This is a genomic window from Lamprobacter modestohalophilus (assembly GCF_016583905.1).
In the GTDB taxonomy this organism is placed as follows: Bacteria; Pseudomonadota; Gammaproteobacteria; order Chromatiales; family Chromatiaceae; genus Lamprobacter; species Lamprobacter modestohalophilus.
Genome location: NZ_NRRY01000003.1, coordinates 227,395 through 281,409 on the forward strand (window position 1 = coordinate 227,395; position 54,015 = coordinate 281,409).

Annotated in this window: 60 protein-coding genes and 1 pseudogene (2 of these 61 cut by a window edge); 34 read left to right on the forward strand and 27 right to left on the reverse strand. The window is 63.1% G+C overall.

Annotation, left to right across the window (positions count from 1 at the left end; translation table 11 throughout):
* From CKO42_RS03215 to CKO42_RS03225, 3 genes are all read right to left on the reverse strand, one after another.
* Positions 1-651, reverse strand: partial view of an isoaspartyl peptidase/L-asparaginase family protein gene (locus CKO42_RS03215; protein ID WP_242479072.1) — the 5' portion only. The gene continues 276 nt to the left of window position 1, outside the view; only the first 651 of its 927 coding nucleotides appear in the window; the start codon lies at positions 649-651; its stop codon lies beyond the left edge, outside the window.
* Positions 652-714: 63 nt separating this feature from the next.
* Entirely contained in the window at positions 715-1,872 is a 1,158-nt protein-coding gene (locus CKO42_RS03220; RefSeq protein ID WP_242479073.1) for an ATP-grasp domain-containing protein, read from the reverse strand.
* A gap of 147 nt (positions 1,873-2,019) precedes the next feature.
* On the reverse strand, positions 2,020-2,964 hold the full coding sequence (locus tag CKO42_RS03225) for a hypothetical protein (protein ID WP_200238655.1): 945 nt from the start codon (positions 2,962-2,964) through the stop codon (positions 2,020-2,022).
* A 514-nt stretch (positions 2,965-3,478) separates the two neighbouring features.
* Here CKO42_RS03225 and CKO42_RS03230 point away from each other — a divergent pair.
* Positions 3,479-4,123 (forward strand): lytic transglycosylase domain-containing protein, encoded by a 645-nt coding sequence (locus CKO42_RS03230; RefSeq protein ID WP_338034834.1) that lies wholly within the window; start codon positions 3,479-3,481, stop codon positions 4,121-4,123.
* Here CKO42_RS03230 and CKO42_RS03235 read toward each other — a convergent pair.
* Positions 4,120-5,766, reverse strand: a complete 1,647-nt coding sequence (locus tag CKO42_RS03235; protein WP_200238660.1) for a NuoF family protein — start codon at positions 5,764-5,766, stop codon at positions 4,120-4,122. The two genes, CKO42_RS03230 and CKO42_RS03235, sit on opposite strands and share 4 nt — an antisense overlap.
* Positions 5,763-6,257: a bidirectional hydrogenase complex protein HoxE gene (hoxE, locus tag CKO42_RS03240; RefSeq protein WP_200238664.1), complete on the reverse strand. Its 495-nt coding sequence runs from the start codon at positions 6,255-6,257 to the stop codon at positions 5,763-5,765. Before hoxE ends, CKO42_RS03235 begins: the two co-directional genes overlap by 4 nt.
* Before the next feature lie 274 nt (positions 6,258-6,531).
* On the opposite strand from hoxE, the gene pssA reads away from it, so the two are divergent.
* Positions 6,532-7,317: a CDP-diacylglycerol--serine O-phosphatidyltransferase gene (gene pssA / locus CKO42_RS03245; protein ID WP_200238667.1), complete on the forward strand. Its 786-nt coding sequence runs from the start codon at positions 6,532-6,534 to the stop codon at positions 7,315-7,317.
* Positions 7,318-7,406: 89 nt separating this feature from the next.
* Entirely contained in the window at positions 7,407-7,874 is a 468-nt protein-coding gene (locus CKO42_RS03250; RefSeq protein WP_200238684.1) for a CBS domain-containing protein, read from the forward strand.
* A gap of 175 nt (positions 7,875-8,049) precedes the next feature.
* Here CKO42_RS03250 and hemP read toward each other — a convergent pair whose 3' ends face one another.
* Entirely contained in the window at positions 8,050-8,220 is a 171-nt protein-coding gene (gene hemP, locus CKO42_RS03255; RefSeq protein ID WP_200238687.1) for a hemin uptake protein HemP, read from the reverse strand.
* 167 nt (positions 8,221-8,387) lie between these two features.
* On the opposite strand from hemP, the gene cobF reads away from it, so the two are divergent.
* Positions 8,388-9,155: a precorrin-6A synthase (deacetylating) gene (cobF, locus tag CKO42_RS03260; protein WP_200238690.1), complete on the forward strand. Its 768-nt coding sequence runs from the start codon at positions 8,388-8,390 to the stop codon at positions 9,153-9,155.
* Positions 9,156-9,350: 195 nt separating this feature from the next.
* Here the strand turns inward: cobF and cobM are convergent, their stop codons facing one another.
* Positions 9,351-10,136, reverse strand: a complete 786-nt coding sequence (gene cobM / locus CKO42_RS03265; protein ID WP_200238693.1) for a precorrin-4 C(11)-methyltransferase — start codon at positions 10,134-10,136, stop codon at positions 9,351-9,353.
* 412 nt (positions 10,137-10,548) lie between these two features.
* On the opposite strand from cobM, the gene CKO42_RS03270 reads away from it, so the two are divergent.
* From CKO42_RS03270 to CKO42_RS03280, 3 genes are all read left to right on the forward strand, one after another.
* Positions 10,549-12,273: an FAD-binding protein gene (locus tag CKO42_RS03270; RefSeq protein WP_242479074.1), complete on the forward strand. Its 1,725-nt coding sequence runs from the start codon at positions 10,549-10,551 to the stop codon at positions 12,271-12,273.
* 31 nt (positions 12,274-12,304) lie between these two features.
* Positions 12,305-13,543 (forward strand): tricarballylate utilization 4Fe-4S protein TcuB, encoded by a 1,239-nt coding sequence (tcuB, locus tag CKO42_RS03275; RefSeq protein WP_242479075.1) that lies wholly within the window; start codon positions 12,305-12,307, stop codon positions 13,541-13,543.
* 422 nt (positions 13,544-13,965) lie between these two features.
* On the forward strand, positions 13,966-14,682 hold the full coding sequence (locus CKO42_RS03280; protein WP_242479076.1) for a cobalt-precorrin-6A reductase: 717 nt from the start codon (positions 13,966-13,968) through the stop codon (positions 14,680-14,682).
* Here CKO42_RS03280 and lldD read toward each other — a convergent pair.
* From lldD to CKO42_RS03310, 6 genes are all read right to left on the reverse strand, one after another.
* Entirely contained in the window at positions 14,633-15,826 is a 1,194-nt protein-coding gene (gene lldD / locus CKO42_RS03285; protein WP_200238699.1) for an FMN-dependent L-lactate dehydrogenase LldD, read from the reverse strand. The two genes, CKO42_RS03280 and lldD, sit on opposite strands and share 50 nt — an antisense overlap.
* Positions 15,827-15,925: 99 nt before the next feature.
* Entirely contained in the window at positions 15,926-16,729 is an 804-nt protein-coding gene (cobJ, locus tag CKO42_RS03290; protein ID WP_200238702.1) for a precorrin-3B C(17)-methyltransferase, read from the reverse strand.
* A 192-nt stretch (positions 16,730-16,921) separates the two neighbouring features.
* Entirely contained in the window at positions 16,922-17,773 is an 852-nt protein-coding gene (locus CKO42_RS03295; protein WP_338034835.1) for a precorrin-2 C(20)-methyltransferase, read from the reverse strand.
* Positions 17,773-18,396, reverse strand: a complete 624-nt coding sequence (locus CKO42_RS03300; RefSeq protein WP_200238707.1) for a precorrin-8X methylmutase — start codon at positions 18,394-18,396, stop codon at positions 17,773-17,775. The genes CKO42_RS03295 and CKO42_RS03300 overlap by 1 nt, the downstream gene beginning before the upstream one ends.
* A gap of 223 nt (positions 18,397-18,619) precedes the next feature.
* Entirely contained in the window at positions 18,620-19,591 is a 972-nt protein-coding gene (locus CKO42_RS03305; RefSeq protein ID WP_420844258.1) for a sigma-54 interaction domain-containing protein, read from the reverse strand.
* Positions 19,592-19,655: 64 nt separating this feature from the next.
* Positions 19,656-20,339, reverse strand: coding sequence for an urease accessory protein UreH domain-containing protein (locus CKO42_RS03310; protein WP_200238715.1), 684 nt, complete (start codon positions 20,337-20,339; stop codon positions 19,656-19,658).
* Positions 20,340-20,807: 468 nt separating this feature from the next.
* Here CKO42_RS03310 and CKO42_RS03315 point away from each other — a divergent pair, with 468 nt between their 5' ends.
* The 6 genes and pseudogenes from CKO42_RS03315 to CKO42_RS27850 form a co-directional block, all read left to right on the forward strand.
* Positions 20,808-23,081: a TonB-dependent receptor gene (locus CKO42_RS03315; RefSeq protein WP_200238720.1), complete on the forward strand. Its 2,274-nt coding sequence runs from the start codon at positions 20,808-20,810 to the stop codon at positions 23,079-23,081.
* Between the two features lie 27 nt (positions 23,082-23,108).
* Complete coding sequence (locus CKO42_RS03320) at positions 23,109-23,561, forward strand: DsrE family protein (RefSeq protein ID WP_200238723.1); 453 nt, start codon at positions 23,109-23,111, stop codon at positions 23,559-23,561.
* Between the two features lie 259 nt (positions 23,562-23,820).
* Positions 23,821-24,138: an ArsR/SmtB family transcription factor gene (locus CKO42_RS03325; RefSeq protein WP_322829025.1), complete on the forward strand. Its 318-nt coding sequence runs from the start codon at positions 23,821-23,823 to the stop codon at positions 24,136-24,138.
* A 72-nt stretch (positions 24,139-24,210) separates the two neighbouring features.
* Positions 24,211-24,570 (forward strand): hypothetical protein, encoded by a 360-nt coding sequence (locus CKO42_RS03330; RefSeq protein WP_200239541.1) that lies wholly within the window; start codon positions 24,211-24,213, stop codon positions 24,568-24,570.
* A 264-nt stretch (positions 24,571-24,834) separates the two neighbouring features.
* Positions 24,835-27,096, forward strand: a complete 2,262-nt coding sequence (locus CKO42_RS03335) for a bifunctional diguanylate cyclase/phosphodiesterase (RefSeq protein WP_200238733.1) — start codon at positions 24,835-24,837, stop codon at positions 27,094-27,096.
* A gap of 165 nt (positions 27,097-27,261) precedes the next feature.
* Positions 27,262-27,429, forward strand: a pseudogene (locus CKO42_RS27850) (TonB family protein); the annotation flags it as partial.
* 48 nt (positions 27,430-27,477) lie between these two features.
* On the opposite strand, the gene CKO42_RS03345 reads toward CKO42_RS27850, so the two are convergent.
* Positions 27,478-28,650 carry an ATP-binding protein gene (locus tag CKO42_RS03345; protein WP_200238737.1) on the reverse strand — a complete coding sequence of 391 codons (1,173 nt, stop codon included), beginning with the start codon at positions 28,648-28,650 and terminating at the stop codon, positions 27,478-27,480.
* A gap of 149 nt (positions 28,651-28,799) precedes the next feature.
* Between CKO42_RS03345 and CKO42_RS27855 the strand changes: the two genes are divergently transcribed.
* Positions 28,800-29,018, forward strand: a complete 219-nt coding sequence (locus tag CKO42_RS27855) for a TonB-dependent receptor (RefSeq protein WP_200238742.1) — start codon at positions 28,800-28,802, stop codon at positions 29,016-29,018.
* 110 nt (positions 29,019-29,128) lie between these two features.
* Positions 29,129-29,431 carry a hypothetical protein gene (locus tag CKO42_RS03355; protein WP_200238748.1) on the forward strand — a complete coding sequence of 101 codons (303 nt, stop codon included), beginning with the start codon at positions 29,129-29,131 and terminating at the stop codon, positions 29,429-29,431.
* 586 nt (positions 29,432-30,017) lie between these two features.
* On the opposite strand, the gene CKO42_RS03360 is transcribed toward CKO42_RS03355, so the two are convergent.
* Positions 30,018-30,899 carry a MotA/TolQ/ExbB proton channel family protein gene (locus tag CKO42_RS03360; RefSeq protein ID WP_200238752.1) on the reverse strand — a complete coding sequence of 294 codons (882 nt, stop codon included), beginning with the start codon at positions 30,897-30,899 and terminating at the stop codon, positions 30,018-30,020.
* Between the two features lie 218 nt (positions 30,900-31,117).
* Between CKO42_RS03360 and CKO42_RS03365 the strand changes: the two genes are divergently transcribed.
* From CKO42_RS03365 to CKO42_RS03375, 3 genes are all read left to right on the forward strand, one after another.
* Positions 31,118-33,223: a TonB-dependent receptor gene (locus CKO42_RS03365; protein ID WP_200238757.1), complete on the forward strand. Its 2,106-nt coding sequence runs from the start codon at positions 31,118-31,120 to the stop codon at positions 33,221-33,223.
* Between the two features lie 166 nt (positions 33,224-33,389).
* Positions 33,390-33,776, forward strand: a complete 387-nt coding sequence (locus CKO42_RS03370) for an ATP-binding cassette domain-containing protein (protein ID WP_274608875.1) — start codon at positions 33,390-33,392, stop codon at positions 33,774-33,776.
* 107 nt (positions 33,777-33,883) lie between these two features.
* Positions 33,884-34,054 carry a hypothetical protein gene (locus tag CKO42_RS03375; protein WP_200238761.1) on the forward strand — a complete coding sequence of 57 codons (171 nt, stop codon included), beginning with the start codon at positions 33,884-33,886 and terminating at the stop codon, positions 34,052-34,054.
* Positions 34,055-34,076: 22 nt separating this feature from the next.
* Here CKO42_RS03375 and CKO42_RS03380 read toward each other — a convergent pair whose 3' ends face one another.
* From CKO42_RS03380 to CKO42_RS03395, 4 genes are all read right to left on the reverse strand, one after another.
* A complete protein-coding gene (locus CKO42_RS03380) occupies positions 34,077-35,153 on the reverse strand; it encodes an endonuclease (RefSeq protein WP_242479078.1) in 1,077 nt (358 codons plus the stop codon).
* Between the two features lie 193 nt (positions 35,154-35,346).
* On the reverse strand, positions 35,347-36,006 hold the full coding sequence (locus CKO42_RS03385; protein WP_200238769.1) for a potassium channel family protein: 660 nt from the start codon (positions 36,004-36,006) through the stop codon (positions 35,347-35,349).
* A complete protein-coding gene (locus CKO42_RS03390) occupies positions 36,006-37,502 on the reverse strand; it encodes a TrkH family potassium uptake protein (RefSeq protein WP_200238774.1) in 1,497 nt (498 codons plus the stop codon). Before CKO42_RS03390 ends, CKO42_RS03385 begins: the two co-directional genes overlap by 1 nt.
* A gap of 43 nt (positions 37,503-37,545) precedes the next feature.
* Positions 37,546-38,685 (reverse strand): glycerate kinase, encoded by a 1,140-nt coding sequence (locus CKO42_RS03395; RefSeq protein ID WP_200238778.1) that lies wholly within the window; start codon positions 38,683-38,685, stop codon positions 37,546-37,548.
* Positions 38,686-38,846: 161 nt separating this feature from the next.
* Here CKO42_RS03395 and CKO42_RS03400 point away from each other — a divergent pair, with 161 nt between their 5' ends.
* From CKO42_RS03400 to CKO42_RS03415, 4 genes are all read left to right on the forward strand, one after another.
* A complete protein-coding gene (locus CKO42_RS03400) occupies positions 38,847-39,635 on the forward strand; it encodes a proteasome-type protease (RefSeq protein WP_200238781.1) in 789 nt (262 codons plus the stop codon).
* 39 nt (positions 39,636-39,674) lie between these two features.
* On the forward strand, positions 39,675-39,998 hold the full coding sequence (locus CKO42_RS03405) for a hypothetical protein (protein ID WP_200238785.1): 324 nt from the start codon (positions 39,675-39,677) through the stop codon (positions 39,996-39,998).
* Positions 39,999-40,109: 111 nt separating this feature from the next.
* Positions 40,110-40,802: a P-loop NTPase family protein gene (locus tag CKO42_RS03410; protein ID WP_200238788.1), complete on the forward strand. Its 693-nt coding sequence runs from the start codon at positions 40,110-40,112 to the stop codon at positions 40,800-40,802.
* Positions 40,803-40,870: 68 nt separating this feature from the next.
* Complete coding sequence (locus tag CKO42_RS03415) at positions 40,871-41,182, forward strand: hypothetical protein (RefSeq protein WP_200238797.1); 312 nt, start codon at positions 40,871-40,873, stop codon at positions 41,180-41,182.
* A gap of 111 nt (positions 41,183-41,293) precedes the next feature.
* Here CKO42_RS03415 and CKO42_RS03420 read toward each other — a convergent pair whose 3' ends face one another.
* From CKO42_RS03420 to CKO42_RS03450, 7 genes are all read right to left on the reverse strand, one after another.
* Positions 41,294-41,797: a hydrogenase maturation protease gene (locus tag CKO42_RS03420; protein WP_200238802.1), complete on the reverse strand. Its 504-nt coding sequence runs from the start codon at positions 41,795-41,797 to the stop codon at positions 41,294-41,296.
* Complete coding sequence (locus CKO42_RS03425; protein ID WP_200238806.1) at positions 41,758-43,218, reverse strand: Ni/Fe hydrogenase subunit alpha; 1,461 nt, start codon at positions 43,216-43,218, stop codon at positions 41,758-41,760. The genes CKO42_RS03420 and CKO42_RS03425 overlap by 40 nt, the downstream gene beginning before the upstream one ends.
* Positions 43,211-44,179, reverse strand: a complete 969-nt coding sequence (locus CKO42_RS03430) for an NADH-quinone oxidoreductase subunit B family protein (protein WP_200238810.1) — start codon at positions 44,177-44,179, stop codon at positions 43,211-43,213. The genes CKO42_RS03425 and CKO42_RS03430 overlap by 8 nt, the downstream gene beginning before the upstream one ends.
* 22 nt (positions 44,180-44,201) lie before the next feature.
* Positions 44,202-45,044 carry an FAD/NAD(P)-binding protein gene (locus CKO42_RS03435; protein ID WP_242479079.1) on the reverse strand — a complete coding sequence of 281 codons (843 nt, stop codon included), beginning with the start codon at positions 45,042-45,044 and terminating at the stop codon, positions 44,202-44,204.
* Positions 45,041-46,162 carry a 4Fe-4S dicluster domain-containing protein gene (locus tag CKO42_RS03440; protein WP_200238814.1) on the reverse strand — a complete coding sequence of 374 codons (1,122 nt, stop codon included), beginning with the start codon at positions 46,160-46,162 and terminating at the stop codon, positions 45,041-45,043. The genes CKO42_RS03435 and CKO42_RS03440 overlap by 4 nt, the downstream gene beginning before the upstream one ends.
* Complete coding sequence (locus CKO42_RS03445) at positions 46,159-46,305, reverse strand: hypothetical protein (RefSeq protein ID WP_200238818.1); 147 nt, start codon at positions 46,303-46,305, stop codon at positions 46,159-46,161. The genes CKO42_RS03440 and CKO42_RS03445 overlap by 4 nt, the downstream gene beginning before the upstream one ends.
* A gap of 607 nt (positions 46,306-46,912) precedes the next feature.
* Entirely contained in the window at positions 46,913-47,440 is a 528-nt protein-coding gene (locus CKO42_RS03450; RefSeq protein ID WP_200238822.1) for an MOSC domain-containing protein, read from the reverse strand.
* Between the two features lie 154 nt (positions 47,441-47,594).
* Between CKO42_RS03450 and CKO42_RS28435 the strand changes: the two genes are divergently transcribed.
* Positions 47,595-47,792, forward strand: coding sequence for a hypothetical protein (locus tag CKO42_RS28435; protein ID WP_420844259.1), 198 nt, complete (start codon positions 47,595-47,597; stop codon positions 47,790-47,792).
* Positions 47,793-47,910: 118 nt separating this feature from the next.
* A complete protein-coding gene (locus CKO42_RS27860; protein WP_338034836.1) occupies positions 47,911-48,297 on the forward strand; it encodes a hypothetical protein in 387 nt (128 codons plus the stop codon).
* A 130-nt stretch (positions 48,298-48,427) separates the two neighbouring features.
* Here CKO42_RS27860 and CKO42_RS03465 read toward each other — a convergent pair whose 3' ends face one another.
* Positions 48,428-48,661 carry a hypothetical protein gene (locus CKO42_RS03465; RefSeq protein ID WP_200238826.1) on the reverse strand — a complete coding sequence of 78 codons (234 nt, stop codon included), beginning with the start codon at positions 48,659-48,661 and terminating at the stop codon, positions 48,428-48,430.
* A 257-nt stretch (positions 48,662-48,918) separates the two neighbouring features.
* Here CKO42_RS03465 and CKO42_RS03470 point away from each other — a divergent pair, with 257 nt between their 5' ends.
* The 10 genes from CKO42_RS03470 to CKO42_RS27105 all read left to right on the forward strand — a co-directional run.
* Positions 48,919-49,230, forward strand: a complete 312-nt coding sequence (locus CKO42_RS03470) for a hypothetical protein (protein WP_200238831.1) — start codon at positions 48,919-48,921, stop codon at positions 49,228-49,230.
* Complete coding sequence (locus tag CKO42_RS03475; protein ID WP_200238834.1) at positions 49,230-50,552, forward strand: hypothetical protein; 1,323 nt, start codon at positions 49,230-49,232, stop codon at positions 50,550-50,552. The genes CKO42_RS03470 and CKO42_RS03475 overlap by 1 nt, the downstream gene beginning before the upstream one ends.
* A gap of 11 nt (positions 50,553-50,563) precedes the next feature.
* Complete coding sequence (locus CKO42_RS03480; protein WP_200238837.1) at positions 50,564-50,767, forward strand: hypothetical protein; 204 nt, start codon at positions 50,564-50,566, stop codon at positions 50,765-50,767.
* Complete coding sequence (locus CKO42_RS03485) at positions 50,755-51,147, forward strand: DUF2325 domain-containing protein (protein WP_338034837.1); 393 nt, start codon at positions 50,755-50,757, stop codon at positions 51,145-51,147. Before CKO42_RS03480 ends, CKO42_RS03485 begins: the two co-directional genes overlap by 13 nt.
* Positions 51,148-51,386: 239 nt before the next feature.
* The gene (locus tag CKO42_RS27865; protein WP_274608872.1) at positions 51,387-51,521 is read left to right on the forward strand and encodes a hypothetical protein; all 135 of its coding nucleotides are present in this window, start codon (positions 51,387-51,389) and stop codon (positions 51,519-51,521) included.
* A gap of 593 nt (positions 51,522-52,114) precedes the next feature.
* A complete protein-coding gene (locus CKO42_RS03490) occupies positions 52,115-52,435 on the forward strand; it encodes a hypothetical protein (RefSeq protein WP_200238840.1) in 321 nt (106 codons plus the stop codon).
* Positions 52,432-52,884, forward strand: coding sequence for a magnetosome protein MamC family protein (locus tag CKO42_RS03495; protein ID WP_200238860.1), 453 nt, complete (start codon positions 52,432-52,434; stop codon positions 52,882-52,884). Before CKO42_RS03490 ends, CKO42_RS03495 begins: the two co-directional genes overlap by 4 nt.
* 17 nt (positions 52,885-52,901) lie before the next feature.
* The gene (locus CKO42_RS27100; RefSeq protein ID WP_242479080.1) at positions 52,902-53,168 is read left to right on the forward strand and encodes a hypothetical protein; all 267 of its coding nucleotides are present in this window, start codon (positions 52,902-52,904) and stop codon (positions 53,166-53,168) included.
* Complete coding sequence (locus CKO42_RS03505; RefSeq protein WP_200238878.1) at positions 53,152-53,571, forward strand: magnetosome protein MamC family protein; 420 nt, start codon at positions 53,152-53,154, stop codon at positions 53,569-53,571. The genes CKO42_RS27100 and CKO42_RS03505 overlap by 17 nt, the downstream gene beginning before the upstream one ends.
* A gap of 101 nt (positions 53,572-53,672) precedes the next feature.
* A protein-coding gene (locus CKO42_RS27105) for a YtxH domain-containing protein (protein ID WP_242479081.1) crosses the window boundary here: on the forward strand, positions 53,673-54,015 show its 5' portion. The gene runs 197 nt beyond the window's last position; 343 of the gene's 540 nt are visible here — the first part of the coding sequence; its start codon is at positions 53,673-53,675; its stop codon lies beyond the right edge, outside the window.

Genomic DNA, 54,015 nt, shown 5'->3' on the forward strand with positions numbered 1-54,015 from the left:
GTAGACGCCGGCACCGATGATCGGTGAGTCACCGACCCGTCCCATGCGTTTGTTGACGATACCGCCAGTCGAGGTGGCGGCCGCTAGGTTGCCTTGGCGATCACGTGCGACGGCACCGATGGTGCCGTATTTCTGATCCTCGCCTTCGTCGTCATGGTCGAGCGTCATCCGCCCCCGCAACCGCGCTTGTTCCAGCTGTTTGATCCGATCAGGGGTAAAAAAGTAGTGGTCGGGCGTTAAGCGAACCTGGCAATGCTTGGCGAACTCCAGCGCGCCGTCACCGATCAACATCACATGCTCGCTGCCATCCATGATCAGCCGCGCCAGTTGCACCGGGTTGGCGATGTTGCCGATGCCAGCGACAGCGCCGGCGGCGAGATCGCGGCCATCCATGATGCCGGCATCCATCTCGACCTTGCCGTTCTCATTCAGCACCGAGCCGCAGCCAGCGTTGAAGAGCGGGTCGTCCTCCAGCTGTGAGGCGCAGCTCTCGACCGCCTCGACGGCGCTCGCGCCGCGCTCGAGGATAGCGCGCCCGTGCTCCAGGGTGACGCGAATGCTCTCCAAATAGCGCACCGCGATACGCTCGTCGGAGACGTTGTCGAGCGCACCAGCGCCGCCATGGACCATTAGGGAGTAGGTGTCGATCATGCCATCCAACTTAACGTGAATCTCACGCGATTCATTTTCCGGGGCGGCGCCGCGCCATGAGCGTTAGAGCCGCTGGTTGAGGGCGAGCGCCAACGCCTGTTGACGGTCGGGGACGCCGGCGAGCAGGACCAGTAGCTTGCCCACCAGCACCGGCCCCCAATTCACTAGGATAACCCCTTCACCGGTGCTCGGGTCGTACTCGATGCCGGTGAGGTCGATGTCGGCGAGCATCCGATGCCGGGTCGGGAAGGCGCGGGCGAGCCAATGTTCGATGCCGAGTTTGCGGGCGATCATGGTCGGATAGGAGGCACCGTTCCAGCGCGGATTGCACTCGATGGCGAGATGCTTGCTTTCCCCGTTGGTCTCGACGACCGCGACATCGAAGGCGAACACCCCGCGCATGCCTTGCTCAACGAGCCATTCGGCCATCGGCTCGACCAGATCCCAGGGTGGCGCTGGCACCGGATGTCGGTTGCCTTGATGCACGCAGCCATCCAGGATCTGCTCGGTGGCGGCGACCCGCACCTGGCGGCCATCCACAGCCTCGTACTGGAGATTCAGGAAGCAGTCCGTGCGAACCTCATCCTGGATCTGAACCGGCACGCTCGGCTCGAAACATTGGATCGCGGTGCGCAAGGCCTGTGCATCATCACAGCGGTAGATGCCGACGCCCGAGACCGAGACCGCGGCTTTGAGGTAGCAGGGATAGGGCGCGGCGTCGATGTCGCCGTCGTCGATCAGCGCAACCTCATCGAAGCAGAGGGTCCGCGGTACCGGGACGCCAAGATCATCGGCGAGGGCCATGAACTGGTTCTTTGAGTTGATGTAGTCGACGGTGCGATGCCAGCGCTGGTCGGGGCGTCGGTCTTGCTCAGCGTCGCCGAAGTAGAACACGGAAGGTTCATGTTGCGGATGTGCGGCGAGAAGGCCGGTGTCGATGTCCCAAATGACCTCAGTGCTGTGGCTGAGGCCGATGCGCTGATAATGGCTGCAGATCGTTGTCCACTGCGGCTTCAGGTCTGGGTGCAGTTGGATCAGATCGCCGGGGTCGCTGGCGCCGAGCGCGCGCCCCGAATAGAGCTGGTTGCCGAGTACACCTTCGGCGGTGCAGCCCATGATGTCGTGATTGAGGATTCTTGGTCCTCGAGCCGGTTGAAGCACGCCAGCCAGGTTGGCATTGGCGGTTGGGTTTCGAGCCGAGTCGTTGATCGTTGCGCCCATGCTGACGTCCGTCCATCGCCTGTGATTTCGGTTACGAGACGTGGATTAGTAAGCAAACCGCAGGCCAGCTTTCTAGAGGAGGGCTTGTTGTAAGGTTGAGTCGATTGGCCCGTCACAGACCAATATTGGTCGCGACTCGGCCGCTGCTCACCCCGCCGGTCCATAAGGCTGTTGATCCTTGCGCAGCCGAGGCTCGATGAAGGTGCGGCGAAACTGGTGGCATTTGTCGATCAGCTCGCGGCAGCTCTTTGGCATCGGCGCACGGGCGCGCACCATGTGGCTCACCAGGGCAGAACTCGATTTCAGGATACGGTTGCCTTCTTGTGCCTCATGGATCTCCATCGTCGATGGCGCTGGCGGCAGGGACGGCTGGATGTTTCGCAGCCGATCGCCGGCGACCACGAACGCCGGCCAGACATGGAAGATCGCCGGATCAGTCCGCAGGATCTCGCATTTACGCTTGGCCGATTCGCCGAGCTCGTGCAACAGCGGTGCGAGCCCACAAACCTGAGTGCTGCCCTCGAAGGTGGCGGTTAGGGTGGCGGTGATGCGATCGATATCGCGCATGGTCATCGCCATTTTCACATAGCGGCTCTCGTAGAAGGCCGCGATGGGCTGGCTGAAGGCCTTGAATGGCTCGCCCCAGAGCTCGTCGATGCCCTCGTCGCCGCCGCGGTGGCGCACCATGTGGCCGAGGTCTAGGGCCTCGAGCAGATAGTCACCGCATTCACGCATGAGTGCATCATCGGGCTCGACCTCGACACCGTCGGCCTGCAGCTCGACCAGCTTGGTGAAGATGGTGGCGGCGCGGTTGAAGAGTGCGCCCGCGAGCATCGCGCCATTGACCCGCTTGCGCTCAGGGTTGGTCTCGGCTTCGTAGGCGGCTCGCGCCTCGGCGAGTCGGATGCCGGGGATGTTGATCCCGTGCTCGACGTGATTGAACAGGCGACGCGTCAGCGCTTCGATGAGCGCCTTCTTGGCCGCTAGGGTTTCCGGCGGCGGCTCGTAGTACTTGATCCAGTAACCGTCGTAGTGGATACAGCGCCGGCCCTGCACCTCGGCGACGGTTCCGTTGGGGATCTTTTCGCTCATCGTGCTTATAGTGCGCTAGGCATCAGGTCTGGGTATCAGGTCTGGGCGCGGCCATGATCGCAGACTAGTGGAGTCTTGTTGGCGAGCGCTCAGGCGCGTCGCGGTGCAGGAGTCGAGCGATGCGGTAAACGTGAATCTCACGCGATTCATTGTCCGGTGTGGTGCCGCACCATGAGCGTTAGGGGAAACGCGATTGCAGTCTGTATCATCGACCCTGAAGTATCGCAGTATCGTTCCCCTTGCTGCCAGTACTCATGCCCTTGGCCGGCCATGAGTGTTATCGATGCCTTGTATCATCATCTTCGAGTGTGCCGACATGCGATGGTTTATCTCTAACGTACTTAGCGCGTCATCACCCCGGACGATGAAGCGCTTGTTTCACGGTAACCTGGTTCTAATCGTTGTCACCAGTCTTGTTCCGGGGCTTGCTACGGCCGATGTCGCGCAGGCGAAGGTGGCGTCTGAACCTGTTTCAGCGGAGTTGAAATCTCTCCCAAGACCGCCGAGCGGTCCCGTGCCGAGCCGAAAGGCCCTGAAGGCATTGGTCGAGCAAACTGCAAAGCGCTATGGGGTCGAGATCGAGCTGGTTGATGCCCTGGTGGTTGCCGAGTCTGGCTATGATCCGCATGCAGTGTCTCCAGTGGGTGCTGTCGGGCTGATGCAAGTCATGCCGGAGACCGCAGCAGATTATGGTGTCAACTCGGTTGAGGCCCTGTTCGATCCTCAGACCAACGTCCGGACGGGGGTCCGCCATCTCAAGCGCCTGCTCGGTCAATTCGGCATCGGCAAGGCGGTGATGGCCTATAACGCAGGCGAGGGCGCGCTGAGCCGTCACAATGGCTTTGTGACCTATCCTGAGACCCAACGCTACACCCATCGCGTGCTGAGCAGCTACCTAAAGAAGAAGGGTGTTTCACCTTATTCGCTCGAGGCACGTGCGTTGACCGGTATCACGCTGACGCCATCCATGGCCACGGCGAGCGCGACAGCCGGGGGCAGGCGCACTGTGCGTCAAATCGATCCTTCACGCTTGCGCCTGCGCATCCGGCCCACCCTGTCCAAGCGTGCGCTCGACCCCGGTTTGCACAGTAGTGGACCCAGCAGTCAGCCGATGTTTGAGCTGCAGCAGCCGAAGCCGCGCCTGAAACCGCGAAACTAATCGGTGGCGGCTGACGGGCCAGCAAGCTTCTCCTCATACTCATCGCGGAAGTAACGCAGTGTGCTCATCACGGGATTCGGCGCCGTCTGACCAAGACCGCAGAGGCTGGTGGCCTGCACCACCTCACAGAGTTCTTCCAGTAACGCCAAGTCCGCATGGGTCGCGTTTGACTTGGCGATCTTGTCCAGCAGCGCGTGCATCTGCTGGGTACCGGTGCGGCAGGGCACGCACTTGCCGCAAGATTCGTCCATGCAGAACTCCATGAAGAAGCGCGCGACATCGACCATGCTCGAGGTCTCGTCCATCACGATCATGCCGCCCGAGCCCATCATGGTGCCGAGGGTCTTGAGGCTGTCGTAATCGACCGCGATGTCCAGGTGCTCAGCGGGCACGCAGCCACCCGAGGGGCCGCCGGTCTGCACCGCCTTGAAGGCCTTGCCGTCCGGGATGCCGCCGCCGATCTCGAACAGGATCTCGCGCAGGGTGATGCCCATATCCACTTCGATGAGGCCGCCGTTGACGATATTGCCCGCCAGCGCAAAAACCTTCGTGCCCTTGGATTTCTCGGTGCCGATGCCGGCGAACCAGTCGCCTCCGTTAGTGACGATGGGTGCAATATTGGAGAGGGTCTCCACGTTGTTGATGAGCGTAGGATGGCCCCATAGCCCATATTCAGCCGGGTATGGCGGGCGCGGGCGTGGATGGCCGCGTCCGCCCTCGACGGAGGCCATGAGCGCCGTCTCTTCACCGCAGACGAAGGCACCGGCTCCCAAGCGAATTTCGATGTCGAAGTTGAACTGCGTCTCGCAGATATGATGGCCAAGAAAGCCTTGGCGCTTGGCCTTGCGGATGGCGGTCTTGAGCCGCTCCACCGCGAGCGGATATTCAGCGCGGATGTAGATGTAGCCCTTGTTGGCGCCGACCGCGTAGGCAGCGATAGCCATCCCCTCGAGCAAACGGTGGGGATCGGACTCGAGTACCGCCCGATCCATGAAGGCGCCTGGATCGCCCTCGTCCGCGTTGCAGATGACGTACTTCTGTGCGTCCGGCATCTTGGCTACTGTGGACCACTTGAGGCCTGTGGGGTAGCCGCCGCCGCCGCGCCCGCGCAGACCACTCGTGGTGACCTCTGCAACCACTTCGGCCGGGGTCATCTCCGTTAGCGCGCGTACCATGGCGGCGTAGCCGCCGACGGCGACATAACCCTTGAAGCTGTCAGGATCGACGATGCCGGAGTTCTGGCGCACAATCCAACGCTGGCGAGTGAAGAACGGCATATCACTAGGACACAGAAGGCGCTCCACCGGACCGGCGTTGGGCTTGCGTGCGTTGTCCATAATCTCGGTAGCGTCATCCTGTACGACGTTACGGTAGAGGGTGGATTCGCGCAAGTCCGCCCCCGGCTCGGCCACTGCCACCATGGGCCCTACGGAGCAGAGCCCCATGCAACCGACGCCCTTAACTTTGCAGCGGTGCTCGCCCTCTGACGGCGATTCTGGAGCAGCGGCGTTGAGCGCGTCGATGACCCCAGGGGCGCCAGAGGAATAGCAGGCCGTGGCGACGCATACCCGCACCTCGCGGTCGGCGTCGCCCTGTTCGGCGCGATACGTCGCGGCAAGATCTTCTAAATCATCGATATTCATTCGGCGATCTCCTGTTGTAGCCGATCACAGAAGGCGTCGGTACCGAGCTTGCCGACGACGTTGCCATCCAAGACTACTGCAGGCGCCAGACCGCAGGCGCCAACGCAGCGTGCGGTCATCACCGAGAGCGATTTGTCCTCGGTGGTCTCGCCGGGGTTGACCCCAAAGCGCTGCTCAATGCCCTCAACCAGTGCTCCGGCCCCTTTGATGTAGCAGGCAGTGCCGGTACAGACCACGCAGGTGTGGCGGCCCTGTGGCTTGAGCATGAACAGGTGGTAGAAGGTGGCAACCCCGTAGACCTTGCTCCGCGGCAGATCGAGCGAGTCGGCGACGAAGGTCATGGCATCGGTGTCGAGAAACCCAAAGGCGTCCTGGACGCTGTGTAGGGCTTCAATCAAGGCGTGCTCGGCATAGCCGTTGCGCCGCATCGTGGCGTTGACCAGCTTCCAGCGCTTGTCGGCGCTGGGCAAGTCGGGTCGTTGTCTTTGCATGGTGTGGCCCCTGCGTTGAGTGCCTGCGGGTACATTGCGGCGGCGGATCGATCGCCAGATGCCATTAAATCGCGACTTGGTGCTCAGCACCAAACGAAGAATCGATGATGGTGTCCAGAATGGTTGCTTCGACCTGTGCTGCGCCGCGGCGCCGGATAGGACGGAATGTGCCTCAACAGGGCGAGCGCTGGCGTCTATACTGACCCCGAGCCCGGTGTTACCGTTGGGCCTTTGCGCGAGCTTACACTCATGGCCGACCCCGAGTCTGACCCCAATGACCGATCCCAATGACCCGCCGAGCGCACCGCGTGCGGCCGAACGGCGCCGTGGTATCTATTTGCTACCGAACCTGTTTACGACGGCCGCGCTGTTCGCCGGATTCTACGCGGTCCTGTCGGCGAATGCGGGCCAGTTTGAGGCCGCCGCCCTCGGCATCTTTGCCGCCATGGTGCTGGATGGCTTCGACGGTCGCATTGCGCGCATCACCCACACCCAAAGTGACTTTGGTGCCGAGTATGACAGCCTCTCGGACATGGTGGCGTTTGGTGTGGCGCCAGCGCTGGTTGCTTACGAATGGGCGCTCTCCGGTCTCGGTAAGCTCGGCTGGCTGGCGGCCTTTATCTATACCGCCGCGGCGGCATTGCGCTTGGCGCGATTCAACACGCAGGTCGGTATTGCCGACAAGCGTTGGTTCCAAGGGCTGCCGAGTCCATCGGCGGCGGCGATCATCGCCGGCGCGATCTGGATCGGCACCGACAATGGCATCAGCGGCGCGAGCGTCAGTCTGCTGATGGCAGCACTCACCGCCTTTTCCGGTCTGCTGATGGTGAGCAACTTTCGCTACCACAGCTTCAAGGTGCTCGATCTCCACGGCCGTGTGCCTTTCATGTTCATTGTGCTGCTGATGCTGGGCTTCGCACTGGTGGTGCTAGACCCGCCGGTGCTGTTGTTCTTGATGGCGTTCAGTTATGCGGTCTCTGGGCCAATCCTGACCCTGATCCAGCGGCGACAACGCCTGAGTGAGGGGCGGCGTCGACGCAAAGGCCTTGGCTCAGGTTGAAGCACCGCTCGCGCCTGCGCCTAAGGCTATAATCCTCGAATCCGGTCGCGGCCGGGTGCCACCTAAAAAGAACGGAGGAGAGTAGAACGATGAAAGTGCGCGATGTGATGAGTGGGGCGGTACGGTCAGTCAAGCCCGATACCAAGATCGTTGAGGTCGCATCACTGATGTGCCTCTTTCGGTTCCATGGTGTGCCCGTGGTGAACGATGAAAACCGGTTGGTCGGGATCATTGCCGAGAAAGATATGCTGCACAGCCTCTTCCCGACCGTGGAAAGCCTGATGACCGAAGGGATGCACTCGGTGGATATGGATCGTCAGATGGGCCGCTACGGGGAGATCTTAGAGAAAACGGTCGACGAGCTGATGACCAAAAACCCGATCTCGGTCGATCCCGACATGCACGTGCTGCGTGCGGCGACGATCATGGTCAAGAATAAGTTTCGGCGCATTCCAGTGGCCGAGAAGGACGGAACGCTCATCGGCATGCTGAGTTTGGGGGATGTCCATAAAGCGATCTTCCATGCCAACATGACGGGCGCGTTGAAGGCTTCGTAAGCCTTTGCTTGGCATTGTTTATGCTCTCTGGGCCGCACTCCTGCGGCTCAGGATGCCCCCGCTCGTAGATGGTGTTGATCGTTCCAACACAGGATTTTCCGGCCTGTGTCCACCTGTGCCCGAGAGCGCTCGGGCCGCTGATCAGCGCCGCCTGACCGCCGACCCGAACGTCTGGCTACTTGACCAGAATCAGCTTGTCATTGCGAGTCAGCAGTAGGGTGTAGCTTGCGTCGCCATGCTCGATGACGACCCGACGGCTGCCTTGCAATAGTTGCTCGCTGTGCAGACGACGTTCTTGTGCCGACGAGGCGCCGGTGGCGATCTTGTCGGAGGATTGAGGATGCATGCGTGGGCTCATGATCACCTCTGGTGGTGGATGCGCTGGGAGTGAAATGGCTCGCCGAGGGTTGCTTGGCAATCTCTACACTGCTGATGCTAGCGAGCTTGCTACGCTTTTGCAATACAAATGCGAGTGACTAGCATTACGAATATTCCTGAGCCGGAGGCGACGCCTTGAAGACCTTGACCTTGATCGGGATTGGACCCGGTGGGCCTGAATACCTGACCCTACAGGCTATCGAGGCCATGCGTCGCGTGGATGTCTTTTTCATGCTCGAGAAAGAGGGGCGCGGCAAGGAAGAGCTGTTGGAGATTCGGCGCCGCATCATGGATCGCTACCTCGAGCCCGGCCGCTACCGGGTCGTCACCGCAAGCAGCCCGCCGCGGAGCACGGCTGAGGGGTATCGGCAGGGTGTCGCCGCCTGGCATGCCGAGAAGCGCGCGCTCTTCGTCGAGTTCTTCGAGCGGGAGCTCGCAGAGGGCCAGTGCGGCGCCTTTCTGATTTGGGGTGACCCGGCGCTCTATGATCAAACGGTGAGCCTGATCAGCGCCATCGACGCCGCGGCTCCGGATCGCTATGCGCTCGAGGTGATTCCAGGCATCACCGCCGTACAGGCGCTGACTGCCCAGCATCGCATTCCCCTCAACCGCGTTGGTGAGGCGATCAACATCACCACGGGTCGGCAGATGGCGCAGTGCGATCCGAGCGGCGTGAACAATGCCTTCGTGATGCTCGATGGTGAGGAGACGTTTCAACGCTTTACCGGCCAGAACATGGACATCTACTGGGGCGCCTATCTTGGCACCGATGACGAGCTGCTCATCGCGGGTGACCTGGATGCGGTACTTGGTGAGCTGCTGCAGACCAGGCGCCGTGCGCGTGAGCGCAAGGGCTGGATCATGGATACCTATCTGCTAAGCCGCCGTCTACGCGACGACTGATCGGCCGAGCGCAAGGGCTGTCGACATCGGCGAGCGGTGATAGCCGCGCACCTGTTCGTCGAGTATGACCGTCTGCTCCTGTGCGGGAACCATGGTGGCTGACGGACAGGCTGTCAGGAAATTCGTATCGGTGCGCCAGTACGCCAAATCGAATGCTATGGAGCGGGCTGCTGCTGATCGGCAGCCCTGCTTCAGTCAATCGCTGCTTGTCTGCGCCGGACGAAACCGGCGCGGGAAGTTGGCGTCGTAGAGTTTCGAGGTCTTGGCCTCGGTCAACGCGCGTGCTCCCAAGGCTGGGCTCGCCAGGATCATCGCCTGACGCTCGATGCCGGCCGCTTGGCAGCGCGTGGCGATGTCGACCAAGGTGCCGCGCAAGACCTGTTCCTCGCCCGGCCAGGTCGCCTTGTAGACGACGACGATCGGTGCCGATTCAGCCCAGCCGGCGCCGATGAGGGTCTCGGCGACATGCGCGATGCGATCGATCGCCAGGAAGATACAGAGGCTGCATCGATGCGCGGCCAGTGACGCCAGGGATTCGGTCTCCGGCATCTTGGTGCGTCCGGCCAGGCGGGTGAAGATGACGCTCTGGGTCACCTCCGGTAGTGTCAGACATTCACCAGCCGCCGCCGCCGAGGCCATGGCTGAGGAGACGCCGGGGACGATGCCGATCGGGATCTGGGCGCGATCCAGCGGACGCGCGAGCTCGGCGAGTGCGCCGTAGAGGGTTGGATCACCGGTCTGCAGCCGGACCACGGTCTGATGCCGGGCTGCGCGCTCGAGCAGCCAGTCGGTGACCTGCTCGAGATCCATCGACTTGGAATCGGCGATCTCGCAGTCGGCCGAGGCCCACTGCAAGGCGGTCTCGGCGACCAGCGAGCCGGCATAAAGGATGGCGCCAGCCTCAGCCAAGAGCCGCGTGCCACGCACGGTGATCAGATCCGGCGCGCCTGGGCCGGCACCGACGAACCAGACCTTACCCATGCGGGTTTCCCCCTTGAGGTAGGGCTGGGCATAACCTGGACTGTACGGGTGTGCTCAACGAGGAGAGTATCCTGTGGGCGCAGTAGATGAAGATCCAGGCGCCGTTGGAGCCTCTACTCAACGAGGAGAGCGTCTTGTAACCGTTCTTGGAGCGGGTGAGCGTGATCGAGGGAATGAGCGTCATGAGGTAAGGAAACCAACAGCAAGTTTGAGCCACGGCTGCTTTGAGCCAAAGATGAACAAGCGATCGATACAGATGATCGATACAGCGCGCAGAAGAGAGGCGCAGGATCTCGCAGCGCAGTTTCAGCTGATCGTCGGATCGGATCAACCGATAAACCGCCGAGCCATGGGATTCTGAGTGAGCGGTCCATCAGCCTGTCAAAGATGCTCATCCTGAAGGCCATCATCAATGCCGCAGCCTGATGTGCTCGTCGTCGGCGGCGGTGCCGCAGCGATTTGTGCCGCGATCACGGCGCGTCGCGCGGGTGCCTCGGTGCTGCTGCTCGAGCGCGCACCGGCAGGAGAGCGCGGTGGCAACAGCCGACATTCACGCAATTTCCGCTATGTACATGAGGGGCCGTCACCGTTCTCGGCCGGCCCTTATCCTGAGACTGAGTTTCGCAGCGATCTCGCGCGGGTTACTGGCAGCGATCAAGACCCAGCGCTGTTGCGCCTGTTGATTGAGCGCTCGGCCGATCTGCCCGACTGGCTGCTTGGCGCCGGCGTGCAGTTGCAGCCGGTTGCAGGCGGTGGCCTGCCTCGCTCCCGCAAGACTGCCTTCCTGCTCGGCGGTGGCAAGACGATGCTCAATGCCCTTTACGCAACCGCTGCGCGGTTGGGCGTGGATATCTGCTACAGCGCCAACGTCGAGTCGCTTTTCCTCGACAGCGGCTCAGTGCAAGCGGTGCATTATCATCTTCAAAAACCGAATCAGGTTGCAGGACAGGTTGCAGGACAGGTTGCAGGACAGGTTGCAGGACAGGTTGCAGGACAGGTTGCAGGACAGGTTGCAGGACAGGTTGCAGGACAGGTTGCAAGACAAGAAGCAAAACAGCATCCAAACAGTCGCTTTAAAAGTCAGTTGGAACAAGCGCAGCGGTTTCACCAATCGAGCCTCATCGGAGAGCAGGGTGGGCCTCGAGCGGCGGAGCAAGCTGCAGCGCAAGCAGGTGTGAAAGGTACAGTGCAAGCAGGTACACAAGGTACAATGCAAGCAGGTACACAAGGTACAGTGCAAGCAGGTACGCAAAGTCCAGCGCACTGGGCAGCGCTGAGCAGCTGGCAAGGAGACCTGCGACCCCTGGAAGGCTCCGGCTCCCAAGAGCGGCAGCGCAACGAAAACCTTCAGATTGTCCATCCTGGGGCCACCATCCTCTGCTCGGGCGGTGCGCAAGCCGATCGGGTGTGGCTGCGAACGCACTGCGGCGCCTGCGCCGATGGCTTCATCAACCGCGGTACTCCGTATGCGACCAGCATCGTGCTCTGCAGCCTGCTGGGCCAGGGCGTTGCGGCGGTGGGCGACCCAGCAACCGCCTATCTGGTCGCAGTCGATGCCCGCTCACCGGCCGATGACGGCGGCATCGTGACCCGGGTGCGCTCGATGCATGCCGGTATCGTTGTCGATCGCTATGGCGAGCGGTACTATGACGAACGCGCGGATACGGCCTCCACGCGCTACTCGGCCTGGGGCCAACGTCTTGCCAATTTCCCGGGGCAGATCGGCTATCTGATTCTCGACCGGCAGGGGCTGCAGGTCGAGGCGCCGTCGTTCTATCCACCGATCAGCGCTCCTCGCATTGGTGACCTAGCTCAACAGCTCGGTATCCCAGCGGCTGCGCTCGAGCAGACACTGGACACCTACAATGCCGCGGTGCGACCGCTCGAGCCACCCTTTTTCGCCTATCCGATGCGCCCTGGCATCACCTTCACCTATCACGGCGTCGCCGTTGATGCCTCGCTGCGCGTCTGTCATCAAGAACATGGCCCGATCGACAATCTGTTCGCGGCCGGGATGCTGATGGCGCCGAACCTGCTCAGTCGCGGCTATCTCTCCGGCCTGGCCCTGATGATCGGGCTGGCGACTGGACGTGCGGCTGGGGAAGGCGCGGCACGTAGCGCCATCTGCGGTATATAGGTGGATGAGAGAGACAGCAGCAGTGAGGAAAATGGCTGATCCTGCGGCGGTGATTGAGGCGGCGGCAAGCCACCGGGTCGATTCAGCGATGACTGTGGAGAGGGTGGACCGGGCCGCTCAATCGTCTGCCGTGGAGCAGCCGCAGCCAACTGCCAAGGCCGAGGCCCGGCGCGCGCTGCATCTCTGTAACGTCTGCGGCTACTGCAACGGTCTCTGCCCGGTCTTCGACGCCGCAAAACGGCGCCCGCTGCTGGCCGCTGGGGATCTGGACCAGCTCGCCAATCTTTGCCATCACTGCCGCAGCTGCCTCTACGCCTGCCAGTACGCACCGCCGCATCCATTTGCGCTCAATGTCCCGCGCGCGCTGGCTCGGACCCGCGCCGACAGCTATGCAAGGCATGCCTGGCCGCAACCCTTGGCAAGGCTGTTCGCGAATCCGCATCGGGCGGCGCTGTTGGCCTCGCTGATCACGACCCTGCCGTTACTGATGCTGGTGCTGATCAGCGTTCCCGTGGATCAGGTCTGGGCGGTGCATCAGGGGCCGGGGGCCTTCTATCAGGTGCTGCCCTGGGGCTGGATGGTGCTGCTTGCCGGGTTTTCGCTAGGCTGGTCGTTACTCGCGCTTGGGGTAGGGATGGGCCGGTTCTGGCGGGCGAGCGTCGGGACTCGGGCGAGCACGGGGACCGGTGACCATGCACTGCTGCCTCAGAGACGGCGACTCTCAGCGCTGAAAACCGTCTTGTCGGAGACATTAGCACTGAGCCATCTGCGAGGCGGCGGTGCTGGCTGTGCGGATCTTGACGCCAAGCCCTCGCACTGGCGCCGCCGTTGGCACCATGCGCTCTTTTATGGCTTTCTGCTCAGCTTCGCGGCCACCGTTGCGGCGACCCTCTACCATCATCTGCTCGGATGCCTGGCGCCATATCCATTTTGGAGCGCTCCGGTGCTGCTCGGCAGCGTCGGCGGGCTGCTGATGCTGATGGGGGTGATGGGTCTTGGATGGCTGGGGGCACGCGCTGATCCGGAGCCCAATACGCCCGACACCCAAAGCGCCAATCAGGCGCTCTTATGGCTGCTCGGCGCCGTCGCCCTCAGTGGGCTGCTGTTGTTGCTTTGGCGCGAGACGGCGGCGATGGCACTGCTGCTGATCCTGCACCTCGGGCTGGTGCTGGCGCTCTTTCTGCTGCTGCCCTATAGCAAGCTGGTGCATGCTCCCTATCGGCTGGCCGCGCTCTGGCGCGATGCGCTAGAACGGCAACAGCGGGGATAGTCGCAGTGACAACAGTAAGAAACTGTCCACCAATTTCCTCCCGATTTGGCACCTCTGTAGGGCGACCATCGGGAAGTTAAAAGTAGACAGCCACTAAGGACAGCATAATTATGAACAGCATTCTCATCCTTGGCGGCACGACGGAGGGCTATGCGCTTGCCGAGGCCTTGAGCGGTTCAACCACGCCTGGCAGATCAACCGCGTTGGGCAGATTGAATGCGGATATATCAGATCGCAGGCTAGTCTCCAAGCCCAATCGGGCTCCGCCAGCCGCGCATCGGCAAGCATGGCCACCCGGTCAGCCCAGTCAGCCCGGTCAGCCCGGTCAGTCCATGCAGCCCAGTCAGCCCATGCAGCCCAGTCAGCCCATGCAGCCCAGTCAGCCCATGCAGCCCAGTCAGCCCATACAGCCCAGTCAGCCCATGCAGCCAACGCCGCGAGCGCTCGACCCTGCTCGCTGGCGCGTGATCAGCTCGCTCGCCGGTCGCACCAGCTGCCCGCGGCTGCCTGCGGGTGAGACCCGCATCGGTGGCTTTGGTGGGGTTGCCGGGCTGGTCGATTATCTGCGCGAGCAACGGATCGCGGCCGTCATCGATGCCACCCATCCGTTTGCCGCGACCATGGGCTGGCACGCGGCTGAGGCTTGCCAGGCGCTCCGTCTACCATTATTGCGGCTGGAGCGACCCGCGTGGCAGCCCGAGCCCGGTGATCGCTGGCACCCGGTGACGGACTGGAACAGTGCTTGCGAAACGCTGCAGGAGCTTGGGGCGCGCCGCGTGCTGCTTGCGCTCGGACGCCAGGATCTCCAGCCTTTTGTCGATCTGACGGCGGTCCATTTCCTGATCCGTTGCGTCAGCCCACTAGAGCCGCTGCCAGCCTTCGTCAACGCTGAGCTACTGCTCGCGCGCGGCCCCTTCGACCTGGCCAGCGAGCGGGCACTGCTCGACGCACATCGCATCGACGCCATCGTCTGCAAGAACAGCGGCGGCGAGGCGACGGCAGCCAAGCTCATCGCCGCGCGCGAGCGCGAGATCCCCGTCCTGATCCGACAGCGCCCACCACGCCCGGCACTGCCGAGCTGCGCCGATGTCAGCAGCGCAGGAGACTGGCTGGCGCAGGTGTTGGAGGCGGAGCAGTAGACCGCCAGGGCTTACTCACCAGCGCATCACGATCGATCTCGGCGATCGTCTTCGCGCCAGTCAGCGTCATGGCGACCTGCATCTCCTTGGCGAACAGATCCAGCAGGTTCTCGACCCCTGCCTGACCGGCCGCACCCAGGGCATAGACGAAGGCACGACCCAGCAGCACGGTATCGGCGCCCAACGCGATCATGCGCAGCACATCCAGACCATTGCGCACACCGGAATCGGCCAGGATCTTCAGCTCCCCCTGAACCGCATCCACGATGGGTGGCAGCGCGCGCACCGTGGACGGCACGCCATCGAGCTGACGTCCACCGTGGTTGGACACGATGATGCCATCGGCGCCGAACTTGACCGCATCCTTGGCGTCTTCCGGGTCCAGAATGCCCTTGATCACCATTGGCCCCGTCCAGACGTCGCGAATCCATTCCAGATCCTTCCACGAGATCGACGGATCGAAGTTCGCTGCCAGCCAACCGATGTAGTCCTCCAGCGTAGTCGTCTTGCCGCGATACCTCGAGATATTGCCCAGATCATGCGGGCGCCCCCAGAAGCCGACATCCCAGGACCAGCGCGGATGGGTCATCGCCTGCCGATACCGTCGCATGGCGGCCATCGGGCCACTCATGCCGGAGTGTGCATCGCGGTAACGAGCGCCCGGCGTCGGCATGTCGACGGTGAACACCAGCACGGAGCAACCTGCAGCCTGGGCGCGTTCCAGCGCGTTCTTCATGAAGCCGCGATCCCGCAGCACATAGAGCTGGAACCACAACGGGCGATCGATGGCGGGGGCGACCTCCTCGATCGGACAGACCGAGACAGTGGACAGCGTAAAGGGGATGCCCTTATTCGCCGCCGCCTTCGCCGCCTGAACCTCGCCACGCCGCGCATACATCCCGGTCAGACCGACCGGCCCCAGCGCCACGGGCATCGACAAGGTCTCGCCGAACAACTCCGTGGCCAGACTGAGATCCGCCATGTTGCGCAGGATGCGCTGACGCAGCGCGATGCCAGAGAGGTCCGCCACATTGCGCCGCAGCGTCTCCTCTGCGTAAGCACCGCCATCGAGGTAGTGGAAGAGGAACGGGGGCAGACGACGCTTGGCTGCAGCACGGTAGTCAGTGGGTGCGGAAATGATCATGCGGAGAGGAAAACCGTTACGGTCGACTGCTGCGATACCTGTTTGTGGATGGTTAGCCGAGGTTGCATGGATTGTAAGTTCAACTTACAAATGGTGAATCTATCCCGCTTCCGGATACCAGCGCGGCGTATAGACCCAACGCCGGCCCGCGGCGGCTTCGATGATGCGGGTCTGCGAAGAGCCGATGATGATGACCGTGCGCATATCCACTTGCGCCGGATCGACCTCGGCCAGGGGCGTGACGATGACCTGCTCGTCGGTGCGACCGATCGACCGGCCCAAGATCACTGGGGTCTCGGGCGTACGATGCTCACGCAGTAGCGCTAAGGCCTCGTTGAACTGATGCGGCCGAGCGTGTGAGCCCGGGTTGTAGAGCGCAATCACCAGATCGGCCTCGGCGGCCAGCTGTAAACGGCGCGCGATCACCGACCAAGGCTTGAGGTTGTCGGACAGCGACAGGGTGCAGAAGTCGTGCCCGAGCGGTGCGCCGATTCGGGCGGCGGCGGCCTGGGCGGCCGAGATGCCGGGGATGATCTGCAGATCGATGGTGCCCCAAGCCGGGTCGTTGGCCTGCTCCAGCGCCTCCATCACCGCCGTCGCCATGGCGAAGACGCCCGGATCACCGGAGGAGACGATGACGACGCGGCCGCCAGCTGCGGCGAGCTGGAAGGCGTGGCGAGCGCGTTCCAGCTCAACCCGATTGTCGGAGTCGTGGACGCGTTGATCATCCCGGAATGGACCCGCGAGCTGGAGATAGGTGCGATAGCCGATGATGTCCTCGGCTTCGCTCAGGGCCGCGCGCGCGGCAGGTGCGAGTAATGCGGGGTCACCAGGACCGAGCCCGATCACACGTAGCCAGCCTTCCGAGTTGGGCTTAGCGCGGTTTTGCTGCTCAAGTTGCATTGCGTCGGTCAGTTTGCATTCTGTTGGTCAATCTTTCGTTCGGATGTTCAGCTGGGCGCTGATCCACGCACCTCAGAGCATCGATCCTGGGCGTGGCTGGAATGTTCAATGGCGAGTGGCGAGTGGCGAGTGGCGAGTGTGCAGTGGACTTAGGGGTGGCCTGGGGTTGGCTGTTGCTGGGGCTGCATGCTCTCATGCGGCTTGCCAGCGCTCTCCTGGTACCAAGATCATTGAGAAATAGGGCACCTGCGTGGGGTCGACCTCGGCCAGCGGGCGAATCTGCTCGTTGGTCATGGTTGCGCGCTCGACATAGAGCGCCCGATCACCCAGCCCAAGCGCCATGATGACCCGTCGCACCTTCTCGAAGTTGCTGCCCAGCTTCATGATGGCGGCTGCCTGAGCGTTGGCGAGCATCCGCTCCAAATCCGCCTCGGGCAGGGTGCCGGCTAGTACCAGCAGGGTCTGATCACGGTAGACCAGCGGCGTTTGCAGCACCGAGGCACTGGCGACCACCGAGCAGACACCGGGCACGACCTCGGTCTCGAAGCGATCGGCGAGGCGGTCGTGCAGGTACATGAAGGAGCCATAGAACAGCGGATCACCCTCACAGAGCGCGGCGACATCGCGCCCGGCGCGGAGATGCTCGGCGACACGCTCGGCGGAGGCGTCGTAGAAGGCGCGCATGGTGCCTTCGTAGTCGAACGGCGGTGGTGGCGGGCGGCCGGTGACCGGATAGATCAGCGGCAAACGTTGCTGATCCTCGCGCAGCCAGGATTCGATACTGGTCAGTGCATTGCCGCGCTTGCGGGGGCCAGCATAGTAGGCGATCACCTCGGACTCGCGCAGCCGACGCAGGGCCTTGACGGTGATCAGCTCCGGATCGCCTGGGCCGACCCCGAGCCCAAACAGCCGGCCTGACTTCTCAGGGTCTTTTGGCTTCGTCTGCACCATTGGTTCGCTGCCTGCGGTGACGCGCTCAATGCCACCGACTGGGTCAGCGCCACCGACTGGCTCAGCGCCGACGACTGGATCAAAGGACGCCATCAGTGATCCTGCCCTAGCGCGTTGACGGCCGCGGCGGCCATGGCGCTGCCACCCCGACGGCCTTGCAGGGTGACGAACGGCACCCCGCGGCTGTCGGCCGCAAGCGCCTCCTTGGATTCAGCAGCGCCGACGAAGCCGACCGGGAAGCCGAGGATCAGCGCCGGTTTGGCGACGCCTTCATCGATCAGCTCGAGCAGCCGGAACAGCGCCGTGGGGGCATTGCCGATCACCACCAGCGCGCCTTCGAGCCGTGGGCGCCACAGCTCGAGCGCGGCGGCGGTGCGGGTGTTGCCGATCTGTTTGGCCAGCGCCGGTACCTGCGGGTCGGAGAGCGTGCAGATCACCTCATTATCGGCTGGCAGCCGGGCGCGGGTGATGCCCTCGGCCGACATGCGCCCATCGCAGAGGATCGGCGCGCCGGCGGCGAGTGCCTCGCGTCCAGCCGTGCCAGCACCGGCCGAGAAGCGTAGGTCATCGATCACATCCGGCATGCCGCAGGCATGGGCGACGCGCACCGCCAGCGCCTTCAGATCAGGCGGGATGCGGCTGAGATCGGCCTCGCGGCGGATGATAGCGAAGGAGTCGCGGTAGATGGCGTGAGCGTCGCGGTTATAGTCGTACATCAGAGGTTCTAGCTGCGGCACGGCGAGCAAGGTGGCGGTCACTTGCTGCCAAGGCCAAACCCTCAAGATTAACCCGAGCCCGTCGCTGGGGCTAGGTCCGCGATCAGCGGATCGGCTCGCCTGGCGCTCTTTGGTCAAGGCTCTGAGTGCAGAGCTTGCCGCGGTGACCTTGCTCTAGAACGGCGAGCCGATCTCGACGCGCTGGTGCTCACAGGCCAAGGACTCACCCAATGGCGTACTTCTTCAACCGATACAGCAAGGTGTCGCGGGTGATGCCAAGCAGGTTTGCCGCATGCGAGCGATTCCCACCAGTACGCGCCAAGGCCTGGCGGATCAGGTCGACCTCGAGCTGATGCATGACAAGGCCCTCCTTGGGGAGGCGCAGGCCTTGCTGTGAATCGGTCCGCTCGAGGCTTGGCATGTGCATCGGCATGCGCATCTCTAAAGGAAGATTCGTTGGCTCGATACGCTGACCGGGGAACAGGATCGTCATGCGGATCGCGAGATTGCGCAGCTCGCGCACATTGCCCGGCCAGTCATGCTGGCGCAGCAGCTTCAGGCTAGGCTGACTGAATGTCGGCGGCCTGAGGCGATGGGTCTCGGCCGCTTCATCGACGAAGCGCTGCAACAGTGTCGGGATCTCTTCTCGGCGCTCACGCAGCGGTGGCAGCACCAGCGGCACGATATTCAAACGGTAGAGCAGATCCTGGCGAAAGCGTCCGGTCTCGGCCTCGTTGGAAAGGTTGCGGTTGGTGGCTGCGATGATGCGGACATCAACGAAAACTGGCTGCACCTCTCCCAGGGGTAAGCATTCGCCGCATTCCAGGAACCGCAGCAGCTTGGCTTGTGACCCGATCGGAAATTCGCCGATCTCGTCTAGGAATAGGGTTCCGCCCGTGGCGGCGCGGATGTAACCGCAATGGTCCCTGTCGGCCCCGGTAAAGGCGCCCTTGCGATAGCCGAACAAGAGCGAGTCGGCCAGCTGCTCGGTCAGCGATGCGCAGTTGATGGAGAGAAAGCTGGCCTCGGAGCGCGGGCTCTGCGCATGCATCGCGCGGGCAATCAGCTCCTTGCCGGTGCCGCTCTCGCCGCAGATGAGTGTGGTGACATCGGTCGCGGCCACCAGGCGCGCTGCGTTGGTGATCTCGAGGAATGCGGGGCTTGTGTCGCGCGTCAGGTCGTCGAAGGTCATCATGCACTCAGTCCTGCCGGGGACTGAGCCCCACCGATAGTGGAGCATAGCAAGCACCTGCTCAGCCTCAAAACCAGTCTCCTCCGACGAGGAGGCCGACGAGACCGATGAGCGACAGCAACAGACCCGCCGCTGCCCGCCAAGCGGGACGCCGCGCAAGCCCGGCGATCCAGCCTACGAATGAGCCCAAACCCAGGATCGCCGGCAGCGTGCCCAGTCCGAACAGGCTCATCATCAGCACGCCCTGCAGTGGATCATCGGCAGCCAGGGTTAACAACAGCGCGTAATAGACCAGGCCGCAGGGAAGCCAGCCCCAGACCATCCCGTAGAGAAAAGCCTGCCGGCGTGAGCGCATCGGCAGCAAGCGACGTTGCAGCGGCTCGAGGCGTCGCCAGGCCGGTGCGCCAAGCCGATCCATCTGTTTGAGGCGCGGGAACCAGCCTGTGAGGTAGAGACCGGTCAGGATCACGATCAGCGCCGCCAGTCCGCGCAGGATGTCGTGCATAGAGGGAGCGAGCGGATTCTGCGCGATGGCCGAACCCAGCAACCCGCCGAGGCCGCCGGCCAGACTGTAGCTCAGGATGCGCCCCAGGCTCAGTGCGACCAGGAATCCGGCCAGGTGCAGCGGGTTGCGGCGGCACTCCGTGGGCAGGCTCAGCGCCAGGGCGCCCGCGATCGGCCCACACATCGCCACGCAGTGCACAGACCCGAACAGGCCCATCAAAAGGAACAGACCGAGCGAGGGCTCCACCTTAGCTCCGGTTGGCGGCTCGAGCCGAGTGGCTGGAGTCGGTCCGGCGATAGCAGGGGCGATAGCAGGGGCGATAGCAGGGCATCTTCAGCGTCCTGCTTCCATCCGGCTGCCGTCCTGAGCGCCATGACGCAGACTCAGTTCAGCTGGAAACTGTGTGAAATGCCGGCTTTTGCTGTGTGAGCTGACCACGATCAGCGATCGCCTCCGCGTGTCATCCTGCGTAACCCTTTGTTTTAAATAAGAGGGAAAACATGGCGCAGCAAGTGCTTAGGCATTCGCCGGCTGCTCGATGATTCAACGTTGCTGCGCCGATTTGTCTGCCCTGGGGCGCGCGAGCTGAGCATGCCGGCGTCCCAAGAATCCTGTTCGATCGATGACATCACAATGCATAACCGTCTCCAGCTCGTTGTCGCAGGTCTTGCCCTTGTCGCCACCCCCATCCTGTCGGCGCAAACAGCTTCTGAGATGGACGCGCCTGCACTCCTTAAGCCGATTCTGGTGATCGCCCCTGAGGAGCCTCCCGTCGGCCGTTCGTTCAGTTTCGGCCCGAGCGCGATCGCGCCGCAGCGCGCACGTACCAGCGACACCGCCAAACTGCTGACTGGCTTGCCGGGTGTCAGTGCCTATGGCGCCGGCGGCGTCTCCAGCCTGCCGGTCATCCGGGGTCTGGCGGATGAGCGTCTGCGCACCACAGTGGATGGAATGGACTTGGTTGCCTCCTGTCCTAACCACATGAATTCGCCGCTGTCCTACATCGATCCGACCGCGGTGGCCAGCGTCGAGGTCTTTGCCGGCGTCACCCCGGTCAGCGTTGGCGGCGACAGCATTGGCGGCACCATCCTCGTCGAGTCTGCGCCGCCCGCCTTTGCCGAGTCCGGGGAGCGACTGGTCGAAGGAGAGATGGGCGCCTTCTACCGCAGCAATGGTGAAAACTGGGGTGGCAATCTATCCGCAACGGTCGCCAGCGAGCAGCTGAGCCTCAACTATACGGGTGCTTACACACAAGCCGACAACTATCGCGCTGGTGGTAACTTCAAGGACTACGATTTCACCGGTCGAGGGGGCCATACCCTGGATCGCGACGAGGTTGGCTCCACCGCTTACGAGGCCAGCAACCAGTCGCTGACTCTGGCTTGGACCGATGGGCGCAGGCTGCTTGATCTGAGCTACGACCACCAGGATATCCCCTACGAGGGCTTTCCGAACCAACGGATGGAGATGACGAGCGATCAGAGCGACCAGTTCAACCTGGGATATGCCAGTGAGCTGGCCTGGGGAAGGCTCAACGCACGCCTCTACTACCAGCAGACGCAGCACGAGATGGACTTCGGCGACGACAAGCGCTTCTGGTACGGGCCCGGGCAGCCGCCGCTGGGCTCCGGCGGCAATACCGCCCTGAACGGCATACCCTGCTCGCCGATAGCGGGTCTCAGGATGGTCAACGGCATGATGGTCGGCTGTGCGGCGGGCATGCCGATGGAGACCGACAGCAACAACCTTGGTTTCAGGGTCGACGCTGAGATCCCGGTCGGCCAGGACGACCTGCTGCGCGTCGGCGCCGACTACCAGCGTTATCGCCTCGATGATTGGTGGTCACCGTCCGGGGCGGGCATGTGGCCCTATACCTTCGACAATATCAATGATGGTCAGCGCGATCGTTACGCGGCGTTTGGCGAATGGGAGCTCACGAAGGGACGCTGGACCCACCTCCTTGGCCTCCGCTTCGAGGCAGTCAAGATGGACGCCGGCCCCGTGAGCGGCTACAACCTGGCGACGCCGCCGACGAGCGGGACCGGCGGCCCCGGCAACCAAACCCGCGATGCAGCGCTGTTCAACAGCCGCTCCCGTTCCAAGACCGATCACAACTGGGACATCGCTTGGCTCGCGCGCTTCACACCGGACGCCATGCAGCGCTACGAGATTGGACTGGGGCAGAAGACCCGCTCGCCCAACCTCTACGAGCGCTATACCTGGTCGACCTGGCAGATGGCCGCGCTGATGAACAACTTCGTCGGCGACGGCAATGGCTATATCGGCAACCTCGACCTGAAGCCGGAGGTGGCGCGCACGCTGAGCATCACCGCCGACTGGCATGATGCCGACGAGCAACGCTGGGGTCTCAGGATTACCCCCTACTATAGCTATGTGCAGGACTACATCGACGCTGTGCAGTGGGATTCAGCGACCAATGCCCCGCGAAGGGTGCCGGTGGTGGACGATTTCACGGTGCTCAAATACGCCAATCAATCGGCCCAGCTCTATGGCGTCGACCTCTCCGCGGACCTCCTGCTGGCGAGCGGTACGCCCTATGGTGCATTCAGCGCGCAGCTAGCGGCGAGCTACACGCGCGGCAAGAATGAGGACACCGGGGACAATCTCTACAACATCATGCCGCTGAATGCGACATTGATCCTGACCCAGACCAAGGGCCGGTGGCAGAATGCCCTGGAAGGCGAGTTTGTCGCGGCCAAGGACGACGTCTCGCAGGTACGCAACGAGATCGAGACGGACGGTTATGCGCTGCTGCACCTCCGCAGCCGCTATCAGACCCAGCGCTGGACCCTGGAGCTGGGGGTCGAGAACCTCTTCGACCGCTTCTACGACTTGCCCTTGGGCGGCGCCTATGTTGGCCAGGGCACCACCATGACCATTCCGCCGGCGCCGAATCAGCCGCAGTGGGGCACCGCTGTGCCGGGCCCGGGTCGCTCGCTGTATGCGGCGTTAAGCTACCGCTTCTGATCACCTTAACCAACCGGAGATTGAGCGATGAAGAATCGGTTCTTGCTGACATGTATCCTGTTGCTGTCGTTGACGGGCTTGTCTTGGAACGCCCAGGCCGAGGAGGCCAAAGGCGGGCTGTTCGTCAACCTGACCACCGATGACACCTGGGCGGCGGCCAAGGCGATCCAGTTTGCGCACGAGAAGGTCTTGAAGCGCGGCCATACCCCTGTGGCGATCTGGCTCAATGTGCGCGGGATCTACCTGGCCGACAAGAAGCGGCCATCCCACGTCCACGGTCTGATGAAGGAGCAGGGCAGGTCCATTCAAGACATGCTGCAGGCGTTTGCGAAGGACGGTGGTCTGGTCATCGCCTGCGCCGCCTGCTCCAAGGCGGCTGGCCTCACCGAAGATGACTTCATCGCAGGCGTCCAGATGGGGAATCCGGACCTGGTCCTCGGGATCTTGTTCGATCCAACGGTGAAGACGCTTTCCTGGTAATCGGCTCAGATGGCCGGCCCAGGGGGGCCGGCTTAGATGAGTGGTTGAGATAAGCGGTTGAGATAAGCGGTTGAGATGAGCGGTTGAGATGAGCGGTTGAGATGAGCGGTTGAGATGGCCGGCTTGGTGACGATCGGAGCGGCCGATCGCATCGCGTTGACACAAGACAAGCGGCTTTCGATTGACTGGCTTGACTGAGGCTTGGTTGGCTTCTAGCCTATAGATGAACAGTTATTCAACTGTTTTAGGAGTCTGCGCTGTGTCAGCCGAGCTAAATCTTGAGCAACGCCGGGCGCTGGCCGAAATGTTCGCCCTGTTGGGTGATCCAACACGGCTCGGCATCGTTCTGCGCTGTCGCCATCAACGCCGCTCGGTTTCCGAGATCGCCGATGCCAGCAGCCTGTCGATGTCACTGGTCAGCCATCACTTGCGTCTGCTACGCACTGCCGCGTTGCTCAAGGTGGAGCGAGAAGGGCGCCACGCGTACTACTCCGTCGCCGATGCCCATGTCGAACACATGCTCGATGACATGGTCGGTCATGTCCGACACACCAATGACGCCTCGGGCAGCGATTGAATGCCTGCAGGTCTTGTCCCGGTTGGTGTATCGGCGCGACAACCTGAAACTGCCTCAATCGGAGCGCTATCGATGAGCCAAGACTGCCATTCCCATCCCCATCACGACCATCACCATGGCCCTGGTTGCGGCCATCAGGCCCTGCAGCACGAAGACCACGTCGACTACCTGCATGATGGCCATCTGCATCATCCGCATGAGGTCGACGGTCTGGTTCACTACGATGAGCACGTCATCGCCATCAGCGCAACCAATCCCGACGGCTGCGAGCACCGGCTCACCGCTTGCCAGGAAGACGGCCACGTGCACGGGCCCGGCTGTGGTCATGAGGCGGTGCCGCACGGCGATCACGTCGATTACATCGTTGATGGTCGGCTGCATAATCCGCACGGCGACCACTGCGACGATCATGGTCCGGTGACGTTGCTCTAGAACGGCGAGCTGTTCTCGACGCACTGGCTGCTAGGCCGAGTCATCATCCGGTGAGGTCGGCGCAGCGGGGCACTGCTGCGCTGGGCCTGATCGTTCGCTGTCCGCGACGTTAAGCGATTGTTTCCGAAAACCTTAACTAACCGGTAGATTGAGCGATGAAGAATCGGTTCTTGCTGACGACTGTCTAACTGTTCTTCGAGATCGAGCAGCTATGGTAGGGTGCGATTGGTCGAACAGCACGTCGTTTGAGGGATTAGAGTAACCATGCCGCATGATCCGTCGAGCCAGGACAAGCTTGCGGAGCTGACTGGGCTCCTTGAGCTCATGACGGCAATCCTGAGGCGCTTCGCCGGGCTCGGCGATCAGGCGATCGATGCCGGTATCGACGAGGCACTCGCCTCGATCGGCCATTTCGCCGGCGTTGATCGCAGCTACATGTTTCTGGTCGATGGCGAATACCTGAACAATAGCCACGAATGGTGCGCACCAGGCATCACCCCAGAGATCCATGTCCTCCAGCAGGTGCCTTGGGAGACGATTCATTGGTGGCGGCCACGCCTTGAGTCTGGTGAGTCGATCTACATCCCATCGGTTGCAGACCTGCCAGAGACGCGCATTGCCGAGCGCGAACTGCTTGGTAGCCAGGGCATCCGATCGCTGATCGTGGTGCCCCTGATGGGCCCAGACCAGATCAAGGGCTTCATCGGCTTCGATTCAGTGCGGGAGCACCGCACTTGGTCCGAGCAAGCCATACTGCTCTTGCGGGCGATCGCGGATGTAATCATCGGCAGTCTTTTGAGGCGTGATGCGCTGAAGGCCCTGCATCAGAGCGAGCAGCGGTTCAGTACCTTGGTTCGGCGTGCCTCCGACGTGGTCATGATCCTCGGTGACGATAGCTGCCTGCGCTATCTGGGCCCCTCGGCCTGCCAGATCCTGGGCTGGGACGAACAGCTGGCACCGGCGACCCGCTATCTAGATGCCGTGCATCCAGACGAGCGCGAACGGGTGCATGACGCCTTGAAACGTGCCGTTGTTCTGCCTGGAGAGCATGTCGACATTGCCGACCACCGTCTACGCTGTGGTGACGAGAACTATATCTGGTGTCAGGCAACGGCAACCGATCTCAGCGCCGATCCCAACATCCGCGGCATCGTCATCAATGCGCACGATATTTCCAGGCGCAAAGAGGCCGAGCAGACCCTGCGCCACCGCGCCATGCACGACTCCTTGACCGCGTTGCCGAACCGCGTCCTGCTCAACGATCGACTCAACCAACTCCTGCTCCAAGCGCAGCGCTTCGGTCATCAGGTCGGTGTGCTGTTCATCGATATCGACAGCTTCAAGCTGATCAATGACGCCATCGGCCATCATGCCGGTGACCAGCTCTTGGTCGACGCCGCCCAGCGTCTGCAGCATCATCTCGTCCTAGGTGACAGCATCGCCCGCTTCGGCGGCGACGAGTTTGTCGTGCTGTTGCAGGGAGAGAAACGCTCGCAAGAGGCCATGCTGATCGAGGCGGAACGCTTAATCGAGGTGTTTACTCCTCCATTCATTGTTGAGGGTCGCGAGTATCTGATCACCGCAAGCGCTGGCATCGTGATCAGCGATGGCTTCAACAGCCCTGGCGACCTATTACGCGACGCCGACGCGGCGATGTATGTGGCTAAAGAGCGCGGTGGCGCCCGGGTCCAATGCTTCGATGCAGCGCTGCGGACGCGCTTGTTGGAGCGAATCAGCATCGCCCATGACCTGCGCGATTGCGAATCGCGCGGCGAGCTCAGGGTCCAGTACCAGCCCCTGTTGACCGCCAGTGGCCGACGGCTGGTGGGTGCGGAAGCGCTGCTACGCTGGGAGCATCCAACACGCGGTCTCGTCTCGCCGGGCGACTTCATTCCGGTGGCCGAGGAGACGGGTCTCATCGTCCCAATCGGCACCTGGGTGCTCGATGAGTCCTTGAGGCAGTTACGCTGCTGGCTCGATGATCTCAATGACCCTGATGATCAAGCTGGTGATCAAGGCGACCTCTCGATCGCGGTGAATCTCTCATCGCTGCAGCTGCAGAGCCCTGGCATCGTAACGCTGGTCGAAGAGATGCTGCATCGACATCGTATCCCTCCGCATCTGCTCGTACTCGAGCTCACCGAGAGTATGGTCATGAATGACGCCGAGTCCTCGAACGGAACCTTGCACCAGCTGCGCGAGCTCGGAGTGGCGCTCGCTATCGATGACTTTGGCACCGGCTACTCCTCGCTCGCCTATCTGCGTCAGCTGCCGATCAACCTGCTCAAAATCGACCGTTCCTTTATCGAGGCGATGACCGACTCCGAGCGCGATCGTCGCGTCGTCGCGGTGATCTGCTCGCTCGGCCATGAGCTAGGGATGGAGACGATTGCCGAGGGCATCGAAACCGAGAGGCAGCTGGAGATGCTGCGCGGTATGCGCTGCGATCTGGTTCAGGGATTCCATCTCGGGCGCCCGACCACGCCTGAGGCGATCGCTAAGCTCCTTGCGCTCCGGCAGCGCTAACCGGGAGTCTGCAGTCGTCCCTCTCCCAGTATGAGCAGCTCCCGGAGCTGGCTGTCTAGCGCGGCCACATGGCGGATCGGCTGACCGGCACCTCGAACGGTGGGGCAAGCGGTAGTGATCAACGAGGTCGGTTGACGAAACGCGGGGTCAGAAGTTGTAGCTCAGCGTCGCCTTGAGCTGGATTACCGGGTCCAGCAAAGTTCCGGCCATGCGACACTGGATGCAGAAGTGCAGAAGATGAACGAACGCGCACAACCGCTACCGGTCATGCCGGACACCATGGACAACAGCACACTGGAATTGGTGGTGCCGATGCAGTTCTTCCTAAGATAACGGCCTGCTGGTGGTGGCCACCGTGCAGCTATCCCGTCTTCAGCAGGGTTACAGCGTCATTTCCGTGAAGTCTTCAAAGGTATCCGGCGTGACATAAATCGCCTCATTGGCGTGAGGAAATTGCTGGTAGAACGTTTCAAGTGCCTCGTCGTGGCGAAGCTTCGGCTCGCCATAGGTCACCTGAATGGGCGTCGCCCCCTGCGGCGTGTTGACCACAAAGTCCACTTCGCCCTTGCCTTTCCAATAGCTGATATCGGCGGTCTTGCGGCGCAATACCAGATAGACCAGGTTTTCAAAGTCCTTGCCCAGGTCCTGCCCGGCGCGGCTGCTGACGGCCCGACGCAGGCCAGTATCAATGGCGTAATACTTACGATTGTGCCGTGCCCGTTTGGCTTCGGAATAGGCAAAATAGGGACAACTGAATAGCAAATAGGCATCCTCACAGGCCTGCAGATAATGGCTGACGGTTTCTGGGCTCAATTGCACCGCACCGGCGATACGGCGCAAGCTCAATTCCGAGCCCACCGAATCCATGACCATCTTCGCCACCGCCTGCAAGGGCCGGCTCGATTTGGCCGATACCCGTTCACGAATATCCTTCTCGACGATATCCAGGAAATACTGCTGTAGCAGCCGCTCGGGCTGCGGAAACTCCAGCGCGGCAGGAAAGCCGCCCCGGCGGATAAACTGCTCCAGATCACCCGGTGTTGCCCGCTGCCTGAATTCCGATAGATCAAAGGGAAACAGCTCATGGCGCAAATGCCGCCCGGTCAGCGAGCTGGCCAGCTCGCCCCCCAGCAACTGGCTGTTCGAACCGGTGACCACAAAACAGTGGCCGCTATTCGTTTCCAGGCGCGTGTTCAGCCACTTCTGCCAGTCGGCTACGTTCTGGATTTCATCGAGAAAGAAGGTCAGCTTCCGTCGGCTGCCTTTGGTTGACAGCTCATAAAGTTGATCCAGCATCCTTGCATCCAGGTTATCCAGCAGACGTGGATCCTCAAAGTTGATGAAAACCGCCTGATCCTCGGCCAGCTGATTGGCCGCCATTAACTGGCGTAGCAGTGTCGACTTGCCGCAGCGGCGCACCCCCTGGATCACCGTGACCACTTCCGGCACAAGAACACAGTGCTCCGCGATGGCTCGTGGCACGGTGCCCGAGGGCTGGGCAGACCAGGCTGACCAGTCCGCCAGGATGCTGTGCAGGGTCGTGTTGTCCAACATCGGGTGCTCCATCATCAATATATGTCCATTTTGATGGACAAACCCAATATTGTCTAGTCAGCTGGACAAACGCCTTCCTCACCAAGTGTGCCAGAAAACGATGCGTTTATACGCAATTGCAAATCATTAACATTAATGGAAATGTAATCGTGTCCACATCATTGATACTTGGCATCAACACCGAGGAGGTCGACGGCTACTTCCTGCTCAATGGCCGGCTGAGCTACGCGCTACCGATGCTCGCCGAGGGCAGCGAGGTCTTCTTGGCGCTCGAGAACCTGACCAATAATACCGACTACGAATACCGTCCCGACTATCCCATGCCCGGCACCACGGCGATGCTTGGCGTGAATCTAGCCTTACGCTGAGTGGTGTCTGGTAAGTGATCCACAACGCGCCTTCTTTGACGAGCGTGCTGTCGGTTGGGAGCAGCGCTGCTATCCGCCCGAGACCCGCGCGCGGCTGTCCGAGCTGGTGGATGCGCTGGCGGACGGCCTGGCGCTGGCCGAGGGCCTTTCCACATTTCGCCGATGCATCACGGGCGCTGACTGAGATGGCGCGGGTGTCCCGTCCTGGTGGTCAGATCGTGATCGCGCATCTGATGGGCCGCGATGAGCTTCGGGCGCATCACGGACGCCATCATGCCGTTGCGCGCGATCTGCTGCCCGCGGTGGCCGAGATGCGGAGCCTGTTTGCGCATGCTGGGATCTCGAGTCTCGCGATCAGTGATCGTCCAGGGCTGTATCTGGCGCGCGGCATCGTCGGTGCGGGCGAGGGATGACTGGCATCATTGGGCGCGACGTCAGGCGGCTAGTCATACGCATGCCAATTTTGTAATATCGTTCGCTGTTGTTGGGGCGCGAAGCTGGACTGGAGACCGTGCCTTGCGAGCGCTGGCGACGCGCCTGGGCAGGATAGCGTTTGTGGCGATTGAGCCAGGAGGCGAGCCGACCGTAATAGCTAGCAGCGCTGGCCGAACCGCTGCCGCGACCAGAACCACTGCCAGAGCCGCTGCCGCTACTAGAACCACGGCCGCTGCCGGAGCTACGGCCGGCCCCCTGCGCGTCTTGACTCGCGCTGTGGCCGCTACCGCTCCTTGTCCCTTGGCCCTTGCGACTCCCTGATACAGAGGCGCCTGGCGGCTTGGCGGTAGGCGCTCGCGTTCGTGGAGGTGCTGGTGGATCGGCGTCACGCTTAGCAGCCGTGGTCGAGGCGTTGGGTTTTGGCTTCGGCTCAGGTCTGCGCGTTGGCTGTGGTTTGGGCTCAGGCTTGGGTTTGGCCTTTGCGGTTGGTGCCAATGGCGAGTCTGCAAGTCCATCGCGGCGGGATTCAGTCTTGGCGGATCAACCCTTACGCCCCGACTGCCATCAGGCTTGATTGAACGCAGCGCGGCGTCCCGCTTCGCCAGACGCGCCAACCGCGCTGATCGTTGGCCGCTGCTGCGCGGCTGCCGAGGGCTCATGCATGGTCTCGCTCAGCGAACGAGTGAAGATCCGCGTCACGGCATCCTCCATGCGATGCGCGCAACGCTCGACGCGACGCTCCAGCCAGCTATGCAACAGCACCACCGGGATGGCGACACTCAAACCGGCGGCGGTCGTCAGTAAGGCTTGCCAGATCCCGCCTGACAAGACTGAGGGATCGACCTGACTGCCCGACGAGGCGAGCTGCCGAAACGCCTCAATCATGCCGAGGACGGTGCCGAGCAGCCCCAACAACGGGCTCAGCGTGGCGATCACCTCGAGCGCACGCAACCAGCTGCGCAGTTGCTCGAGTTGAGCGCTTGCAGAGCGGGTGAGCTCCTCACGAAGCAGGTCGAGGCCAGCAGCGGACTGAGCCGATGCTTGCCGCAGCCCGCGAATCGCCTCAGCGACAAGGCGGGCACTCGGCTGCCGATTGTCTCCGATCGCCTGCAGTGCCGCATCCGCATCGCCTTGAGACCAGCAGGCGAGGGCGGTCTCGACCGGCTGCCGTGCATTCAAGCGCAGCCGTGAGAACTGCCAGAGCTTCGCCAGCACGATCGTCAGCGCGGTGACCGACATGATCGCCAACACCAGCAGCACCGGACCCCCATGGCCCGCCAGATCGATCAGCGGTGCGAGCGTCTCTTGCAGTGGTGTGATGTCGGCTGCTGCGTCTGGCACCACGGCAGCCGAAGAAAGGGACTCGGTGTCCTGCAGGTTGTGCAGCGCAGCATCGATCGCCGCGTCGTTGACTGTGGATGAAGTGTCGGTCTGCTGATCATTCATGGTCTGCGCTCAAACAGCCTCGCATGGCGACGGGCGGGTCGGGCTGACACCTGTTGGGCGTTCAAGCCGATCCCTTGATGGATGGCGTCCCACTCGTTGGAAAGCCAGGATCGCTAGGACGGAAAAGCAACGACTGTTGCATCGAGGTTGCTTGGTGTTTTATGTTATACCATCACGTTCACGCCCTAAACCCCTGCTGATCAATGAGGCCGAACCTGATGCACAAGGTCCATCGCACGTTCTTAGCGGGGCTGCTCGTCGGCAGTCCTGCCACGCCACTGCTCGCGCAACCGATGAACGACGATCAGGAGTTCTCGATTGAGCTCGATGCCATCGAGGTCACCGCCGGCGTGCCGGTGCCGGGCGATCCGCTGTTGCAGGCGGCGAACATTGCGGTGCTCTCCGGCGAGGATCTGCGTCGCCGCCAGCGGTTCACGCTCGGCGAGACCCTGGAGGCTTTGCCTGGCGTCGCCTCGATCACCGCCGGAAACATGGTCGGCAAGCCGGTGATTCGCGGCCTCAGCGGCAATCAGATCCAGGTGTTATCGAACGGCATCGGTGTCGATTATCAACAGTACGGCGAGCGTCATCCACCCAACATCGATCCCTTCCTTGCCGGGCGCATCGAGGTGGTGCGTGGCGCCTCCAGTCTGCTCTACGGCTCGGGTGCGCTCGGCGGCGCCATCGATGTGCAGGCGCCAGCCTTTGTGTTCATGCCCAAGGGTGAGAGCGAAGCCGTTGCCGATACGCTGTTCGTCTATCACAGCAACAATGGACAATGGGATACCGGCGCCAAGGCGCGCGCGAGCAGCGATCAGTTCAGCCTGGATGCCGGCATCATGGGCCGATCCGCAGGCAACCTGACGACCCCCAATGCCGCGACCGCCGCCGAGTCCGGCAATCCGAGCGATCCCAAGTTTACCGGCGAGCTTCCCTTCACCAACTTCGATCAGCTCAACGCTCAGTTTGGCGCTGGCGTGCTGACCGACTTGGGCGAATTCGGCGTGCGTTACAACCAATGGAATAACGAGAACAACTTTCTGCTGCCAACCGGCCAAGGCATCGGCCTGTGGCTGAACAATGACCAGCTCCAGCTGACGGGCGCCATGCCCTTAGCCTCCGGCTGGGAGCTGAAGCCGACCCTGTCCTGGCAGCACAACCTGCGTCGCGCCAATAGCCCCGGACAACTGCTGAGCGCGGGCTTTGATGGGACCATCCATCTCGAATTCGATCGCTATGTCGCCCGGCTCGAAGCCGTTCATGGTGCACTCGGACCCTTCGATGGCGGCACCCTGGGCGTCGAGTACAGTAACAAGATCCAATACTCGCGCGGGACCACGGTGCTCGCGCCGGGCGGTGAGGTCAGCAACCTGGCGCTGTTCGCCTTCGAGAGCAAGGACATCGGCGACTGGACGCTGCAAGCGGGGCTGCGTCATGACTGGCACTCCGTGACCGGGGATGCCGGCAAGACTCGGGCGCCGGTGAATTTCGTGGGCCGCGACTCACACGACTATTCGGTCTTCACCGGATCGCTCGGTGCGGTCTATCGCCTCACCGATCAAGTGGCGATTGCGTCTAATCTCGGCCGCGGCTTCCGCGCACCAAGCCTGTTTGAGCTCTATGCCGACGGTGTCCACGGCGGCGTGGCCGCGATTCAGGAGGGTGATCCCAACCTGGAGCCCGAGACATCCATCAACGTCGATCTGGGCCTACGCTGGAACACCCCCCGGCTGCAGGGCAGCGCGACGGTCTATCGCAACGCCATCAGCGACTACATCTATCTCCAAGATACCGGCCGGTCGCGCAATGGTCTGCCGATCTTCGCCTACCAGCAGGACGACGCCCTGCTGACTGGACTCGAGCTGGAAGCCAACTGGCAGTTGACTGAGCAGCTTGAGCTCAGCGGCACACTCGATCTGGTGCGGGGCACCAACGATCGCACCGACGAGGATCTGCCCTTGCTGCCCGCCGACTCACTGCGGCTCGAGGCGACCTATTGGTTCGCCGAGCGCGGACCGATTCGCGAGCCCTATCTGACCCTCGGCCTGCGTCATGCCGCGGCAAAAGACGCGGCACCCGGCGAGCCGTTCTCGCAGTTTGATCAGCTGCCGTTTGGGACCGCCTCGACCGAGGCCTACACGCTAGCGGATCTCGATCTGGGCTTTGCCTTCCGCGCCTTCGGCAACCGCTTGGCTCGGGTCGATCTGACGGTGCGCAATCTGTTCGATACCGAGTACCGGGATTTTCTCGATACCTACAAGGGCTATGCGCTGAGCCCGGGGCGTGATATCCGGCTCAGCTTGAGTGTGCCGTTTGGGGGGTGATCCAGTTGATCAGGCCAGCAGCAACGGCCGAAGCGATCGGCCAACTATTTGAGCAGGTGGGTAGTGCTACAGATATGTTGGTGTCGAGTAGATGATGCTATCCCTGTAACTGGATCATCGCGCCATGATTTCGAAAGACCTCCAGATCTAGAGCACTACCGCGCCGCTGAGCGGCCGGCGCGTCGGTCGCCTCAGTGGCGGCGAGCTGCAGAAGGTGGTGATCGCGCGCGCGCTGGTTCAAGAGCCACGGCTGTTGCTGCTCGATGAGCCGGTGAATCACCTCGATCTGCGCAACCAGATCGCGGTGCTGCGCAGCATTCGGGCGCTGACGCGCGAGCGTTCACTGATCACCTTGGTCGTGCTGCATGACCTGAATCTTGCGCTGCGCTTTGCCGATCGCTTCCTGCTGTTGGGACCGCGTGCAGCAGTCACCGCCGGCTGCATGGATGTGCTCGCATCCGAGGCTGTCGGCGCGGCCTATGGGATCAAAGTGATCCGAGGCGAGGTTGGTGGGCAGGCGGTGATGGTGCCTGTCGTCTCTGCTGCTTCATAGCGAACGGGCCAGCGTCGGCACCTTGCCGGTGCCAAAGGTGAAACAGTCATCCCCGGCCCAGCGTCGTGAGAAGCGATAGGCGATGACGCTGGCCCTGGGTCAGGCCTGTGCTGCCAGAGATCGTTTGGAACAGTCGGCGTCCACTGTCTGTGGGCGTTGAGGTCTATCTGGCCTCATCCTCCTGTGGAACTCCAGCCGAGGTGCGCTTTGCCGCTGCCGTGATCGAGGCGGTCAGTGACTGTGCGCTGTCGGTGCAGCGCGCGACCGACCCGCGCTGAGTACCCGCGCTGAGTCTCAGAATCAATCCGTCGACTCCACCACATAGCCATTCTCTCTTCCCTGCAGTCGCGCAATCCGCGCATGGCGTTTCAGCTCCCAGGCATCCACCGGATCAAGGTTGCTCCAGGCCTCGAACAACCGTTCATCCTGTCGCGAGAGCCGGAACCCATAGGTGTCGCGCATGTACAGCATGATTCGCGCGATATCGCCGCGTAGCGCATCCGGCGGCTGTACGCGCCGACCACCCGAATCGATCCGAATCCCGCAGTCGCCGTAGCGCTGGCCACCAGGCGCCATCCCCCAGCGATAGTCCCGTCGGTCCCCATTGATCATCCCTACGGCCGGGATCAGGTTCTGCAGATCGTTGTGCGCGGCAAGAAAGGTCTCGTCGACACGCAGACAGCACTCCCGCCCCGATAACAGGGCGCCGGCGGCTCCTCGGCAGGCGCGGTAGGCTTCGGGTTGGCGCCAGCAGCGGCGGAAGTTGCCGAACTGGGCGGCCGGGAAGACATGCTCGGCCTCGACGCGTCGGGCGCGGGCATTGTCTGCGTAGCCATCGAGTCCGCAACTGGCGAGGTCCACCGAACGCTTCCGGTTATAGGTGCAGCCGCAGTAAGCGGTGACCCGATGACCGCGATAGACCCGATCGTAGAGCAGTTCCTTGGCCTTGCTGAAACTGCCGGCCACATGGGGCAGATCGCCGCCGCCGGCTGGTAGCGTTGGGTGTGGCCACCAGTCACCAATCAGGTCGCCGATGAGATCACCGAACAGCGCGTTCGGGTCCGGCAGCAGATCACCGAGGCCGGGCAGCTGGATACCCAGGTCGATCCCGTCAGCACCCTGCAGCGCATCCGAGAGCAGGGCGCCGCCGGCGTTGACGAACTCCGCGCCGGTACTGCCTAGCCAATCACCGGCGACTCGCGTCAGATCGCCACCAACCTCCACCAACAGCGTCCGCACCTCGCGGGCGATCGCCATTGCACTCTGAGCACTCTGCGGCCAGTCTGCGGTGATCGAAACCGGAACGAACGAGACTGCCGAGATCAGCGCCAGGCCGATCGCCAGATCGCGCGTTTTGGCAACCACGAGGCGTAGCATGGCGAGCGCGCCACCTCGGACCGGTGGTGAGCGGCGACGGGGCTTCTCCCTGGAGGCGGTCGCGTTGGAGGATGTCGGACGGCTGCGCGAGCGGCCACGGCTGGCGCTAGTGCGAGGAGACGGATCGGCGGGACGGCGAGGCATAGAGGACTACGGCAATGGCAGGAGCTTGCGAGCCTACCAGAGCCGGAGGTCAGGCGCCGTTTGGTGGTCCGCCCCAGCGACGATGCAGCTTGTCGAGCTGTTCGTGGGCGCAAATGACGATGACTTCATCGCCTGGCTTGATGCGGCGGGTCTCTTCGGGCAGGCGAAAGCGCTCGCTGCGGTAGAGACAGACGATGCGCGTGCGCTCGGGTAGGTCCAGATCCTGAAGTGATCCGGCGTCGTCGTCGCTGACGGTGAAGCTGAACACCGCCGCGTCGTCGCGAATCACCGACGATAGCTCCAAGGATTTCTCGCCGACCAGCAGGGCGCGCAGATGGCTGGCCACGGCCTGGTTCGGCAGCACGGCATCCTCGAGTCCGAGCTCGTCTGTGATGTGCTGGAACTGACGCTCGTTGACCCGCGGCACGACGCGTGAGAAGCCGAGCGAGCGCCCGATGAGCGCCGCCAAGATGTTGGTCTGGTCCGACTCGAGCAGGCAGAACAACACATCGGTGTTTTCGGGCTCGGCGTCTCGCAGCACCACCGGCGAGGTGCCGTCACCGTGTACGAAGCCCGCATCCAGTCTCTCTGAGAGCTCGTCAATGCGCTCGCGGTCGCGCTCGACAATGATGACCTCATGCCCGTCACCGAGCAGCAGCTCGGCGGTAGCTACGGTGAGGGAATTGCTGCCGATGAATGCCGTTCGCATTAGAGCTTTCGCCTCCGCGCGATCCAGGTGGGTGGGTAGAACAGCACGAGCATGGCCAGGATCTCGACGCGGCCAAACAGCATGTCGCCAATGAGCACGGCCTTGAGCGCCGGCTCCAGGTCTGTCCCGGTGAGCCCCGTCGAGAGTCCGGCGTTGGCGATCGCGGAGACCACCTCGAACAGGCTTGGCAGCGGCGCATAACCATAACTCAGGAACAGTAGCCAGGAGAGCAGCAACAAGGCGAGCCAAAGACTCAGGAGCTGCAGCGCACCGGTGATCATGTCCGGCTGCAGGATGTGGCCATCTACGCGCGCGTGTAGCACGGCTCGCTCACCGATTGCGGTGCGTCGCAGGGCGAGCTGCACCAGCCGCAATAGCACCAGGAGTCGCACCAGTTTCAGTCCGCCCGCGGCAGAACCGGTGCAGCCGCCGATCGTCATCGATAGCATTAGCACGAGCTGGGCCGCTGGCGACAACGCCGTCATCTCCAGGGTGCTAAAGCCGGTGGTCGTTTGCGCCGAGACACCAAGCGCGACGCTGTGACCGAGCGCGGTCTGCCAGTCCATCCCTGGGCTCATACTAGCGCCCGGACCCTGCTGCCAGATCCAGAGCAACATCAGCAACAGCGTCGTGAGCAGTGTCGCCGCCAGCAGTGCGCGGACCTCCTCATCACGCCAGAGCACACCGAGCCCCTGCGATGGTATCCGAGCGTAGAGCGGTAGCGTCACTGCCGACAACAGGCAAACAGTCGTTAGCACCGCGACAGCGGCAACAGGCAGCGGTGCGAGGCTCGCGTCTGCCGGCGCGAAGCCACCGGTAGCGACCGACGCGAGTGCATAGAGCAGCGCATCGAAAGGGGCGGTCCCTGCGGCCCAGGCCGCCGCCAGCGCCAAGCCGCTGAGCAACACATAGACAATGAACACCGTTCGCGCATGCTGGCGTGCGCTGGCGCTAGAAAGCCGCTCTCCGGTGGTCTCGATCAGCCTCCGGGCGCTGGCGTGGTGCCGCATGATGAGCGCCACTGTCAGCACCGCGATGCCGAGCCCGCCGTACCACTGCATCCAGGCGCGGAGAAAGAGCAGGGCAGGGTCGATCTCCTCGACACCGCGCAGGACCGTGAGACCGGTAGTGGTGACCGCAGATGCGGTTTCCAGCAGCGCATCGAGCGGGCTGATGCCAGCCGCCATCATGGGCCAGACCATGCTCGCTGCTGCCAGCAAAAAGGCGAGCGCCGTGACCGCCAACGCCTCGTTCCACTGCAGGTCGATCCGCTGGAGATCGACGCCCGGCAGACGCAGCAGGAGCAGTCCGAGCGCACACAAGGCCAATGCGACAAACCCGAGCCGCTGGTATAGCGGTCCGCTGCCGAGCCCAAGCGCCACCCCTGCCGGCAGCAGCGTCAGCAAACCCAGCATCATCATCAGTTGCGCGAGCATCGCCGCCACCACCCGAACTCGGGCGGCATGCATGAGAGCTTGGACGGCGTGCTCGGCCATGTTGCTGAGTTGAAAGGCCCGATGGCGGAGGAATGCGTTAAGTCTAGTCGTCCGAGCCAATGAGGTAGCAGCGCAGCACCTGCTCCGTGGTTGCCGCGAGCAGTGAAGGACCTTGAGCCATGGCCTGCTCGAGGATCATCGGGCCAGGGCAGAGGCTGAACACGGCATCGATGCCGATCTGATGAAGCGCGGCGATACGCTCGCCGATGCTGCCGGCGATGGCAATGCAGGGGATGCCACGCGCCTTGGCGCGCTCTGCCACACCGGCCGGGGCCTTGCCGAAGGCGGTCTGGAAATCAATCTGGCCCTCGGCGGTAATCACGAGATCGGCTCCGGCAAGCTGCTCATCCAAGCCGAGGAGCTCTAGCACCAGGTCCACGCCTCGGCGTAGCTCCGCGCCCAGGAAGGCGTGCAGTCCGGCGCCCAAACCGCCGGCTGCGCCGGCGCCGGCCAGGTCCCTGACCTCGTGACCCAAGTCGGCGGCGATGCGATCAGCCAGATGGGACAGGCCGGCGTCCAGAGATCTGACCTGCTCGGGCGTTGCCCCCTTTTGAGGGCCGTAAACGGCCGCAGCGCCCGTGGGGCCGACCAAAGGGTTGTCGACGTCGCAAACGGCCTCGCAGCACACTTTGGCCAAGCGCGGATCGAGCCCGCTGGCGTCGATGCGGTGGATCTGCCCCAGAGACCCGCCCACCGGTGCCACCGCCTCACCAGCAGCATCTAGAAAACGCACTCCGAGGGCTGCGGCCATACCGATACCGCCATCGATGGTAGCGCTGCCGCCGATGCCGACCACGATGCGCTGAGCCCCCAGGTCCAGGGCGGCACGGATCAGCTCGCCGGTACCATAGGTCGTGGTGCGCATTGGATCACGGTGTTCGGGGGCGAGCAGGGCTAGGCCGCTGGCGACGGCCATCTCCACCACCACGAGCCCTTGGGACGGGACATAGCATAGGGCGGCCTGGACGGGCTCATGCAAGGGGCCATGCACGCTGAAGACTCGCGCTTCGCCATTCAAGGCATCGATCAGGATCTCTGCGAGACCGTCGCCGCCGTCCGCAACCGGGATCTTGCAGACCTCCACTGCCGGACAGGCAGCGCGAACCCCCTGTTCCATGGCCAGTACGGCCTGCATGGCGGACATGCTGCCTTTGAAGGCATTGGGTGCCAAGACGATCTTCATCGGAGCATCCGCAGTTGCAGAATAGGACGACAATCATAGATCATCGACGGCTGCCTGAGAGGATGCTCCCGAGCGGCTGACGGGATGGAGCCACTTCGGCAGTCCCGAATGGACTCGACTCCCGCCGGCGGCGCCTTCGAGACGATTGAGATCGTACCAACATGACCTACTGCCTTGGACTCGTCGTCAACGCCGGCTTGGTGCTGGCCTCTGACTCACGCACCAATGCGGGCATCGATTATGTGACCAGTGTCAGCAAGCTGCATGTGTTCCAGCCGTCGCCAGACCGACTGTTCGTCTTGCTTTCCGCCGGTAACCTTGCCTCGACTCAGGAGGTGCTGAACCTCATCCGCCGCGATCTGGATCAGCCGCCGTCTGGGCTCAGCCTGATGTCAGCGAGTTATCTGTTCGAGGCGGCCGACTATGTGGGCAGGATCAATCTCGCGGTGCAGTGCGACCGTGGGCCTGCGCTCGCCGCGCATGGCGTCAGTGCGGAGACGACGCTGATCTTGGGTGGCCAGATCGCAGGGCAGCCGCCGGGGCTGTTCCTGATCTACCCGCAAGGCAACTACTTTGCCGCCTCGCCCGAGACGCCCTATCTGCAGATCGGCGAGAACAAGTACGGCAAGCCGGCGCTAGACCGCATTGCCCGACCCGAGCTGTCACTGGAGGATGCCGCGCGGCTCTGTCTGGTCTCACTCGACGGCACCTCCCGTTCCAACGTCACCGTTGGCCCACCCTTCGAGGTCGCGATCTATCCCAGAGACAGTCTGGCGTTGAGCTATCGGCTCAAGCTGCCGCAGGATTCGCCGTTGCTTGCCCAGATGTCCCAGAGCTGGAACGCGGGTCTACGCAAGGCCTTTGAACAACTGCCGCGGTTCGATTGGGAAGCGCCACCAACAGCGGACGTGCCGGAGTTGCAGACCGGCGCACTGGCGGCAAGCTCTTGATGCGAAAAACGATGACTTGGACTATTGGTGAGTGTCGGTATGGCTAGGAAACACGATGAGTTTACGTTCCTCGATGTCTTGTACAGGGTGTGTGATGCCCTCTGTGAGGGGGAGAGTCGAGAGTTCACCCGCGACAACGGCGTCACCCGCTTTCGTCGCGACAAGGACAACGTCTTCTTTGTTGAAGGCCCCTTTGTCGCCGTCAGCTTGAGTCTTCCGAGTGTGCGGGTTTCGATGAATGGGATTTCCGACCAAGATGGAAAGCCGCTAGAGGTCGATAAAGACGACATTGCCGGATTGACCGGAAGACTCATCAACCTGGATTACGAAATGGTACAAGCCAAGGTCCTGCCAGCGGCTTGATTCGCATGCGATCTGCTGCTGAAACTGTTGCCGGGACGCTCCACAGCGAGATCGGCGCCGGGCAGTTCGAGCCACTTTGTCTTCATCATCATTAGGTACGGGGTATATGGCATGAGTCAGATGCATTTCATTGGCGGCGAAAAGGGCGGGGTCGGCAAGTCGGTCCTGTCCCGGCTGCTTGCCCAGTATCATATCGACCAAGATCTGCCTTTCCGGGCCTTCGACACGGACCGTTCACATGGCGCAATGCTGCGGTTCTACGGGGACTACACCACCCCCATCGCGCTGGACGATTTTTCCAGTGCTGACCAGCTGATGGAAGCCGCGCTGGAGCAAAACCAGAACGTGCTTGTGGACTTGGCCGCCCAGACCTCCCGACCCCTGTTCCAGTGGATGGATGAGAATGACCTGTTCGGGTTAGCAGCGCAGGAGGGTATCGGCGTCATCCTCTGGCACGTGATGGACGACGGCGCTGACGGCATCGGGCTGCTAGAGCAGTTATTCGAGCAGCTCCCAAGCGGTGCCCGCTATGTGGTGGTCAAGAATCTTGGCCGTGGCAAGGACTTCTCCAACTTCGAGGCTTCGCGAGCACGCGAAAGCGCAACTGCGCTGGCTGCCCCGGTCATCGATCTGCCTGAGCTACACGCCACCACGATGCGCAAGGTTGACCACGGCAACCTAAGCTTCTGGGCCGCGGCCAACAACGCGGAGGCTGGGCTGGGGCTGATGGACCGCCAGCGGGTCAAGGTCTGGATGCGCAAGGCCTATCGGCAGTTCGACGCCATCGCTGAGTCCATCGCCTAAAACAGGCTGCATTGCCTGAGATAACGATGGCCATAATGATTGACGGTATTTAGCCAGAGGTAGAAGCAATGGAATTGAAGCTGGACCGCGAGAAGTTTGATGAGCATCAGGCCATATTCATCGCTGAGATTGTCGAAAAAATCAGAATAAAGGTTCAAGAGGCGGGCTTGCATGGAGAAGCTTTAGAGGCGCTCACAGCGAGTATCGCCTTTAGTATCGCCAGCACCATTGACGATACCTCGGGGATAGAACGTGACGGTATTGAGGTGAAGCCCTATTTGACGTTCCGCACAAGTGACAAAGAACTCGTTCATTGCGGCGAAAATGCCTACACTTACGAGTTTGTTCCTGGCGTCTTAAGGTCGCTATTTGAAGACTAAAGACGGCCTCTCCAAGACAATGCCCGGGCAGGTCCATTCGCTGCTGCACGGCTCCTGTCGAAAGTCGCATCACCTGGGCAAGAACGGGTTGGCACCGACGGATCGCTGACTTCACTCAATCACCATCCCGGAGATGGCGTCAGCGAGCGGTCCCATGGCGACTGCCAACGCCGGCGTCAGCTCGAGGCCGGTCTGCCGGGTGAGCATCGGGTCGATGCTGATGACATAGATATCCAGCGCCAGCGGCAGCATGCCCAGACTGCGGCCTAGGGCGAGTGTGTCGGCGAGCCCGAGCCCATGGCTAGAACTGGTGTCCGCATTCCTTGTTGCTACGCTCCTTGTTGCTAGGTCATCGATCGACAGACGCTGTATGGCGCCAATACGGGTATTGGTTACCACCGCGGCGTCGATCAGCACGACATGCTGCAGGTCGGCGATGTACGCCAGCAGAGCAGGCCCAGGCCGGTCGAGCTTCAGGACCCGAGCTTGGTGCGGACTCAAGCGCTCGGCGAGGGCATCGGCCAGGCACCAGCCGACCCGGTCGTCGCCCCAGGGCGAGCCGAGACCGATGACGGTCAGCGGTTTAGGGTCAAGCGCAGGAAATGGGTCGCGCATGAGATACAGGGGTCGTAGTTGCGGATCACCTGCTCGCCCGCCTGCCGCAATCGGTCGGCATCTGCGTTCAGACCGATGCGGGTGAGGGTCTGGGCCAGGTCCGCCTCGATCCGCGCTTGGTTCTGGCTGGTGGGTGGCACGATCCGGGCCTGCTGGATGAGTCCATCAGCGTCTAGATCGTAGCGATGCCAGAGCAGCCCGCGCGGGGCCTCGCTGACGCCGCGGGCGATCCCGGCACGGGGTGCCAGCTCGGCATAGGCCGGGGTCTGCGGGGCAACGTCAGCCAGGATCTCGGCCGCCTCCAGCGCAGCCTGCAGGATCTCGACCGCGCGGGCGATGACGCTTTGAGCCATGTCGTGGCTCGGGAAGTCGATGCCCAGCTCGGTGAGCAGGGCCTGCACGCGCGGGTGCAGCCGGTCCTGGTTCAGGTTGACACGCGCGAGCGGGCCGACCAGATAGGGCTCGCCTTCCAGCAGTCCATGCAACGCGGTGGAGTGGGGCACCTGATGCTCGCTGAAGTGCGCTTCGAAGTCGTCCACTGAGATGTCGAGCCCGGACTCGGCGACGATGCGCTCTGCCATCATCGGGTACTCCAGGGGATGGCGCAGCGAGACGCAGTTGAAGTGCTGCGGCTGTTGCGGCAGCGGCAGCGCAGCGGTCCAGCGCAGCAGCGCCTCGGCCGCCGGCACGGCGCGCTCGGCCTCGGCTGCCACCGCGGCGACATCGGACAGCGCCGGCGCGTGCCAGAAGCCGCCGACCCGGGCACCCACGGGGTGCACCGAGCGGGCGCCGAGGAGCGCGATGATGCGATTACCGAAGGCCTGCAGCGCCAGCCCGCGACGCAGCTCGTCGCCATGGCTGGCGGCCATGGCGATAGCGCTGTCGAAGCCGAGGAAGTCCGGCGCCGCGAGCAGATGGATGTGCAGGGCGTGGCTCTGAATCCATTCTCCGCAGTAGAACAGGCGGCGCATGCGCCGGACCCAGGGCGCCAGCTCGCTGTCTCTTTGGCTGCCTGACACGCTGTTCCGCTGGCTGTCCGGCCGGCTGCCTGGCGGGTTGTATGGCCCTTTGTCTGTCTGGCTATTTCGTCCGGTCTCTGGCTCGCTGTGTGGCGCGCCAGAGTGTTTCTTTGAATCACCCTCTGGATCGCGCGGCGCATCGAGGGCAAACAGCCGCTCGATAGCACTGACGCCACTCATCTGATAGGCCACCGGGCAGATGCCGCAGATGCGCGCCACCAGATCCGGAATCTCGCTGTAGTGATGGCCAACCAGGAACTGCTCAAAGAATCGCGGCGGCTCGAAGATGCGCAGCGCTAGATGCTCGATTCGATCGTCGCGGATGCTGACCTCGAGTCCGCCTTCGCCCTCGACGCGGGCCAGGACGGACACCTCGATGCGGCGGCTGGACGGCTCAGTCATCGTCATCCTCCTTGCTGGTCATGCTGAGGTTCCTATCCGCGCTGGTCATGCCGCTGGTCATGCTGCTGAGCATGCTGCTGCCCCTGTCCGCACTGGCCAGATCGCGGCCCCGATCGGCGCTGGCCGTTGCTGAGCCGGCCTGTAGCTTCGGGTGCCACGCGCGCACCCGTTGCTGGAAGGGCTCGGCGCCGCTCTGCTGGAACAGGAAGCGTCGTGTGACGGCCTCGGCATCCAGACCCAGCTCTGCGAAACGCTGCGCCAGCGTGGCGACTTCGGGGTTCTCCGCCGGTCCGTAGCAGCCGTAGCAGGCGCGGCCGAGGCTGGTGCAGAGCGCGTCGCAGCCGGTGACGGTGACCGGGCCGAGACAGGGGGCATCCTGGGTCACCAACACGCACACTTGGCCGCGGCGCTTGCAGTCCAGACAGACCTTGTCCTGCTCGGCAAAGGGGGTGGCGCCGGCGAGTAGGCTGGCGAGCGCGGCGAGCACCTGCGTCGTGCTCACCGGGCAGCCCGGCAGTTCTAGCTCGACGTGCACGTGCGCCGCCACTGCATCAGCGGTGGGCCGGGCGTCGATGTGCTGCGGCTCGGGATAGAGGGATGCGATCCAGGCCTCGGCGTCGGCCAGGTTTCTGAGCGCCTGCGGGCCACCGGCGGTGGCGCAGGCACCGATGGGCATCAGCCAGCGGCTACGGGCGCGGATGGCCTGGATACGCTTGGCCTCCTCCGCGGTCGAGACGCTGCCCTCGACCAGCGCGATGTCGGCCTCGGCGTCGACGTCGATGATGCCGGCCTCGGCGAAGTGGACGATGTCGAAGCGCTCGGCCAGCGTCAGCAGGGACTCCCCCGCGTTCAGTAGCGCCAGCTGGCAGCCGTCGCAGGAGGAGAGCTTGTGCACGGCGAGCCGTGGTCGGCGGCCCAGGGTGTTGGCGGGCTCAAATGGGGGGCTTGGGGGGCTAGTCATGCGCTCTCTGCTCCGGCGTTGGTCAGAAGCCCTTTTGGCCCAGCAGCCAGCTGATCTCTGACCAGGGGAAGACGGGGCCGTCGCGGCACACGAAGTAGGGTCCGAGCTGGCAGTGCCCGCAATGGCCGACGCCGCATTGAAAGCCGCGCTCCAGGCTCAGCCAGATGCGGTCGTCGCTGATGCCTAGCGCCACTAGTCGCTTGGCGGCGGCGAGCATCATGGGCTCGGGGCCGCAGATCAGGGCGATGCTCGCGTCCGGGCGCAACGGGATCTCGTCGAGTAGGTCGGTCACCAGGCCGACATGGTCCTGCCAGTGGTGGTCCGGCTGGTCGGCGGCAAGCCGCACCACGGTGTTCGGCAGCTCGGCCCAGGCGTCGTAACGTGCGCGCCAGAACATATCGGCCGCGTGTTTGACGCCCTGCAGGATGACCAGCTGGCCGAAGTCTGCGCGGCGAGCGAGAGCGTAGTCGATGGCCGCCACCACCGGCGCACAGCCGAGGCCGCCGGTGACTACCACCAGGTCTTGCCCTTCAGCCTGGTCCAAAGGCCAGCCGCGGCCATAGGGACCACGCAGGCCAATGCGATCGCCCGTGCTGAGCCTCGCCAACACCCGGGTGACACGGCCGACGGCGCTGATCGTATGCGCCAATCGCTGCGGCTGTTCGGGGTCTGAGGCAATGGAGATCGGCACGCCGCCGACCGCCGGCACATAGAGCATGTTGAACTGGCCGGGCAGGAAGCGGTACGCGGCCCGCGCGTCGGCATCGGTGAGGCGCAGATGGAGGGTACACAGACTTTGGGTCTCGTCATCCCGGGAGAGAACCTCCGCCTCCCAGGGTGGCCCCATGGCGGTGGCGGTGCTCATGGCGCCTCCTGAGCGGACTCGCTGGCATCGGCGCAGATGGCGTTGGTTTCGGCGGTGAGGTCGATGCCGACTGGACACCAGGCGATGCAGCGCCCACAGCCGACACAGCCGGAGCGGCCGTACTGGTCGTGCCAGCCGCCGAGCTTGTGGGTGAGCCATTGGCGATAGCGGGTGCGGGTGTCGGGCCGCAGCAGACGTCCGTGGACGTAGCTATGCTCGGCGGAGAAGCAGCTGTCCCAGAGCCGCAGGTGCGTGCTGCTGCTGCCGTCGATGGACGGCTGCTCGCGCTCGGTGGAGCAGAAGCAGGTGGGGCAGACGGCGACGCAGTTGCCGCAGGCCAGGCAGCGGGTGGCGACCTCGTCCCACCGCGGGTGATCCAGATTCGCGAACAGTGACTCGCGCAGGTTGCGCCCGGGCAGGCTGCGGCATTGTCTCAGGCGAGCCTGCTCGATCTCGGCAGCACCCTGGGCTCGTTCTTCGTCGCTGGGTGCGCGTAGTGGGAGGGCATCGCACAAGGCGCTGCCGACCTCACTGGCTGCACGCACCAGGAAGCCGGTGTCCAGCTCGGTGAGCGCCAAATCAGCGCCGGTGCTGATCGCCGGTCCGTCGCCGGTGGAGGCGCAGAAGCAGGTGTTGGCGGGCTGTCCGCACTCCACGCCCACCAACAGCAGGTCGCGGCGCCGGCGGCTGTAGCCGGGATCAGCGCGGGGGCCAGCGAAATGCGCATCTTGGAGCGCGAGCGCCGCGAGGTCACAGGCGCGCACGCCGATGATGGCCTGTCGCTGCATTGGCTGTGGCTCGCTGGTGAAGGAGAGCCGGCCGGCGTCATCGCGCTCGGTGCGCCAGAGCCTCTCCTGGGGCGCGAACAGCAGCGGCTTGAGTGCCTGTGGTCCATTGGCCCAGGCAAAGCAGCGCGGATGATCCTGATGCTCCAGACGATAGCGGCCCGGTGTCTGATGAGCGCCGATGCCGACTGGCAGTGCGGTGGCGTCGCTGAGCCTGTCAAAGACGATGGTGCCGTCGCGCACCTGCGGGCCGATGCAGCGATAGCCGAGCGCATCGAGCTGATCGAGCAATGTCTGCAAGTGTTGCCGAGGCAGAAAGTGCGTGGCGGTCAACGCAGTCTCCTGGCTGTGCGCTGGTCGAGTGGATAGGGACCGATGGTTACGACCGCATGTCCGCGCACCCTCAGTTGCTCGGCCAGGAGGTTGGCGAGGAGGTTGGTGAGGATGCGGTTGTCATCGGCGGTGAGAATCTTCATAGAGTCATGGTACTGAATCGGATCACGTGCTGAATCGGTGCTGGCTCGACCAGATACCGGCTGTGCGAGCCCGCTTCGTGCTGCGCAGCAGAGTGGCTGAGTACGCTCATCCTGAGTCACTGCTGCTTGGCTGCGCATGACTGCGAGTCTTGAATAGTTGAGCAGAGGTCATGCCAAGTCCGCAGAGGTCATACCAGGTTCAGTCAATCTCACGCTGATGGTGGTAACCGCGCCATCGGTCGCCGCCTTATGATGTCATCCAAATCTTGGCAAAGCCGAGACGATAGCGGTTGTTATCCCCCATCGCTGGGGCATTTGCCCCGCCGCAGGCCGTATCGGCTTACCGCGTTAGCGGGCCGGACTGAGCCGACCAGGCTTTGTTCGGTGGTCCGTTCTTTGCTTGGACGCTTCTGAGGCTCCGCGATATGTCCCTGTCGGAGGGGCCTCTAAACAGGAAGCTGCCTTTGCTCCTGCCCGGCCAGTCAGCAGGCGCGGGCTGATGCTGTGCGTATGGTGATCTCCCTCTCGCGGTGGCGGATCGGAGTCGCATCAATGCGTTCGAGGCGCATTGGCAGATCCAGTTAGCGGGCACAGGCCATTGAGAGCGCTATCCTTGCCGAGCCGACGCTGAGACCTCGACGCGGTCACCCACCTTGATCAATCCCGTTGTGCGTACGCGAAGGCAGTGGCCGGACTGACGCCCCAAGGCCTTGGCCGTTCCCGGCCCAGAGACGCGGTCGAGGTAACCGCACGGCGGGCGAACCCGGTGCCAGTCGAACACCACCTCGCCGATGCGAATCTCTCGGTGGCGCAGCTCAGTCCGCGCCAACCCGGACACGACCAGATTCCGCCGATGTTGACCGGCCTCGAGTGATAGCCCCTGTCGGCGCTGCGCACGCGCCAGATCCTCGGCGTGGATCAGCGTGACCTGACAGCCATCGGTCAGCCGCCAAAATCCACGGCCCAACGCGTATCGATCATCGGCGAGCCCCGCGTCAATCAGAGCCAAGGCCTGATCACGAGAGCGCATCGGCGCGCCGGCGTAGTCGGCGACGAAGATCGCCGACAGTCGACCCACCTGGCCGCGTTCGCGACGCAGGCGCTGTGTCAGTAGCCAGTGCAGCCAAGGAGGCATCGGTTGCTCCATTCGATCACGCAGGGTTTCGGTCAAGGTGATCAGTTGCGGTCCAGGCAGCGGATGGGCAAGAGAACACGGCCTAGCGGCTCCCGAGGCCTGATCGTTCCTAAGAGAGACCATCGGAAGAGAGACCATCGGATGCCAACAGCCGGTGACAGCAGCCATCAAGAACCATGTCGGCTTCATCTGGCCGTACAGCCACAGCTTCTGCGGTGCCTGCAATCGGGTGCGGGTCACTGCGGAAGGTCAGCTGCTGCTCCGCCTGGGCAGGAATGCTCGACCGATCTGCGGCAAACGAGCACACTTGAGTATTCGATTTTCCGTATATATCCTGAGTCTCCATGCCTGACTGCAAGCCCACCACCAGCCTGGGCGGCAAGCTCTCGCTGCTGGATCGTTTCCTGACCCTCTGGATCTTTCTGGCCATGGCGCTGGGCGTCGCGCTTGGCTAGCTGTTTCCCGAGGCCGTGGCCGCCTTCAACCAACGTCTTACCGTCGGCGAGCACACCAATCTGCTGATCGCCATTGGCCTCATCCTGGTGATGTATCCGCCGCTTGCGAAGGTGAAGTACGGCTTGATGCCGAAGGTCTTCGCGAACGACAAGATCCTCAGTCTCTCGTTGGTGTTGAACTGGATCATCGGGCCGCTGCTGATGTTCGCGCTGGCGATTGCGGTCGCTATCGCGGTGTTTGGCATCGCCCTACCGGTCGCCTTCGCTACCGTCATCGGTCCCTTGGTCGAGGTGCCGGTGCTGATTGGCCTCGTGCATGTGAGTCTGTCTTTCTATCGGCGCTTTTACCTTGGGACTGAGCGACAGCAGGGCGTTGAATCTGGCGCCACGTCGTCGAGCTAGGGCGATCTCTGCCAATCACCTAGGCATCGCGGTGTCTGCCAGCTCAGTGTTGGGCGCAGCCCTAGCGCCGTCCAGGTGCCGCTACTGGGTCTGCTGCTCTCAACGAGATCGGATAGGCCTCCCGTTGAGTTTATTCATCCAGCTCGCGCCGCAGCGCCCGCAATACATCCCAGCGCTGGCAGCGCCGCGAGGTTGGACAAGATAAAAAGGCATCGTGCAGCCAACCGCGCAGCCTTGTTTGTCTGACGGATGAACGCTGAGTAGGCTCCGGCCCCTGAATCCAGGTCGTCGCATCCGCGGCGCGCGGTGCGAGTGCATCAAGCCCATCAGCCATGCTGGGGTTGCGACGGTGACTGTTCGGCATCGCTTCACTCTCTCGTGTTGCCCGATGACCAGACAGTATCATAGCGGACAACAAATACAAATCACTCGCATTAAACTGAGAAAAGCGATGGTTTCTTCGTCAGGATTGGGGTTGACGAACAGGCAAGAGCTGCTAACCTAAGTGAGAATCGTTCTCAAAATAGCGATCCTCCAGCCAGCCCCAACGTCAAGTTCGACGGCCAGCCGGATCTGTTCAAGACCACTTGGGCCTCGAGGCCCGATGACGGAGACACTGGCATGCAACACAACTCAAACGGCACCGCTGATCTAATCCTCGCTCTTGATGCCCTCCCACTGCATCTGCCGCCTGAGCAGCTCAAGGCGCGTCTCGCGGACCTGATCCGGGCCTCGGTCAGTCAGGGGGCAGCGGCTGTGGCGGAGACGGTGGTGCGCCATTTTCAGGCGTTGTCCCTGCACCCGCAGCTCGCGGCCGATCTGGATCAGCGCGCCGCCTATTGCCGTGGTGCACACCATTGGCGTGGACTGGCCGCAATCGGCGAGCGCCCTGTGAGCCACTTTACTGGGCGCGTTCCAGCAGGAGCCCTCTAATGGCAAGCCCCTACCTGACCGACTTCAGCGCCGGGCTCGCCAATGCGCATTCGGCTGCGACCGGGCCGGAGACGAGCGCGCGGTCCTTGTCTGGAGCACGACCTGTGTCTGGACCTTTGGGCGAGTTGAATGCCGAGCAGCAGGTTGTTGGGCACAAGCCGCTGTCCAAACAGAAGCAGATTCATGGTCCGGGGTCGGTGCCAGTGCCCATGCCCATGCCCATGCCGCTGCAGCCTTCCGAGCAGGCTCGCTATCTCGGCCATTGGCCGGAGCTTTTGGCCGATCTGGAGCTCCTCGGGCGCGTCTGGGTCGAGACCGAGCAGCCCGGTCTTCGCATCGCCCAGCGTCAGCGGCTCGGTGGACTGCGGGTGCAGGGCATGCTGGGTTATCTGGACAGGCCTGAGTATCTACTGCGGGTCCTGCTCGATCAGTGCTCTGCGCTGGTCTCCCAAGACGATCAGCAGGGCTTGGTGATCGAAGACGCGACTCAGCAACCGCTGGTAAGGGTTCAATTGGAGGCTGGGACGCATCCGCTGCCGTTGCATCTGCTCTTATCCAGCCTTGGGGCCAATGGGCGCCGCGTGGTGCCAGCGTCACCGCAGCAGGATGAGCGGCAGATGGCCGCGCTCGAGCGGCATGCGATCCACCGCTTGCAGCGCGATTGTCAGGCCTTGGAGCCGGAGTCGGAACTGGAGATGAAAGGCCCCGAGTCGGGGTCTTTTGGACCAGGGCTTTTTGGGCTGAGCTTCCGCGATTTGGCCGAGCTGAGTGGGCGCCTGAGTCTGAATCCCGTGCCTTGGAGGCGGGCTGCGGCGCGCGGTGATGAGCATGCGATCGCGGTCGATCCATCGTTGGTGCCCTGTGCGCTCGAGACGCTCGTCGATCAGGTGCATCCGCTGGCGCTGAGTAGCGGAAGTACGGGTTGGGTCAGCCGCTCGATCCAACAGTTCTATGGCCACGCCTATATCGATGGGCAGCTCTCACTGCGCGGTGACGATGCGCGACTCGAGCTTGATGTGCGTGCGATCGACAGCGCTTGGGTTGTCGGCGAGCGCATCGGGGAGATCGATCGGCGCTCGCTTCGGCTCTACGACGAAGAGGGTCGAGCCATGGCGATCATCGCCTCCGCCTCCGCCTCCGCCTCCGCTGCCGCTGCCGCTGCCGACCGCGACGGCTGCGCAGACGAATGGAGCACCGGGGTGGCCGACACGGTTGAACCTCGGTCGGCGACTTGCCCCCCGTTTTGGTCTCAGGGTTGCACCCGATTCCGTCGAGACGAGGCGCGGCTTTGGACCACCTTGATGAACGCGTTGACCAGTTGAGTGCTTCCGTCATGTGTCAAAGATGTCAACGATTTGGCTTTAAGCTGCGCCAGGCGATCTCGGGATCAGCGCTGCCTAGCGTCGACCTCGGGCCGGTTGAGGCGCTCGATCAGGCGATACCCGAACAGGCGTCCAAACAGGCGTCCAAACAGGCGACCGAGTCGCGTGGCGGCACTCGGGGACGCAGCCGGCTCTGGGAGGCGTGTTTGACCTAGATCTGGCGGGGCGTCGCATTCTCTGCGTCGGCGGACGCAGCGATCTGGCGCCGCGCTACCGCGATCTGGTGCAGCGCTGTAACGGCGAGCTGGTTCGCCACGACGGCGGCCTCGAGGACAGCCAACAGCGCCTAGAAGCGGTGCTGGCGAGTGCCGATGCGGTGATCTGTCCGGCCGACGCCGTCAGCCACAACGCCTACTCGCGAACCAAGCGCTTCTGTAAGCGGATGGGCAAGCCCTGTGTGCTGGTGCCGCGCTCAAGCCTGGGTGCCTTTGCTCAGGCCCTGACGGCGCTTGCCGATCCTCCCGACCAGCAGGCGCCGCAGGGCCCGTTCAGCCTGGACAATGAACGGATGCTACGAGCGCGTCAGGCAGCCTGAGCCGAGAGACCCGGCCTGGTCGGCTTGATGCTGTTCTCCTTCAGACTGGTTGATTCAAGATGCTTAAAAACCCCAATAAGGGGAGGGGTGCTGCAATGCGGACACCAAGCAATGACCCGTTGACTGCCGTGCGGACATCCGTTCGGACATCCGTTCTGACAGCAGTCCGGCATGGATGGAGAAAGACTTGCCGGGTGGCTCGCGCGATGAGTGCAGGCCAGCCTGGAGCAGTCGGATTGATGCCAGCCGTACTGATCGTCGGGCTGGCACTTGGGCTGATGCTCTGGGCTTTACCCGCACAGGAGGTCGGCGCTCGATCGACCTTGCAGTCGCTGACGATGCCATCTCATCTGAGCTCCCCGGCTGAGCGCTGAGCGGAAAGCCTCGGGGATTGTCAGAACGTAATGCAAGCGGTTATCATAAAGCTTCAGCATTCAGAGCGCCGATCAGGAGCGACATGATGAGCGAAGCGGAGCATGAGGCAGCAGGCGCGGGTGGGTCGCGGCATGCGGGCGGTGGAGCAGAGACTGGGAGTTCGTCTGCGCAACAGGTAAACGCTGGACCTCAACCGCAGGCTGCGGCAAGGGGGCCTGCTCAGCAGACGCCAGGCCCAGCGGGAGCTGATGCGAGCGGCGGTCAGTTCGGGGCTTACCCAACGCAAGGGGCGCCTGGCTATGCGGTCCAGCACCAGGCCTATGACCAGCACCCATTTCAGCCTCAGCCTCAGCCTCACTATCAGCCCCAGTTCCAGCCTCAGTATCCACCCGGACATCAACCAGGCTATCAGCCTCAGTACCATCCCCAGCAGGTCGCGCATGGACAGGGCGGCTATGGCTATCCGTATCCAGGGCCAGCCATGGGGGCTCCTGCTTATTCAGGTGCTTATGCCCCCCATCAGGCTGCTGGGTATCCGCCACCGGGATATCAGGCCTATGCAGCGGGTGCGATGCCCCACCAGGGAGCACCCATGGGCGCACATTCAGCGGGAATGGCAGGCGCAGGGCAGGGGCTAGGTCCCGGCCCACAAGCGGGGATGCAGCAACTGTTCGAAGAGCTTGCCGAGGGCGGCAATGGACTCAACACCCTGACACGGATGTTCAGCCTTGACGACACCGAGCTCTGGAAGGGGGCGCTGGTGGGTGCTGCCGCAGTGCTGCTGCTGACCAACGATCAGGTCCAGGATGCTCTGTTTAAGTCGGGCGCCAAAGCCAAGAGCGCCGTGAAGAGCGGCACTGACAAACTGAAAGAGCGGGTGTCGACATCGTCCGAAAACGAGGGCGATTCATGAGCGATGATCATCTCGCGCAGATGCAAACCTCTGCTCCCTTCTCTTCGACCTACTATCCGACCTACTATCCGGCGGTGCCTGCCAATGCTCCGGCTTTGCTAACCGACCATCACCCCTTCACCGATAGCCGCTTTCTGGTCCCTGGATCGGCTCCTTCGGATGGTTGCTCGGCGATCGCCCAGCTTGCGCTGCTCGGTGCCGTGATCGGCGGCTCGGCCGCGGCGGGTGCCAATATCCGCCGGCTGCAGCGCGCGGAGGTCGATACCGTAGACGCCCTGGCCGATACCGCCCGAGCCGCCTTGGCGACCGCTGCAGCCAGCGCCGTCGCTGGCGCTGCGGCCAGCGCCGTCCGTCAGCAAGGTCTGCTGCGGCTCGGCGTGCTCTTTGCCAGTGGCACGGCGGTGATGTATGGCATCCAGCGCTACCTCGAGCGAGGTACTGACGCATGAGTCGGGCGGAGCATGGCATGCAGCGCCAGCGCCATGGGGTGGCCAAGAACCTCGCCGAAGGCATCGGTGGCCTGATCGTCGGCGCCGCGCTGGTGGTGCTGGCCAGTCAATGGCACAAGCGTCGCCGGAAGGGCGCCTTGACGACAGATCACACCGATGCCGATGCCGATGCCGATGCCGATGCCGATGTCGAGACTGGGTCCGCCGATCACTCCGCGCCCGCAACCACCGACACCAAGGCCTCACACTCATCCGGAAGCGACGCTTATGAGCCAGTACGATGACCAATCCTGGTATCCGCCCATGGCCAGTGGCCAAGGGACGCCAGCCTACCCTGTGTCCTGCAATTCAACGCCTTACAGTCCGAGCGCAGCGTTCCAGATGGCCAAGCTCGGCGCCCTGATTGGGCTCACCGGCGCGGGGGCCATGAATCTGCATCGCTACCAGCAGGGCGAGCTGGCGCCCAGTGAGGCTGCGCTCAACACGCTGCGTGCCGGCGTTGCCTCCGGGTTGGCGACCGCTGCGGCAACCTTGGTAGCCAGTCAGTTTCGCAGTCCGACCTTGGCGGTCGCTGCCACCTTGGTCACTGGCACGGCGGCGATGTATGCGCTGAATGCCCCGGCGCCCTCGAAGCCTGACCAGGCTCCTGACTTGACGGGCACCGAGACCGATGCCGAGCCTGCTTAAACGGCTGAATGCAGACTTTCCAGGCTGAATCTAGGGTCCGCAGATGAGCTGAATGCCATCCGCGAGACGCTGTTTTTAACCTCCTACACGAGCCTCTGATCATGAGCAATTACGCCAATCCACAAGGACCTGTTCCGCCCGGTCAGCCGCCAGCGCAAGCCTCCTCTCACCCTTATAGCTCCCAGCCCTCGATGCCAGGCGCGCCCATGCAAGGCGCCCCGATGAGCGCAGGCCAGGCGATGCATCAGGGCTATGCGCCGCAGCAGCCAGGGTTGATGCCGGCCGGCGGCTATTACGCCGGCTATCATCCTGCCTATCAGCAGATGCAGCAGATGCCGATAGCTGCTCCCGGTGCCCTGATGGCCGCAGCACCGGGTGCCGGAGCCATGCCAGGCAGCGGTTATTCAGCACAGGCCGCATCCTCATCGTTCTTGAACCTCGGCA

What these genes read in the sequence shown, in the direction of transcription:
- CKO42_RS03220 (WP_242479073.1), bottom strand. Translation starts at nt 1,872, where the DNA reads ATGGGCGCAACGATCAACGACTCGGCTCGAAACCCAACCGCCAATGCC.
- CKO42_RS03225 (WP_200238655.1), bottom strand. Translation starts at nt 2,964, where the DNA reads ATGAGCGAAAAGATCCCCAACGGAACCGTCGCCGAGGTGCAGGGCCGG.
- CKO42_RS03235 (WP_200238660.1), bottom strand. Translation starts at nt 5,766, where the DNA reads ATGAATATCGATGATTTAGAAGATCTTGCCGCGACGTATCGCGCCGAA.
- hoxE (WP_200238664.1), bottom strand. Translation starts at nt 6,257, where the DNA reads ATGCAAAGACAACGACCCGACTTGCCCAGCGCCGACAAGCGCTGGAAG.
- pssA (WP_200238667.1), top strand. Translation starts at nt 6,532, where the DNA reads ATGACCGATCCCAATGACCCGCCGAGCGCACCGCGTGCGGCCGAACGG.
- CKO42_RS03250 (WP_200238684.1), top strand. Translation starts at nt 7,407, where the DNA reads ATGAAAGTGCGCGATGTGATGAGTGGGGCGGTACGGTCAGTCAAGCCC.
- hemP (WP_200238687.1), bottom strand. Translation starts at nt 8,220, where the DNA reads ATGCATCCTCAATCCTCCGACAAGATCGCCACCGGCGCCTCGTCGGCA.
- cobM (WP_200238693.1), bottom strand. Translation starts at nt 10,136, where the DNA reads ATGGGTAAGGTCTGGTTCGTCGGTGCCGGCCCAGGCGCGCCGGATCTG.
- CKO42_RS03270 (WP_242479074.1), top strand. Translation starts at nt 10,549, where the DNA reads ATGCCGCAGCCTGATGTGCTCGTCGTCGGCGGCGGTGCCGCAGCGATT.
- tcuB (WP_242479075.1), top strand. Translation starts at nt 12,305, where the DNA reads ATGGCTGATCCTGCGGCGGTGATTGAGGCGGCGGCAAGCCACCGGGTC.
- CKO42_RS03280 (WP_242479076.1), top strand. Translation starts at nt 13,966, where the DNA reads ATGCAGCCAACGCCGCGAGCGCTCGACCCTGCTCGCTGGCGCGTGATC.
- lldD (WP_200238699.1), bottom strand. Translation starts at nt 15,826, where the DNA reads ATGATCATTTCCGCACCCACTGACTACCGTGCTGCAGCCAAGCGTCGT.
- cobJ (WP_200238702.1), bottom strand. Translation starts at nt 16,729, where the DNA reads ATGCAACTTGAGCAGCAAAACCGCGCTAAGCCCAACTCGGAAGGCTGG.
- CKO42_RS03295 (WP_338034835.1), bottom strand. Translation starts at nt 17,773, where the DNA reads ATGGCGTCCTTTGATCCAGTCGTCGGCGCTGAGCCAGTCGGTGGCGCT.
- CKO42_RS03300 (WP_200238707.1), bottom strand. Translation starts at nt 18,396, where the DNA reads ATGTACGACTATAACCGCGACGCTCACGCCATCTACCGCGACTCCTTC.
- CKO42_RS03305 (WP_420844258.1), bottom strand. Translation starts at nt 19,591, where the DNA reads ATGATGACCTTCGACGACCTGACGCGCGACACAAGCCCCGCATTCCTC.
- CKO42_RS03315 (WP_200238720.1), top strand. Translation starts at nt 20,808, where the DNA reads ATGGACGCGCCTGCACTCCTTAAGCCGATTCTGGTGATCGCCCCTGAG.
- CKO42_RS03320 (WP_200238723.1), top strand. Translation starts at nt 23,109, where the DNA reads ATGAAGAATCGGTTCTTGCTGACATGTATCCTGTTGCTGTCGTTGACG.
- CKO42_RS03330 (WP_200239541.1), top strand. Translation starts at nt 24,211, where the DNA reads ATGAGCCAAGACTGCCATTCCCATCCCCATCACGACCATCACCATGGC.
- CKO42_RS03335 (WP_200238733.1), top strand. Translation starts at nt 24,835, where the DNA reads ATGCCGCATGATCCGTCGAGCCAGGACAAGCTTGCGGAGCTGACTGGG.
- CKO42_RS03345 (WP_200238737.1), bottom strand. Translation starts at nt 28,650, where the DNA reads ATGTTGGACAACACGACCCTGCACAGCATCCTGGCGGACTGGTCAGCC.
- CKO42_RS03355 (WP_200238748.1), top strand. Translation starts at nt 29,129, where the DNA reads ATGCGCTGGCGGACGGCCTGGCGCTGGCCGAGGGCCTTTCCACATTTC.
- CKO42_RS03360 (WP_200238752.1), bottom strand. Translation starts at nt 30,899, where the DNA reads ATGAATGATCAGCAGACCGACACTTCATCCACAGTCAACGACGCGGCG.
- CKO42_RS03365 (WP_200238757.1), top strand. Translation starts at nt 31,118, where the DNA reads ATGCACAAGGTCCATCGCACGTTCTTAGCGGGGCTGCTCGTCGGCAGT.
- CKO42_RS03380 (WP_242479078.1), bottom strand. Translation starts at nt 35,153, where the DNA reads ATGCTACGCCTCGTGGTTGCCAAAACGCGCGATCTGGCGATCGGCCTG.
- CKO42_RS03385 (WP_200238769.1), bottom strand. Translation starts at nt 36,006, where the DNA reads ATGCGAACGGCATTCATCGGCAGCAATTCCCTCACCGTAGCTACCGCC.
- CKO42_RS03390 (WP_200238774.1), bottom strand. Translation starts at nt 37,502, where the DNA reads ATGGCCGAGCACGCCGTCCAAGCTCTCATGCATGCCGCCCGAGTTCGG.
- CKO42_RS03395 (WP_200238778.1), bottom strand. Translation starts at nt 38,685, where the DNA reads ATGAAGATCGTCTTGGCACCCAATGCCTTCAAAGGCAGCATGTCCGCC.
- CKO42_RS03400 (WP_200238781.1), top strand. Translation starts at nt 38,847, where the DNA reads ATGACCTACTGCCTTGGACTCGTCGTCAACGCCGGCTTGGTGCTGGCC.
- CKO42_RS03405 (WP_200238785.1), top strand. Translation starts at nt 39,675, where the DNA reads ATGGCTAGGAAACACGATGAGTTTACGTTCCTCGATGTCTTGTACAGG.
- CKO42_RS03410 (WP_200238788.1), top strand. Translation starts at nt 40,110, where the DNA reads ATGAGTCAGATGCATTTCATTGGCGGCGAAAAGGGCGGGGTCGGCAAG.
- CKO42_RS03415 (WP_200238797.1), top strand. Translation starts at nt 40,871, where the DNA reads ATGGAATTGAAGCTGGACCGCGAGAAGTTTGATGAGCATCAGGCCATA.
- CKO42_RS03420 (WP_200238802.1), bottom strand. Translation starts at nt 41,797, where the DNA reads ATGCGCGACCCATTTCCTGCGCTTGACCCTAAACCGCTGACCGTCATC.
- CKO42_RS03425 (WP_200238806.1), bottom strand. Translation starts at nt 43,218, where the DNA reads ATGACTGAGCCGTCCAGCCGCCGCATCGAGGTGTCCGTCCTGGCCCGC.
- CKO42_RS03430 (WP_200238810.1), bottom strand. Translation starts at nt 44,179, where the DNA reads ATGACTAGCCCCCCAAGCCCCCCATTTGAGCCCGCCAACACCCTGGGC.
- CKO42_RS03435 (WP_242479079.1), bottom strand. Translation starts at nt 45,044, where the DNA reads ATGAGCACCGCCACCGCCATGGGGCCACCCTGGGAGGCGGAGGTTCTC.
- CKO42_RS03445 (WP_200238818.1), bottom strand. Translation starts at nt 46,305, where the DNA reads ATGAAGATTCTCACCGCCGATGACAACCGCATCCTCACCAACCTCCTC.
- CKO42_RS03450 (WP_200238822.1), bottom strand. Translation starts at nt 47,440, where the DNA reads ATGCCTCCTTGGCTGCACTGGCTACTGACACAGCGCCTGCGTCGCGAA.
- CKO42_RS03465 (WP_200238826.1), bottom strand. Translation starts at nt 48,661, where the DNA reads ATGCCGAACAGTCACCGTCGCAACCCCAGCATGGCTGATGGGCTTGAT.
- CKO42_RS03470 (WP_200238831.1), top strand. Translation starts at nt 48,919, where the DNA reads ATGCAACACAACTCAAACGGCACCGCTGATCTAATCCTCGCTCTTGAT.
- CKO42_RS03475 (WP_200238834.1), top strand. Translation starts at nt 49,230, where the DNA reads ATGGCAAGCCCCTACCTGACCGACTTCAGCGCCGGGCTCGCCAATGCG.
- CKO42_RS03480 (WP_200238837.1), top strand. Translation starts at nt 50,564, where the DNA reads ATGTGTCAAAGATGTCAACGATTTGGCTTTAAGCTGCGCCAGGCGATC.
- CKO42_RS27865 (WP_274608872.1), top strand. Translation starts at nt 51,387, where the DNA reads ATGCCAGCCGTACTGATCGTCGGGCTGGCACTTGGGCTGATGCTCTGG.
- CKO42_RS03490 (WP_200238840.1), top strand. Translation starts at nt 52,115, where the DNA reads ATGGGCGCACATTCAGCGGGAATGGCAGGCGCAGGGCAGGGGCTAGGT.
- CKO42_RS03495 (WP_200238860.1), top strand. Translation starts at nt 52,432, where the DNA reads ATGAGCGATGATCATCTCGCGCAGATGCAAACCTCTGCTCCCTTCTCT.
- CKO42_RS27100 (WP_242479080.1), top strand. Translation starts at nt 52,902, where the DNA reads ATGCAGCGCCAGCGCCATGGGGTGGCCAAGAACCTCGCCGAAGGCATC.
- CKO42_RS03505 (WP_200238878.1), top strand. Translation starts at nt 53,152, where the DNA reads ATGAGCCAGTACGATGACCAATCCTGGTATCCGCCCATGGCCAGTGGC.